Origin of the sequence: Nostoc sp. CCY0012, from assembly GCF_963920855.1 — a bacterium.
In the GTDB taxonomy this organism is placed as follows: Bacteria; Cyanobacteriota; Cyanobacteriia; order Cyanobacteriales; family Nostocaceae; genus Cyanocohniella.
On record NZ_CAWUDM010000041.1, the window covers coordinates 1 to 54,014 of the forward strand.

49 protein-coding genes, 1 tRNA gene and 1 pseudogene are annotated in these 54,014 nt (G+C 41.3%); 29 read left to right on the forward strand and 22 right to left on the reverse strand.

The features are described from left to right. The coding region (locus ACM0OS_RS13650) for a sensor histidine kinase (RefSeq protein ID WP_414543732.1) at positions 1-1,337 on the reverse strand (1,337 nt) is incomplete at its 3' end. Between the two features lie 264 nt (positions 1,338-1,601). Between ACM0OS_RS13650 and ACM0OS_RS13655 the strand changes: the two genes are divergently transcribed. Next, positions 1,602-1,919, forward strand: a complete 318-nt coding sequence (locus ACM0OS_RS13655; RefSeq protein ID WP_414543733.1) for a DUF3155 domain-containing protein — start codon at positions 1,602-1,604, stop codon at positions 1,917-1,919. Positions 1,920-2,320: 401 nt separating this feature from the next. Here the strand turns inward: ACM0OS_RS13655 and ACM0OS_RS13660 are convergent, their stop codons facing one another. Next, positions 2,321-2,854, reverse strand: coding sequence for a cofactor assembly of complex C subunit B (locus tag ACM0OS_RS13660; protein WP_414543734.1), 534 nt, complete (start codon positions 2,852-2,854; stop codon positions 2,321-2,323). Between the two features lie 57 nt (positions 2,855-2,911). Then, the gene (locus ACM0OS_RS13665; RefSeq protein WP_414543735.1) at positions 2,912-3,259 is read right to left on the reverse strand and encodes a PadR family transcriptional regulator; all 348 of its coding nucleotides are present in this window, start codon (positions 3,257-3,259) and stop codon (positions 2,912-2,914) included. Between the two features lie 555 nt (positions 3,260-3,814). Here ACM0OS_RS13665 and ACM0OS_RS13670 point away from each other — a divergent pair. From ACM0OS_RS13670 to rpsN, 7 genes are all read left to right on the forward strand, one after another. Continuing rightward, positions 3,815-4,393, forward strand: coding sequence for a DUF3611 family protein (locus tag ACM0OS_RS13670; RefSeq protein WP_414543736.1), 579 nt, complete (start codon positions 3,815-3,817; stop codon positions 4,391-4,393). Positions 4,394-4,647: 254 nt separating this feature from the next. Beyond that, positions 4,648-5,928 carry a serine--tRNA ligase gene (gene serS, locus ACM0OS_RS13675; protein ID WP_414543737.1) on the forward strand — a complete coding sequence of 427 codons (1,281 nt, stop codon included), beginning with the start codon at positions 4,648-4,650 and terminating at the stop codon, positions 5,926-5,928. A 171-nt stretch (positions 5,929-6,099) separates the two neighbouring features. Continuing rightward, positions 6,100-7,830: a DUF262 domain-containing protein gene (locus ACM0OS_RS13680; RefSeq protein ID WP_414543738.1), complete on the forward strand. Its 1,731-nt coding sequence runs from the start codon at positions 6,100-6,102 to the stop codon at positions 7,828-7,830. Between the two features lie 74 nt (positions 7,831-7,904). Continuing rightward, the gene (locus ACM0OS_RS13685) at positions 7,905-8,138 is read left to right on the forward strand and encodes a hypothetical protein (RefSeq protein WP_414543739.1); all 234 of its coding nucleotides are present in this window, start codon (positions 7,905-7,907) and stop codon (positions 8,136-8,138) included. 143 nt (positions 8,139-8,281) lie between these two features. Then, positions 8,282-9,379, forward strand: a complete 1,098-nt coding sequence (gene rseP / locus ACM0OS_RS13690) for an RIP metalloprotease RseP (protein ID WP_414543740.1) — start codon at positions 8,282-8,284, stop codon at positions 9,377-9,379. After that, the gene (gene nth, locus ACM0OS_RS13695) at positions 9,355-10,032 is read left to right on the forward strand and encodes an endonuclease III (protein ID WP_414543741.1); all 678 of its coding nucleotides are present in this window, start codon (positions 9,355-9,357) and stop codon (positions 10,030-10,032) included. The genes rseP and nth overlap by 25 nt, the downstream gene beginning before the upstream one ends. Positions 10,033-10,120: 88 nt before the next feature. Further along, on the forward strand, positions 10,121-10,423 hold the full coding sequence (gene rpsN, locus ACM0OS_RS13700) for a 30S ribosomal protein S14 (protein WP_414543742.1): 303 nt from the start codon (positions 10,121-10,123) through the stop codon (positions 10,421-10,423). 88 nt (positions 10,424-10,511) lie between these two features. Here the strand turns inward: rpsN and ACM0OS_RS13705 are convergent, their stop codons facing one another. After that, positions 10,512-10,841 (reverse strand): hypothetical protein, encoded by a 330-nt coding sequence (locus tag ACM0OS_RS13705; protein ID WP_414543743.1) that lies wholly within the window; start codon positions 10,839-10,841, stop codon positions 10,512-10,514. Between the two features lie 138 nt (positions 10,842-10,979). On the opposite strand from ACM0OS_RS13705, the gene aat reads away from it, so the two are divergent. Continuing rightward, positions 10,980-11,555: a leucyl/phenylalanyl-tRNA--protein transferase gene (gene aat, locus ACM0OS_RS13710; protein WP_414543744.1), complete on the forward strand. Its 576-nt coding sequence runs from the start codon at positions 10,980-10,982 to the stop codon at positions 11,553-11,555. 239 nt (positions 11,556-11,794) lie between these two features. Here the strand turns inward: aat and ACM0OS_RS13715 are convergent, their stop codons facing one another. The 3 genes from ACM0OS_RS13715 to ACM0OS_RS13725 all read right to left on the reverse strand — a co-directional run bounded on the left by ACM0OS_RS13715 (position 11,795) and on the right by ACM0OS_RS13725 (position 15,266). Continuing rightward, complete coding sequence (locus ACM0OS_RS13715) at positions 11,795-13,063, reverse strand: glycosyltransferase family 4 protein (RefSeq protein ID WP_414543745.1); 1,269 nt, start codon at positions 13,061-13,063, stop codon at positions 11,795-11,797. Positions 13,064-13,328: 265 nt separating this feature from the next. Next, positions 13,329-14,195 carry a class I SAM-dependent methyltransferase gene (locus tag ACM0OS_RS13720; RefSeq protein ID WP_414543746.1) on the reverse strand — a complete coding sequence of 289 codons (867 nt, stop codon included), beginning with the start codon at positions 14,193-14,195 and terminating at the stop codon, positions 13,329-13,331. Positions 14,196-14,780: 585 nt separating this feature from the next. Further along, positions 14,781-15,266, reverse strand: coding sequence for an allophycocyanin (locus ACM0OS_RS13725; protein ID WP_414543747.1), 486 nt, complete (start codon positions 15,264-15,266; stop codon positions 14,781-14,783). A 1,207-nt stretch (positions 15,267-16,473) separates the two neighbouring features. Between ACM0OS_RS13725 and ACM0OS_RS13730 the strand changes: the two genes are divergently transcribed. Both ACM0OS_RS13730 and ACM0OS_RS13735 read left to right on the forward strand, forming a co-directional pair. Beyond that, positions 16,474-18,060, forward strand: coding sequence for a B12-binding domain-containing radical SAM protein (locus ACM0OS_RS13730; protein WP_414543748.1), 1,587 nt, complete (start codon positions 16,474-16,476; stop codon positions 18,058-18,060). Between the two features lie 125 nt (positions 18,061-18,185). Continuing rightward, positions 18,186-18,362, forward strand: a complete 177-nt coding sequence (locus ACM0OS_RS13735; RefSeq protein ID WP_414543749.1) for a hypothetical protein — start codon at positions 18,186-18,188, stop codon at positions 18,360-18,362. Between the two features lie 19 nt (positions 18,363-18,381). On the opposite strand, the gene ACM0OS_RS13740 is transcribed toward ACM0OS_RS13735, so the two are convergent. The 5 genes from ACM0OS_RS13740 to prfC all read right to left on the reverse strand — a co-directional run bounded on the left by ACM0OS_RS13740 (position 18,382) and on the right by prfC (position 26,253). Continuing rightward, positions 18,382-18,855 (reverse strand): hypothetical protein, encoded by a 474-nt coding sequence (locus ACM0OS_RS13740; protein ID WP_414543750.1) that lies wholly within the window; start codon positions 18,853-18,855, stop codon positions 18,382-18,384. Between the two features lie 171 nt (positions 18,856-19,026). Next, positions 19,027-20,112 (reverse strand): glycosyltransferase family 4 protein, encoded by a 1,086-nt coding sequence (locus ACM0OS_RS13745; RefSeq protein ID WP_414543751.1) that lies wholly within the window; start codon positions 20,110-20,112, stop codon positions 19,027-19,029. A gap of 981 nt (positions 20,113-21,093) precedes the next feature. Continuing rightward, on the reverse strand, positions 21,094-21,594 hold the full coding sequence (locus ACM0OS_RS13750; protein ID WP_414543752.1) for an RNA recognition motif domain-containing protein: 501 nt from the start codon (positions 21,592-21,594) through the stop codon (positions 21,094-21,096). 646 nt (positions 21,595-22,240) lie between these two features. Then, positions 22,241-24,499, reverse strand: a complete 2,259-nt coding sequence (locus tag ACM0OS_RS13755; protein WP_414543753.1) for a M48 family metalloprotease — start codon at positions 24,497-24,499, stop codon at positions 22,241-22,243. A 128-nt stretch (positions 24,500-24,627) separates the two neighbouring features. Beyond that, positions 24,628-26,253, reverse strand: a complete 1,626-nt coding sequence (prfC, locus tag ACM0OS_RS13760; RefSeq protein ID WP_414543754.1) for a peptide chain release factor 3 — start codon at positions 26,251-26,253, stop codon at positions 24,628-24,630. A gap of 607 nt (positions 26,254-26,860) precedes the next feature. On the opposite strand from prfC, the gene hemB reads away from it, so the two are divergent. Together hemB and ACM0OS_RS13770 are read left to right on the forward strand one after the other, a co-directional pair. Further along, complete coding sequence (gene hemB / locus ACM0OS_RS13765; RefSeq protein ID WP_414543755.1) at positions 26,861-27,841, forward strand: porphobilinogen synthase; 981 nt, start codon at positions 26,861-26,863, stop codon at positions 27,839-27,841. A gap of 299 nt (positions 27,842-28,140) precedes the next feature. Continuing rightward, positions 28,141-28,410: a helix-turn-helix domain-containing protein gene (locus ACM0OS_RS13770; protein WP_414543778.1), complete on the forward strand. Its 270-nt coding sequence runs from the start codon at positions 28,141-28,143 to the stop codon at positions 28,408-28,410. Positions 28,411-28,507: 97 nt separating this feature from the next. On the opposite strand, the gene ACM0OS_RS13775 is transcribed toward ACM0OS_RS13770, so the two are convergent. Further along, positions 28,508-29,155, reverse strand: coding sequence for a hypothetical protein (locus tag ACM0OS_RS13775; protein WP_414543756.1), 648 nt, complete (start codon positions 29,153-29,155; stop codon positions 28,508-28,510). 319 nt (positions 29,156-29,474) lie between these two features. Here ACM0OS_RS13775 and ACM0OS_RS13780 point away from each other — a divergent pair, with 319 nt between their 5' ends. From ACM0OS_RS13780 to ACM0OS_RS13800, 5 genes are all read left to right on the forward strand, one after another. Continuing rightward, on the forward strand, positions 29,475-30,458 hold the full coding sequence (locus ACM0OS_RS13780) for an alpha-ketoacid dehydrogenase subunit beta (RefSeq protein WP_414543757.1): 984 nt from the start codon (positions 29,475-29,477) through the stop codon (positions 30,456-30,458). A gap of 149 nt (positions 30,459-30,607) precedes the next feature. Further along, positions 30,608-32,020, forward strand: a complete 1,413-nt coding sequence (gene secD / locus ACM0OS_RS13785) for a protein translocase subunit SecD (protein WP_414543758.1) — start codon at positions 30,608-30,610, stop codon at positions 32,018-32,020. Continuing rightward, positions 32,017-33,009 carry a protein translocase subunit SecF gene (gene secF / locus ACM0OS_RS13790; protein ID WP_414543759.1) on the forward strand — a complete coding sequence of 331 codons (993 nt, stop codon included), beginning with the start codon at positions 32,017-32,019 and terminating at the stop codon, positions 33,007-33,009. The genes secD and secF overlap by 4 nt, the downstream gene beginning before the upstream one ends. 69 nt (positions 33,010-33,078) lie before the next feature. Next, on the forward strand, positions 33,079-33,492 hold the full coding sequence (locus tag ACM0OS_RS13795) for a hypothetical protein (RefSeq protein WP_414543760.1): 414 nt from the start codon (positions 33,079-33,081) through the stop codon (positions 33,490-33,492). Positions 33,493-33,594: 102 nt separating this feature from the next. Next, a complete protein-coding gene (locus tag ACM0OS_RS13800; RefSeq protein WP_414543761.1) occupies positions 33,595-34,062 on the forward strand; it encodes a GNAT family N-acetyltransferase in 468 nt (155 codons plus the stop codon). Here ACM0OS_RS13800 and ACM0OS_RS13805 read toward each other — a convergent pair. The 6 genes from ACM0OS_RS13805 to ACM0OS_RS13830 form a co-directional block, all read right to left on the reverse strand. Beyond that, positions 34,025-34,933, reverse strand: coding sequence for a sensor histidine kinase (locus ACM0OS_RS13805; RefSeq protein WP_414543762.1), 909 nt, complete (start codon positions 34,931-34,933; stop codon positions 34,025-34,027). The genes ACM0OS_RS13800 and ACM0OS_RS13805 overlap by 38 nt on opposite strands. A 463-nt stretch (positions 34,934-35,396) precedes the next feature. Then, the gene (locus ACM0OS_RS13810; RefSeq protein WP_414543763.1) at positions 35,397-35,987 is read right to left on the reverse strand and encodes an L-threonylcarbamoyladenylate synthase; all 591 of its coding nucleotides are present in this window, start codon (positions 35,985-35,987) and stop codon (positions 35,397-35,399) included. Positions 35,988-36,023: 36 nt separating this feature from the next. Then, a complete protein-coding gene (gene prmC, locus ACM0OS_RS13815) occupies positions 36,024-36,947 on the reverse strand; it encodes a peptide chain release factor N(5)-glutamine methyltransferase (RefSeq protein WP_414543764.1) in 924 nt (307 codons plus the stop codon). Positions 36,948-36,950: 3 nt separating this feature from the next. Beyond that, positions 36,951-37,784 carry a Tic22 family protein gene (locus tag ACM0OS_RS13820; RefSeq protein WP_414543765.1) on the reverse strand — a complete coding sequence of 278 codons (834 nt, stop codon included), beginning with the start codon at positions 37,782-37,784 and terminating at the stop codon, positions 36,951-36,953. Positions 37,785-38,471: 687 nt separating this feature from the next. Continuing rightward, a tRNA-Pro gene (locus ACM0OS_RS13825) sits at positions 38,472-38,545 on the reverse strand. 595 nt (positions 38,546-39,140) lie between these two features. Continuing rightward, positions 39,141-39,689, reverse strand: coding sequence for a GNAT family N-acetyltransferase (locus ACM0OS_RS13830; RefSeq protein WP_414543766.1), 549 nt, complete (start codon positions 39,687-39,689; stop codon positions 39,141-39,143). A gap of 418 nt (positions 39,690-40,107) precedes the next feature. Between ACM0OS_RS13830 and ACM0OS_RS13835 the strand changes: the two genes are divergently transcribed. Next, positions 40,108-40,827 (forward strand): hypothetical protein, encoded by a 720-nt coding sequence (locus ACM0OS_RS13835; RefSeq protein WP_414543779.1) that lies wholly within the window; start codon positions 40,108-40,110, stop codon positions 40,825-40,827. 65 nt (positions 40,828-40,892) lie between these two features. Further along, the gene (locus ACM0OS_RS13840; protein WP_414543767.1) at positions 40,893-41,801 is read left to right on the forward strand and encodes an alpha/beta fold hydrolase; all 909 of its coding nucleotides are present in this window, start codon (positions 40,893-40,895) and stop codon (positions 41,799-41,801) included. A 52-nt stretch (positions 41,802-41,853) separates the two neighbouring features. Here the strand turns inward: ACM0OS_RS13840 and tsaD are convergent, their stop codons facing one another. After that, positions 41,854-42,900, reverse strand: coding sequence for a tRNA (adenosine(37)-N6)-threonylcarbamoyltransferase complex transferase subunit TsaD (tsaD, locus tag ACM0OS_RS13845; RefSeq protein ID WP_414543768.1), 1,047 nt, complete (start codon positions 42,898-42,900; stop codon positions 41,854-41,856). Between the two features lie 176 nt (positions 42,901-43,076). Here tsaD and ACM0OS_RS13850 point away from each other — a divergent pair, with 176 nt between their 5' ends. From ACM0OS_RS13850 to ACM0OS_RS13860, 3 genes are all read left to right on the forward strand, one after another. After that, a complete protein-coding gene (locus ACM0OS_RS13850; RefSeq protein ID WP_414543769.1) occupies positions 43,077-43,571 on the forward strand; it encodes a Photosystem I reaction center subunit III in 495 nt (164 codons plus the stop codon). A 39-nt stretch (positions 43,572-43,610) separates the two neighbouring features. After that, positions 43,611-43,760 carry a photosystem I reaction center subunit IX gene (gene psaJ, locus ACM0OS_RS13855; protein WP_414543770.1) on the forward strand — a complete coding sequence of 50 codons (150 nt, stop codon included), beginning with the start codon at positions 43,611-43,613 and terminating at the stop codon, positions 43,758-43,760. Between the two features lie 251 nt (positions 43,761-44,011). Beyond that, positions 44,012-44,533 (forward strand): photosystem I reaction center protein subunit XI, encoded by a 522-nt coding sequence (locus tag ACM0OS_RS13860; RefSeq protein WP_414543771.1) that lies wholly within the window; start codon positions 44,012-44,014, stop codon positions 44,531-44,533. A 271-nt stretch (positions 44,534-44,804) separates the two neighbouring features. Here the strand turns inward: ACM0OS_RS13860 and ACM0OS_RS13865 are convergent, their stop codons facing one another. Together ACM0OS_RS13865 and ACM0OS_RS13870 are read right to left on the reverse strand one after the other, a co-directional pair. Then, positions 44,805-45,830 (reverse strand): ABC transporter permease, encoded by a 1,026-nt coding sequence (locus ACM0OS_RS13865; protein WP_414543772.1) that lies wholly within the window; start codon positions 45,828-45,830, stop codon positions 44,805-44,807. A 212-nt stretch (positions 45,831-46,042) separates the two neighbouring features. Then, entirely contained in the window at positions 46,043-47,683 is a 1,641-nt protein-coding gene (locus tag ACM0OS_RS13870) for an ABC transporter substrate-binding protein (protein WP_414543773.1), read from the reverse strand. Positions 47,684-48,185: 502 nt separating this feature from the next. Between ACM0OS_RS13870 and ACM0OS_RS13875 the strand changes: the two genes are divergently transcribed. The 6 genes and pseudogenes from ACM0OS_RS13875 to ACM0OS_RS13900 form a co-directional block, all read left to right on the forward strand. Then, entirely contained in the window at positions 48,186-48,545 is a 360-nt protein-coding gene (locus ACM0OS_RS13875; protein WP_414543774.1) for a hypothetical protein, read from the forward strand. A 1,108-nt stretch (positions 48,546-49,653) separates the two neighbouring features. Next, positions 49,654-51,183, forward strand: coding sequence for a photosystem II chlorophyll-binding protein CP47 (gene psbB / locus ACM0OS_RS13880; RefSeq protein WP_414543775.1), 1,530 nt, complete (start codon positions 49,654-49,656; stop codon positions 51,181-51,183). A 126-nt stretch (positions 51,184-51,309) separates the two neighbouring features. Further along, positions 51,310-51,414: a photosystem II reaction center protein T gene (locus ACM0OS_RS13885; protein WP_414543776.1), complete on the forward strand. Its 105-nt coding sequence runs from the start codon at positions 51,310-51,312 to the stop codon at positions 51,412-51,414. A gap of 297 nt (positions 51,415-51,711) precedes the next feature. Continuing rightward, positions 51,712-52,905 carry a 30S ribosomal protein S1 gene (locus tag ACM0OS_RS13890; RefSeq protein WP_414543777.1) on the forward strand — a complete coding sequence of 398 codons (1,194 nt, stop codon included), beginning with the start codon at positions 51,712-51,714 and terminating at the stop codon, positions 52,903-52,905. A 106-nt stretch (positions 52,906-53,011) separates the two neighbouring features. Then, positions 53,012-53,740 carry an HAD family hydrolase gene (locus ACM0OS_RS13895; protein WP_414543780.1) on the forward strand — a complete coding sequence of 243 codons (729 nt, stop codon included), beginning with the start codon at positions 53,012-53,014 and terminating at the stop codon, positions 53,738-53,740. A gap of 49 nt (positions 53,741-53,789) precedes the next feature. Next, positions 53,790-53,960 (forward strand): annotated as a pseudogene (locus ACM0OS_RS13900) (Uma2 family endonuclease); the annotation flags it as partial. Between the last annotated feature and the right edge of the window lie 54 nt (positions 53,961-54,014).

Sequence of the window (54,014 nt, forward strand, 5' to 3'; positions counted from 1 at the left end):
CCACTCCCCACTCCCCACTCCCCACTTAAGGGTAACCAAATCATAAACGTAGTCCCCGGCATATCGGGTACAGCAATAACTGAGTTAATAGCAGGGCTGAAAATTTCAATTTCGCCCTGCATTTGTTGTATTAATTGTTTAGCGATCGCTAGCCCTAAACCTGTACCGGGAATTTCAGTTTGCGCTTGTACTCCCCGGTAATGTCTTTCTCCCAAATGTGCTAAATCTTCTGGGGGAATACCAGGTCCATTATCACTAATAGCAATTCCTAAAAAATTAGCTTTTTTTTGCCCTACTTGAATATAAATTTTGCCCCCTGTAGGAGTATATTTTAAGGCGTTATCAATAATATTACTAAAAACTTCTTGTAAGGCTTTAATGTTGGCACGTACTAATGGTAATCTTTGGGGAATTTCTGTTTTTAGTTGCAGATTTCTTTCCTGTGCTATGGCTTTTGCTGAAACTAATAATGGTGTTAATAAATCAGCAACAGCAAAATCAGTTTCTTTTTCTCCTATTCCCGGCAATAATAGTGCTGGTTTGGATTCTTGTTGCACAGTTGCTTCTACAAATACTTCGTTTTCAGGTAATGATAATTGCCCTAAATCTGCCTCAGTCCAATCAATTACTTGATCAAATTGTTGTAGTAATTCTTGGAGGCGATCGCTTTCTCGAACAATATTTGCTCCTACCTCTCGATTAGGATCACCTGCTCGCAGTCGTTTGAATAGCAGTTTCCCAAAGGTACGAATTGCTGTTAACGGGTTCCGAAACTGGTGTAGGAGGTTATCCAGCAAATCCCGCTGCTGTTCTTGCAGAATTTGTTGTTGATGTAGCTGATGCTGTAACCAAGCTCGACGCTGATCTAATATACAGGCGATCGCCAGCGTTTGGACGATATTTTGAATTTCGCTTTGCTCCTGGTCATTCCATGCCCTATCTTTTCTGCCTGTCACCAACAACCCCATCATCACACCTTCATGAACTAGAGGCAGGACAATTTGGTGTCCACCCAGATGAAATTCCTCATTAATATCTGGCGTTTGTTTCTCCTGTGAAGGAAGAGGAGACTCTATTCCTGCTGTTAATAACCTATCTTGTTGCTGAGGTAGTACTAAAATATTACCCACTGTGGCTTCGGCAATTTCTGGACCCGGGGGCAATACTGCTGTCTCCGGGTAAACCACCACCGGAATTAGTTTTGCCTCACCAGTGGGAGCCTCTACCAATTCTTGTGTTAAGTAAACAACACTTAAAGATGCACCCAGTCCTTGGGTTAGCAGTGCTATTTGCTCTCGGCATAGAGCAACAAAATCTGAACTGGCAGACATTAACATTTTTTAGCTTTTGCTCAGAATCACAGAATTTGAGGGAAGATGAAAGGAAGTTACTTTATTTTCCTCACACTTTGAATAAAGCTTAACTAAATCTTTTCAGTAATGGTTTGCACCAGGGGATTATATGCTTCACCACTTTCAAACATTGTTTTTCTTGTATCAAAAGTTTAAAAACTCTTGATATTTTGAACTAGAAATTATATAATTGCGACGGATTTTGTAGCTATAACTACAATCTATAGCTTGAAAGAGGAGGAAAATAAGTTGGCAAGAAGACGTAAACGGAAAAGTCGTCGTCGCCAAGAAGGACGACGTATTCTTGAACATGTGCCTCAATATAGCATCGAAAGCGGCGAGGAAAAACCTGTAACAGCAGCAAGAAAATTCATTCAAGCTGAAGGAATTGCTCCACCGGCGTTGCTACTCGTAAAGCGAAACGAGCATACCACAGACCGTTATTTCTGGGCAGAAAAGGGTCTGTTTGGCGCTCAATACGTGGAAGAGAACCATTTCTTGTTTCCCAGCCTGCGGACATTAGAAGCTCCCGCAGGAGCAGAACTTCTGGCTGTGGCTAGCCGCTGATTCTCAGATGGTTATCTTAACGTATTGAATTGGCTTCTGAGAATCATTTAACTGGCAAAGTTGCTCAGTTTATGCAAAGTTTCCAATTTTTTTAAGTTTGTAACTGATTTGCCAGGAAATCTATACCAATTAATCAACTTAATTGGACAATCATCGTCTTTTCAGACCACTTAGGTTTGTAAGACTTGATCTAGTCAAATGATGTAGCGGGGAGTCAGGATAGAGCAAAATGCATCCGCAAGTGAGAGTTGAGTTGCGCTCTCCATTAATGGATGGCCACGTAGGCTCTGTAAACAGCTATAAAATTTTCCCTACAATATAGTGTTGTAGGGAAACTTTACATATTTTTTTGTCAGAGATGTTGTAAACGGAGATACTATTCACAACATTACAGTCATCAACTATTCAGCAGATTCTAACTGTAGAGTTTTCTGTAACTCTATAAGTTCATCTCGATGGGCAACTATAGTAATTTTGCTGGGAAAGTTCGGTTCACCCTGGTTCGTTGTTTCTATTTTGAACAGTACCTGCTCAACTCTTCCGGCTTTTTTCCAATAAAATAGCCCACTCAAAGGTGATAGTATTACCAGCCAGAGAAACAGTGTTCCAAATTGAGGAAAAAGCAACGATAAAACCAAAGCCAGACAGACCATCCCCACAGATGCTAGCAATGTCAAAAACACAGCTAAAAATAAACTAGGTTGTACAAAACCTTCAAAAACCACTTGATTTTTGTCGCGGTTTATCGCTGCTACTTGGTAAGCTCTTGCACGAAAATACTCTTTAATTTGTGGCATTAAAGCAGCTTCGTCTTGCTCCGATACAAGTTGTGCTGTTGTTGTGCGGTCTTTAGTTGCAGCCCGAATAAAGAAAAACAATCCGACTGATAACAACAAAGTTAGCAGTAATGTAGATGGCAAAATAGCAGTATCCATAACTAAAAATTGTGCTTTTTTTTCATGGGAGGTGACTTATTCATAATCAATTATTCGTTAATTTGTCCTCCCGTTGATGTAATCTTGCCAAAGATGTGCCAAATTCTGTGACTGCTCTTGCCATTCTGGAGAAACTTGGTACATCCGCCTGGGCCGTCCTCGCCCTTCGAGTTTCTTCCAATACCCAGTGATAGCCCTTTGGTCTTCGAGAAATTTAATTGCACTATAAAGTACGGTATCTGAAAGCCGATAAGTAGGGTATTCAGTTTCCAATCGCTGGATCAACTCAGTGCCGTAGGATTCAGTTTGTAACAAAATGTACAATATGTAACAAACTGCCAATTCCTGACAGAGATAAGTTGGCGGAGGATTTTCAAAGAATTGATATATATCCTCAAGTTTCATGATAGTTGAATGGCTAAAAAATGCCTGATGGTGGTATCTACAATCTTTATAGTCTATATAAGTACTACTACACAATAAGTAGGTATATACAGCTACCCAGATACGGTTTGCAAAGTGTAAACATTAAAACAAATACCCACGTTATAAAAGTCGCAGGATAAAAGCGCCAATTTTAGGAGCGTAAAAAGTTACACCCCTACCCAAGCTCTAGGTGTGGTGGTGAGGAGGAATTAAAGCAGTGGCTGGGTCACTTTTCTTGTTTCAAGCAATGCCGAACCAGTTAGAACGGCTTAAGCATAAAATGCCATCGAAGAAATTCTACAGGTAAAATGCCGTTTTGTCTGCAAAAGTTAATAAACACTTTGTTTTACGGTGATTATCACAGTATAAAATATCAAAAATTAAGCCTTGTGAAATGTCGATACGAAAGCCTATATGCTTGTATACACAATCAAATAAGCATTCAGTACTGACTAGCTGGACTTGAGATACTCAGATCCCATCTGGTAAGTGTGATATTAAACGTAACAAGTCCTTAGCGCATTGGTGATCCGTATGTCACAAAACCCCGACACTCCATCTTCCTCCTCTACTCTGAGGGCAATTGCTCAAACCTTTCGCCTGACTGGTTGGATTAGCTTCTGGATACAGCTAGTTCTTGGTGTTGTCTCTGCGATTATTGTGTTGCTATTTGCCATTTTTAGCCAGAGGGATGGCAGCCCTAGTAATAATCCTGGAACTGGGTTTGGTGTATTTTTGGCAGTTTGTGGAATTCTAATTTTGGGTGGGGGCATTTATTTGGCTTACCGTTACACCAGAATTGGTAACCAATTACAATCCTCAAATCCTAGCAACCGCCCGCGTAAAAGCGAGACTTTGCAGGTGTTACGCCTAGGTCTATGGGTGAATTTAGTGGGAATGCTGGTGACACTGTTAGGTTCACAGGCAATTGTCGGTACTTTGGTAGCCAGGTCTATATCTCCTCAAGCTGTCACAACCCAATTATTTGACCCTACACGAATTATCAGCGGTTTAGATATGCTGGTAGTCCAAGCGAATATCAACACCGTTTCAGCGCATTTTGCAGGGCTTGGAGTGTCGATATGGCTACTCAATCGGATTACCCGAACTTAGATAATTTGTATAGCAAATAATTCCCAGATATTTACAATACTTTTCTGGAACCCTCCCAGCTAACTATGAAGACCAATACCAGTTACTGAAAGGTGAGAAAAAACAGCCAAAAAGATGAAATAACTGTATTTATCGTCCTGGCAAGATTTATAGGGCAAAATTTTTGTATTGGCAATTCCTGCCCTAGCAAACCAAAATCAGTATATGCTGATGTTTTAGCAAGAAGACCCTAGGCAAAAAACCGAGAAAAATCTGTGCTGGATATTAAGCAAATACGGGAAAATCCCCAATTAATCCAAGAACGGTTGAACAGTCGTAGTGGTAAATACGACATCGAACCGATATTACAGTTAGACAAGCAACAACGGGAATTGGAGGGGACACGCAGTCAACTTCAAGCTCGTAGTAACGAAATTGGTAAAATTGTTGGGCAAAAAATTAAATCTGGTGTGAGTCCTCAATCTCCAGAAATTCAAGCCTTGCGGGATGAAGGTAACTCTGTAAAAGCGCAGTTGAGTGAACTGGAACCCCAAGAAAAAGCCCTCAAAGCAGAAATAGAGCAACTTGTATTAGCGCTTCCAAATTTACCCAGTGATTCCACACCTGTTGGTAAAAGTGAAGATGAAAACGTCGAAGTGCGACGCTGGGGTGAAGAGTATCTTCCCCAAAACCCAAATATTCTTCCTCATTGGGAAATAGGCGAAAAACTGGGTATTCTCAACTTTGAGCGTGCTGTGAAAGTTGCCCAAAGTCGTTTTGTGACTCTTGTTGGTGCGGGTGCAGCCTTGGAAAGGGCATTGATTCAGTTTATGCTGAAGACGCAAACCGAAGCTGGTTATGTAGAAGTTAGTCCGCCTTTGTTAGTGAATACTGATTCTTTAACCGGAACCGGTCAGTTACCCAAGTTTGCAGAAGAAAGCTTTAAGTGTGCTGATGATGAGTTGTGGTTGATACCCACAGCAGAAGTTCCTGTTACCAACCTTTACCGAGGAGAAATTCTGGCTGCGGAAGAGTTACCAATTTATCACTGTGCTTATACTCCCTGTTTTCGTCGGGAAGCAGGAAGTTATGGACGCGATATGCGGGGTTTAATTCGTCTGCATCAATTCAATAAAGTTGAGTTGGTAAAAGTTGTTCATCCTAGTTCTTCTTTTGATGAATTAGAAAAATTGGTAGAGAATGCAGAGGCAATTTTACAAGCGTTAAAATTACCTTATCGAGTAATTAACTTATGTACTGCTGATTTAGGTTTTGGAGCAACGAAAACTTATGATTTAGAAGTATGGTTGCCATCTTCTGGTAAGTATCGAGAAATTTCTAGTTGTTCTAATTGTTTTGATTTTCAAGCAAGGCGGGCTGATATTCGTTTTAAGGAAGCAGGTAAGAAGGGGACGCAGTTTGTCCATACTTTGAATGGTTCTGGTTTGGCTGTGGGGCGGACAATGGCAGCGATTTTAGAAAATTATCAGCAACCAGACGGCACAATTTTGATCCCGGAGGTGTTGCAACCTTTCTTGGGACGTGAGGTGTTGTAGCTATGGTGCCATTCATTTAGCTTAATACTTTAAGCATCCTAAAACTGGACAGCTTAATAAGGTGCGTTAATAAAATGTAATGCACCTTATAAAACTTACTTGTAAAAACGAATTTTTACTGGTTATGGGTAACAAAGGTTACAATATATTATCGAATTTTATCTAAAGAATATGGAGCTACACGCATATACCAGAACAATTTCCGATCTTTTTTCTGTAAAAAAGAAGTATGTTGTTCCTAGATTCCAAAGAGAATATTCATGGACAAAAGAGAAGGTTTCGGAATTATGGGACGATATTGTTGCAAATATTAATATCAGTAATGATGGACAATTTAATCATGAAGAGTATTTTATTGGATCACTAGTTCTTGTAGGAGATGACAAATCTCTATCAATGCAAATTGTTGACGGACAACAGAGACTTACAACGATAACCATACTACTTTCTGCGCTATGTCAAAGATTCATAGAAATTGAAAAAAGAAATTTGGCAGAATCTATATATGAGAACTATATTGCTGGTAAAGATGATGAGGGAAAAGACTACTTTAAATTAGAAAATGAAACTCCCAAGCCTTTTTTCCAAATATCAATTCAGCATATTGATAAAAAGCAAGAATCTGCTTATTCTGAAGAAGAGAAAAATTTATTCAATTCATATAACGAGTTTTATTCCTACACTTCTAAAGAATTACTTAAACAAAAATTTGGGCAGATTACAATAGAAAATGATTTATATGAAAACCTTTTAAAAGCAGTCAGAGATCAAGTCGTGAAGTATTTGAAAGTAATTTTCATCACTGTTAGTGAAGAAGACCAAGCTTATACAATATTTGAAACTTTGAATGCACGAGGGATGGATTTAAGTTTCGTTGACTTAATAAAAAATAAAGTATTTAAAAGTTTTACTACAAGACATCCTGATGATTATGCAAAGACTAAATGGAAAAAATTACGAAAAACAATAGCTTCAAGAGATGGTGTAGGTACTCTGGAAACATTTGTCAGGCATTGGTGGATAGCTAGATATAACTATACAAGTGCAGATAATGTTTACAAACATTTCAAGAAACAATGGAATGTTGGTGGAATAAACCCTGAATTTTTTTTAGATGAGTTAGTGAATGATGCTGAACTATACGTAAAAATATCTTCTCCTGTCGTAGAAGATTTTCCACAACAAGAAGAAAAACAATTATATAGATCATTGTCGGCATTGAAAACTTTCAATGTTAGTCAGCATAAACCTTTCTTATTAAACCTATTCAAAATACGACAGCAAAATTTTTTAACACTAACAGATGTAAAAGAAATTATTTGTTTTATTGAAAAATTTCATTTTTGTTTCAACGCTGTATGTTCTATGAGACCTTCAGGAATTGAACAAAGTTATTCTAAAGCTACTAGACAATTATTTGATGCAAAAGATAAAAAATCAGCTAGAAAAGTTATAGAAGAGTTGAAGCAACAATTGTTGACTCGGCTGCCGGAAAGGGATAAATTTAAAGATGATTTTTCTAAACTAAAATACCTTAAGAGCTATACCAAAGATAAAAAACTCATACAGTATATTTTTAGTCATATTGAATCTGTCAAGCAAACAACCAATGAGTTTAAGCCTGATAGTATAACTTTAGAACACATACTATCTCAGTCATCAGGGACAGAAGATTATATAGGTATGATCGGTAATTTACTGCCACTGGGAGCAAAATTAAATGGAGAAGCTGGTACTAAAAAACTGGTAGATAAAATAGAAACATACAACAAATCAAAATTTATATTAACGCAAGAATTTGCAACCAGTAACCCTGAAACATGGGGAGAAGAGGAAATTAAAGCTAGAACAAGTGATTTGGCAGAATATTGTTACAATTCAATATGGATTACCGAAGTGTAATGCTTGAGTTGGAGGTAGCGATCGCCCAAACTATAATTTAAGAAAGCGCAAAGGTTAATAAAACCCTGATTGCCATGTTAAAAAGTTACGAAGCAATTTATGAGAATGGTCAAATAAAGTGGATATCAAAACAGCCTCAAGTTAATACGGCCCGTGTCATTGTTACCTTTATAGAAGAAACTTTACCATCAAAGAAACGCCGCACTGCCCCTGAATCTATTGCAGGCAAAGGTAAAACATTAGGGGATATTGTCAGTCCTATAGTTGATGAAGAAGACTGGGAATGTTTTGTTCTCTCAGTATCCTGAACTTGATACTCATTTGATGAAGTAGTGGGCGCTCAGTCTAACTTAGGCAGAGTTTCATACTGTATGATGCTTTGAGTCTCTGCGTCCGTTCCCTAACTACTACAATGAAAATATATATCCGAATATTTTGATTAATTTGCTCTATGTCAGTTTTAGCAGCGATCGCAGTCTTGGCTGTTTTGATCTTGGTACACGAGTTCGGACATTTCATCGCCGCCCGTTCTCAAGGTATTCACGTTAACCGTTTTTCTTTGGGGTTTGGCCCAGTTCTTTGGAAGTACCAGGGATCGGAAACCGAATATGCTGTCCGAGCCTTTCCCTTGGGGGGTTTTGTGGGCTTTCCCGACGATGACCCAGATAGCGATATTCCACCCAACGACCCGAATTTGCTGCGTAACCGTCCCATTTTAGACCGGGCGATCGTCATCAGCGCGGGAGTTATCGCAAATTTAATATTTGCCTATTTGCTATTGGTAACCCAGGTGAGCGTTGTCGGCATAGGGGAAGCTAGCCAACCAGGAGTTTTAATCAAACAGTTAGCACCAGAGGTTAGTTCTGTAGCAGCTGAAGCAGGTATTCAACCAGGAGATGTCATCTTAGCAGCGGATCAAAGACAATTTGGGACTGTGCTGCAAGATATAGAAGATTTTCGGGACATTATCAAAAATAGTCCAAATCAGCCTGTGCAACTAGAAATTTCCCGTGGCGACCAAAGGCTATTAGTGAATGTAATTCCTGAAGATAAGCCCACTGGAGGCAGTATTGGCATCGGACTTGCTCCCAACGGTGAAGTTGTCCGCCGTCCTGTGAATAATCTGGGAAGAGCTTTTAATCTTGGTGCTACAGAATTTCAGCGCCTTGTAACTATGACGTTTCAAGGATTTGGACAACTGATTACCAACTTCGGTGAAACGGCTGGTCAAGTAGCTGGGCCGATTAAAATTGTGCAAATTGGTTCAAATATCGCCCAAAATGATACAGGCAGTTTGTTCTTCTTTGCCGCTTTGATTAGCATTAACTTGGCAATTATCAATATCTTGCCTTTACCAGCTTTAGATGGTGGACAACTGGCATTTTTGCTGATTGAAGGTGTGCGTGGTAAGCCATTACCTAATCGGATTCAAGAAGGTGTGATGCAAACTGGTTTAGTGCTACTTTTAGGACTAGGCATTTTTCTGATCGTCAAAGAAACCACTCAATTAACTTCCCAGTTGGAATGGGTGCAAAAGTTGTTCCAGTGATTGTTACCCGCAAATCACCATCTCAAAAGCAACGGGCGTTAGAAATTCTCGCGCGTTTGCAGGATCTTTATCCCGATGCAACTTGCTCTTTGAATTACTCAACGCCCGTACAACTGCTGGTGGCAACTATTCTCTCTGCCCAGTGTACGGATGAGCGAGTCAATAAAGTTACACCAGCCTTATTTGAGAAGTTTCCTGACGCAGCTAGTTTAGCTAATGCTGACTTAGGAGAATTAGAAAACTTGGTGCGTTCTACAGGGTTTTATCGCAATAAATCCAAGAATATTCAAGCGGCTTGTCGGATGATTGTCAGCGAGTTTAACTCTGTGGTTCCCAACCAAATGGAGCAATTATTAAAACTTCCAGGTGTGGCGCGGAAGACCGCAAATGTAGTCTTAGCTCACGCTTATGGCATTAATTCTGGGGTGACAGTAGATACTCACGTTAAACGCCTGAGTCAACGTTTAGGTTTAACTCAACATCCTGACCCCATCCGCATTGAAAAAGATTTAATGGCGTTGTTACCTCAACCAGATTGGGAAAATTGGTCAATTCGCCTGATTTATCACGGTCGTGCTGTGTGTAAGGCTCGTTCTCCTGCTTGTGAAGCTTGTCAGTTGAGTGATTTATGCCCCACTGGGAAAAACAGTTGATGGCAGGGTAGAGAAAATAAAAAATCCCTAGAATCAATGGGGACACTGTAGAATAGAAAATGCTGTCTTTAAATCTGTTAGAGAGTGTATGGCAAAAAAGAGTATGATTGAGCGCGAGAAAAAACGCGCCAAAATGGTAGAAAAGTACGCCGAAAAGCGGGAAGCGTTGCTAGAAGAGTTCAGAACAACAGAATCTCCTTTAGACAAGTTGGAAATTCACCGGAAAATTCAACAGCTTCCCCGTAACAGTGCGCCCAGTCGCCGCCGCAATCGCTGCTGGGTAACTGGTCGTCCTAGAGGTGTTTATAGCGACTTTGGACTATCTCGGAACGTGCTACGGGAATGGGCGCATGAAGGCTTGTTACCTGGAGTTGTTAAGTCTAGTTGGTAGTTATTGGTCATTAGTCATTAGTCATTAGTTTAGACAAAGAACTAATGACCGCAATAATTCAAAAATTTTGACTTCCCCCCAGGGGTTGTTATTGACCACAACAACGGTCTATACCTAGACTTTCTAAGAGTAGATCGCTGACGGCGTTGGCGATCGCAAACTCTCCATAGAAACTTTTGGAAAAATCAAATGCCTGCATCTCTGTGACAATAGCTATTACTAGAGATCCGAGGTCATTTTCTCCCTCCATGCGTTGTCGGACAAAAATTTGGGCGGCGCGTTGGGCAATTTTTTGATTGACTATTTCTGGTAAAAATTCTGTGTCTAGCCACCGCAATAAACGATCTTGCAACCATTCACCTTCGAGTAGGGGGTTTTGAGACGGTGGTAGAGTGATGGGTGGAATTGCTTCAGTCATCTTTTTTAAACGCAGAGGAACGCTGAGAAAATTGCAGTAAACCAGCGCTGGGGAAAGGTTTCCCACCACAGTCCGCTGGTGAATCCCTCAGGAGAAACACCTGAGCGTTCCTCTGAGGTTTTTTTATTTTGCTTAATTATGCAATATGATATCGCTGCTATTATTCGTGGTTATGCTCAAGGTTATTTTCTCATGGCTGACGACAATACAGGCCTGGGATGGTATGGAAGCCGCGATCGCACTTTGATTCCTTTGGATGAGCGATTTCGTTATCCTAAGTCGTTGCAGCGTGTTCTCAATCAAGAGCGTTTTACGGTGGCGATTAATCGAGACTTTCCGGGTGTGGTGGCTGGATGTGCTAACCGCGAAACTACATGGATTTCCCGGGATTTACAAGAAATTTACTGGTTACTTTACCAGCATGGTTATGCTTATAGTTTTGAAACTTGGCAAGGTGATGAACTGGCTGGAGGCATTTTAGGGATTGTCATTGGCGGTGCTTTTATTGGTGAGTCGATGTTTTACCGCATTCCTGAAGGCTCGAAGGTGGCAATGGTAAAGTTGGTGGAAAGATTACGTCAACGCCAGTTTGTGTTCTTTGATGCTCAAATGATGAATCCCCATTTAGAACGATTTGGGGCTTATCGCATTGGGGATGAAGAGTATCAGGTTTTACTGCATCAGGCTTTGCAGTGCAGTTGTGATTTAGTGTAAATGGTAAAGATTTAGTGCTATTTGGAAATGCAGCTTCAATAACTCGTGAATCACTTTGAGGCAGAACAAACGTTACTCTCTCGCTTATAACTACTCTTTTTTCTCAAATTTTCTGATAATGGATAGGGCTGAAGCGCGGGGGCTTGACGCATCAAAACGCGTAAAACAGCAGATTTCTGCTGTTTCTTGTTTGTTGTCCTTAAGTATTACATGATTGATTACTTCAGGGCGTGAAAATTTTATTTACTAGCTAATGCTGGTTCTTTGACAGTTTGCTGCAAGATTTGGGTGTAAAGTTCACCTAGTTGAGTGGCTACTCCATCCCAACTAAACTTTGTTTCCACACGCTTTCTCCCAGCCTGACCTAATTTGCCTCTCCATTGGGGGTTTAACAAAATTCGGTCGATAGCAGCGCTAAAAGCAGCTACATCTTGTGGTGGTGCTAACAAACCTGTGACTTCGGGAACTACAGTAAACTGAAGTCCGCCAACATCGCTAGCTACTACAGGTGTACCACTAGCCATTGCTTCAATTGCCACTAAACCAAAAGGTTCGTAGTGACTGGGAACAACGCAAACATCAGCCGCCGCGTAGTAAGTAGGCAAAATTTCTTGACTCAGACGACCAGGGAGGGTGGTAAAGTCATTCATCCCCAATTCGTTGATGATATTCTCAATGCGATCGCGCTCGATGCCGTCACTATTACCTGGAGTGCTACCACCACCAATAATGAGTTTGAGATCATCATCACCTCGTAATTGAGACTCGTTAACTGCACGTACCAAAGTTTCTATACCTTTGCGGGGGTCGAAACGTCCTACATATAATATGACTTTGGTTTCTGGCGCAATTCCCAACTCGGCTCTGGCGGCTTGGCGTTCCACTGCACCAAATCGGTGAATATCTGTACCGCAGGGAATAATATCGATATTACCTTTTGTGGAAACAAGCGATCGCATGTGTTCCTGCTCTTGGGGACTTGTTGCCACAATCCGTTCTGCTGTTTCCAAAACTTCTTTTTCCACTGTTAATCGCTGACTAGCAATCTGGGGAATATTTTCTATTGTGTTGTACTTAACTGCTCCTAAAGAATGGTAAGTATGAACCTGCCGAGTACCTTGGATTTTCTTCAGTTGCATCCCCACCCAGCTAGAGTGCCAATAGTTGGTATGCACTAATTCATAAGTAATATTATTTTCTTTTTGAAATTTGAGGAAGTTATCCAAAAATTCTGGCATGTGTTCCAACAGTTCATCTCGCGGCACAAATTCCACAGGGCCTGCTACTAGACGAACGGTGCGACAATTTTGGTTTAATTGAACAATTTCGTCTTGTTTTATACTTACCTTACGAGTAAATATATCAACCTGCCATCCTAGCTGCCCTAGTGCTTCACCCACATGACGCACATAAACGTTTTGTCCTCCAGCCTCTTCTTTTCCAATTTCAATTGCCGGGTCTCCATGAACTGAAATTAAGGCGACACGTTTTTCCGTGGTAGCGTTCATAGTTTGTGTGTTGCTGATTTTAAGAAGGTATCAGACGTTTCTAAATTTGCTAGGTGCAAACTTAGCTGAAGTATTTTGTATTGTTGAATAATCTTTATTTTAATTTAATTATGTCAAACAATTTAAAATACTTACTACTTGGTCTATACTTCTTTGCTCAGTAAATTCATTGAATCTCTCTATGCATAAACAACTATATTTATATCTAATGCTTATGATAGATGAACTTCAATTTAATAAGTGGTGTTTATACAGAAATGCTTTCTTAAATATGGTCTGTTTTCGATAACTGCCACAGTTGGATTTCATAACAAAGATGACGGTCAAAAATTGTGCGTGCTTCTAAGCCTTCCACAATCAGGTTTTTAATCCAACGATTAAATATCCAACGACCAAGTAAATGTATTGGTGGAACTGCGATCGCCACTACATCGGCAATATATTTGATAGTACTCAGCCCAAAGGTGCGGAAATTTTCAAGACACAAGTCAATGGTTGGCGCAATCTGAGCCGAAATATCCTCAGTTTTCACTAATTTGAAGCCAGCTTGCTCTAACGCAGCGTGAAGAACACTAGCAACATGACAATTAGAAAAGATGCCTTCATTATATTTGGCATCAACGCGGATCATATCGGCTAGCAGCAGGTAGCCACCACTATTCAGCAACCGCGCTGCACCTTGAGCTATGTCATCAGCAGCAATATATTGGCTACTTTCACTAAAGAGTATTAGATCGTAGGCGTGGGTTGGCTGGAAATCCTCAAATTTTGTTAAGTGGAACGGTATCTCACCTTTGGTGTGATCAATAAACTTCTCTTGCTGGAAGGGATCGGGTGCTAATCCCTCCACAGAAAAGCCACGATCTTGGAGGTAAGCAGCATTCCCACCAACGCCGCAGCCAACATCTAGCAAACTATTTGTTTCGGCTGGTATAAAAGTCAAAAGTTTAGCCATATAGGCTTCCTGAGCAATACGTAACCCCACAAGAGTCAAATCCTCAGTGGAGGCTGGAATAGTTTCCCAATATCCGTAATGGAGATAGGATGAACCTGTAAGTTCTAGATAGTAATTGATCGCAGCATTTTGGTAGCGAGTCGCTTGAGAAATCTGAATTAACTTTGGTTGATGCATTGGTAAATACAGTATAGTCAGCCAGTTTAAACTTTTGGAAATGAGACATCACCCGTAAAGCCCTGAAGATAACAGATGCGCTTACAGTTGACAGCCTTCCCGTAAGGTAGGGACTTAGTACGTATATCCCCACTTTTTAAAGTATCAGATAGTGGGAAATATGATTATCCAGACTATTTTAGTTTAAACACGAAACGCTACCTATACGCATAAATTTTTAAAATTTACAGTAGAGATAGCATTATTTTACTAATTTAGAAATACCTAAATAGTATTTTTCGTAATGTAAGTACTGCTCATGCTGAGATTTTCTGGTTAAAGTAATATCAAATCTCAGCTAACATTGCCAACTGTGACATTTATTGACTTAATCCATCATGTCTATTTGGATCTTTTTTCTCCTTCTTTTTATCAGGATCTTTTTTAGGTTTTTTAGCTTCTTTGTTGCCTTTTTTTTCCTTAGACATAATTGCACTCCAATATGGTGATATGTAGTCAAGAAAGGTCATTACAACGCTTTCCCTGTTGATTGATTACCCTAATTTCGCCTCTAGCATCTAACACCAAAGTTATAAACGCTATATCCTATTGAAGACCAGCGATTAGGTAGTCAAAGTAAGCGCCAACTTCGCTAGCGTCTTCTGCTGACATCATTGAGGTGACGACATTCTTCATTGCTCTGATACCTTCAGCAACAGCTTCAATGGGAGTACCAAGAGATCTATACATTTCTCTAGCACCAATAACTCCAATCTCTTGAATTGGTGTAGACTCACCTGTGACGACACTGTAAGTAATCAAGCGTAGGTAGTAATCCATGTCACGCAGACAAGTTGCAGTCATTTCCTGACCATACGCGTTACCACCAGGTGAGATGATATCTGGGCGCTTTTGAAACAGCTGATTTCCAGATTGTTTAACAATCCTCTCCCGGTTTTCGTTTAAGACCTGAACAAGACGTAGACGGCGTTCACCACTCTTGACAAAGTTCTTAATCGGCTCCATATCTCCAGGATTGAGATAGCGGGCTTCAGCATCGGCCTGTAAAATTGACTTTATAATTAGGCTCATCAACAAACTCCTTCAAAATAATGAAATTACTTCGCTTTACAGTGATTCTCAGGGGTACTTAATTAGTGGATTGACAAAAACTACTAATTAAAGATTTACCTTCTTTTGATTCACTCACGAATGGAAAGTTTAGAATGGGCCTCCCAAGCAATGAGGGTTTCTTTTACTCTTATGTGCTTGTTCTTCAGTTAGAGATTTTGCCGACTAAGTTTCAGGCGTTGGCTTAATATCTATAAATTTCTTATAATCTTCTCAACTTTTTTATTCAGGCAAGAACCGATAATTAAATAAATTATCTTTGTAATTTTTATTATAGCAGTTATATTTTCTTAAATACTTTATACAGGTAAAATACCTTATTCTCTTGTGGCTTGATACTTAGATTTTATGATTTTTGAAGTTAATTTGATACATAATTTAAGTATTGAAAAATTGGTAAAATGGCTTTTAACATTCACTACGTATACCTTTCAGCCTCAAATCTGAAAATATATATTTTCCATCTCGATTAAATACCTCCGTTTCAGCACAAACTATAGCAACAACCTAATAGCTTGTGTGGCGTAGCCATAATTATTTGCGTAGGTGGGAAGTAGAAGAAAAACTTTTTGAGTATACAGATTTTTTTCAATAATTAAATTAGGAGCCTTATATGACTGATGATTAATAATTGCTCAAATTATTCTAAAACTCAAATTACTAATCAAAATTTCTCCTGGTTACATTTTTAATAATTAATTGAGTATTAAAGTAGAATTTAAAATCTCTGACTTAATGTATAAAATATACACAGTAAAGCGATACCATATTTTACTACTGAATAATAATATGTCCACATCATTGACATGGTGTTGATTTTTTATGCCTAAATAAACCCTTAGATAGAGGGTAATATTAATAGTGCAGTCATACTTATGATTATTGCACTACTAATGTCTAAAAATATATTCACTAAGATATATTTACACATATTCATGCCTTATATGAATATAAATCTATCTAAATAGTTATTTTAAAGAAATTATTGTTTTAAGTAAGTTACCTTTTAAAAATTGGGTTAGCATTTTATATGAGGTAAGTATAGCTAAATGCCAATCTAGAAACATATTAAATAAACCAAGCTATACCGACTAATAAGCAAATTTAGGTGAAACTTTTTCATGCATTTGCCGACACCAAAGTAAACCAAAATTGCACAAAGTATTTTATGAAAGCACTATTGATTTATCCTCAATTTCCCCAGTCATTTTGGTCTTACGATCGCTTTATGAAAATCGCCGGACTCAAAGCTGTTTTGCCTCCACTAGGAATCATTACAGTAGCAGCCCTTCTACCCCAAGATTGGGAAATTAGATTTTGCGATCGCAATGTCAATCTGGAAACCGAGGCTGATTGGGAGTGGTGTGACTTAGTGATCCTCTCGGCGATGCTGGTACAAAAGCCAGACTTCCACGCCCTAATTCAAAAAGCAGTGCGCTTAGGCAAAAAAGTTGCAGTTGGTGGCCCATACCCCACCTCTGTCCCTCAAGACGCTCTTGACTCTGGAGCGCATTACCTGGTTTTGGATGAGGGGGAACTCACGATTCCCCAGTTTCTGGAAGCCCTCAATCAAGGCCAGGAGCAAGGAATATTTCGCTCTTTGGAAAAACCTGATGTTAGTCAAAGCCCGATGCCGCGTTTTGACCTACTACAACGAGATGCCTACTTGATGATGGCTATCCAGTTTTCTCGAGGTTGTCCCTTCAATTGCGAATTTTGCGACATTATTACACTTTATGGTCGTAAACCACGCACCAAAGAACCCCAGCAGGCCATAGCTGAGTTACAAGCCCTGTATGATTTAGGTTGGCGAGGGTCACTCTTCATCGTTGATGACAACTTTATTGGCAATCAGCGTAACGTTAAACGCTTCTTAAGAGAATTGATTCCTTGGGTTAAGCAGCACAATTATCCATTTACCTTCATCACTGAAGCTTCTGTCAATTTGGCAGAAGATGACGAACTTTTACAATTAATGAATGAAGCAGGTTTTTATGCGGTGTTTCTCGGTATTGAAACCCCTGACCAAGATAGCCTGCAATTAACCCAAAAGATGCAAAATACTCGCAATCCCCTCATCGAAGCCTGTCGGAAAATTAATGACGCAGGGATGCTGATATATGCCGGCTTTATCCTTGGTTTTGATGGCGAACGCCCAGGTGCAGGAGAACGAATCCAAGCTTTTGTGGAACAAACCAGTATTCCTCAACCTATGTTAGGTATCCTCCAAGCTTTGCCCAATACGGCTTTATGGAACCGGCTGCAAAAAGAGGAGCGTTTATTAGAGGGTGTTGGTGTGACTGAGCTAGGGGACCAGAATAGTTTGATGAATTTTGTCCCTACTCGTTCCGTAGCTGAAATTGCTAAGGAGTATACAGAAGGCTTCTGGAAATTATATGAACCCAGTAACTATCTCAGACGCTGTTTCCAGCAATGCCTGAGTATTAACTCGCCAGTAGAGCGAAAGCAAACTATGCAATTTTCTCCAGGTAAAGGGTTGCGGCTGGTTACTCAGTTAATCTGGCATCAAGGCTTACGGCGCCAGGAAATCCGCTGGCAGTTTTGGCAACAACTATGGACGATTTTGTGGAAAAAACCGCAAGTTCTGAATATGTATTTGGGTCTATGCGCTGCTGGCGAACATTTTTGGGAGTACCGCGCTTTAGCTAGAGAACGCATTACTCAACAAATAGGCTACGACCCACTGAGAGCGCCCGTGCTACCTGAGCCAGAACCAATGCTGGTAAAATCTTGAACTAAATAAGCGATCGCCTGGATGAAAATCATTAGTACTTACGCAAAATTCACTGGAGATAGGCGATCGCTATTCACAAAGGTACAAGATGTAAGATAAATAATAGACACTAATAACTAATAGACATGGCAGAGAGTAACCAACTAGAGATACGCCACATGAGTCCTCAAGTCAGAAAGTTAATTAAAACCTACGCTGCGGTTAATAACTGTACACAGTCGGAAATGTTAGAGCGGATGATTTTGGAATGGGATGCCCAACAAAGTGGGAGTGAACGACCACCAGGAGACGAAGACGAGTAGCTTTTGTTAATGTACCAGGCTATTCACAGAAAAATTTTCTTGAAATAGGGTCTTCCTTCAGGGATTGAATAAAATCCTTCAAAGTTAACAGGTTGCCATTTAAGGTGAACTTAGGGGTACCATTGGGAGCAACAATTATCACCTCACCATCTTTGAGCTTCATCTTATTCTTAATGCTGTCCCATAGAGTATCGAAGCTCTCATCATCCTTGCAACCATTAGCTTCCAGGAATTTTTGCCGTACTTCGGTTTTTAGCGATCGCACTTCTGCTGCTTGGGTGCGTTCTTCAAAGTGCTTAAGGACATCTTCAGAAACATTTTCTCTCAAAATTTTGTTTTCCGCCTGAACTTGCTCCAATTGGATTTTTAGAGCTTGCAGTTGTGAAATTAAAGCGGCTGATCTTTGGTATTCACCTTTTAAGGCGAGTTTTGCATTGGCTAACAAAACTTGGGTATCTAGCTGCTGTTGGTTTTGACTTTTTTCAGGTTCCATTTTTACCACTTGTATTATTCCTTCAAGAGTTACTTGTAACGAAAATAACTACTGAAAATAAAGATATCTAGAGACGAAATTTAAAAATGCTTTGATGGGATTTGATAAAAAATATCCCCAAACTTCTGTAGTGCGGGCATCTTGCCCGCTAATCATTTTAGTTCACAACAACTATGTGAGATTGTTAGCTAAACCGACCAAACTGCGAAGATGCCCATTTTGAGCAAATCGCTCTGTTAAAATTTGTTGATAAACGGCTTCATAGCCATCAGTCATTTGCCGAGTGCTGAAATAGTCTTCGATATGTTGCCGACAAGTATGGCGATCTAACTGAGTTACCTGATCAATAGCACTAATGCACTCTTGAATGTTATCGCAGAGGTAACCAGTCTTCCCGTGTTCAATCACCTCGACAGTAGCTCCCATTTTCATGGCAATTACTGGCGTACCAGAAGCCATTGACTCAATCATTACCAACCCAAACGGTTCGCGCCAAGTAATGGGAAACAAAGTTGCTACTGCACCGCCCATCAGAGCATTCTTTTGAGCATGATTAGCTTCACCTAGATACTCAATTTGCTGAGAGTCAATGTGTGGTTTGATTTCCTTCTCAAAGTATTCCACATCAACGACATCCACCTTCCCTGCCATTTTCAACCGCCAGCCAGCTTTTTTAGCAATTTCTATTGCTAAGTGCGCTCCCTTCTCTGGAGATATCCGACCCAGAAATGCTAGGTATGGAGGATCTTTTGGTTGGGCATGAAACTCATAACTGCTGACATCAATCCCGTTATATACAGTTGCTATGTAGTTCAGTCCTAACCTTGGTTCCCTTTGTGTATGGGAAATACTAACGTAGGGTTGATCTTTAGCAAATTTAAACATTTTTTCGTTGTCTGGGGTGAAGATCCCATGCAACGTGTGAACTGTAGGCGTTTTGACTAGATGCGCGTAGGATAACGCCCCAAGCCCCGTGTGGGCGTGAATAATATCAAATTTGTCCGCCCGTTCATAAGCTGAAGCTAAATTTAGCATCTCGTAGATGCTGCAATCTTTGACAGTAGAATCAAGTCTGAGCGCACGGGGATGAACTGACACAAGCTTTGCCAGACTGATAGAATCTCCCGATGCAAATAAGGTTACTTCGTGTCCGCGTCTGACTAATTCATCGGTTAGCAACCCTACTACTAACTCAATGCCGCCATAAGCTGGGGGCGGTACTCTCTCCCATAAGGGAGCTATCTGAGCAATTCGCATCACAAACCTCTAAAAAATTTAGACTTTATGAAAAAATGTTATTTTGTGTTTAAATAGTGTTTAGAATCAATTTCATTTAATAATAAACACTCAATAACAAGACAAATTCTTCTTAAACATTCTCTTACCAAGTTTATGCTTAAATTTATATATATATTTTCTGTTTTATATAGGGAAATCCCTCTGTATTTAAGAGGTAAATAAGTTCTAATTTACGAGAAAACTGTGCTTATGTAAGAGTTTTTTTAAGGAATTTTTTGCTTAATTCTATTTATATACAATGGCTAAACTCTAGATAAATAGAGAACTTCAGGCAAATATTCTCTGTTATTAACTGCTAATTATTTAACTCCTAAAGATAATTTAAAGAATAAATTGTGCATATTCCTTCCGGGCGGCTTTCCGTACTTTAAAACTGAGAAGGAGACGCAAAAACAAAATCCCCCTCAGACTTAGCATGGTGTGCAATCTTTGTACTGAGAGGGTTTGATTATTTTCTTAACTTTATATGTCTTAATAGAAACAAGAGTAACGTAATCCTAACGTATTTTCGTTATTGCGACCGTAAGGAAGCAATCTCAAAACCTTGGTTTTCGTAGCGAGTGCGTAAGTCCTAAGAGATAATTAAAGATATTTTTTGGTAAGTATTTTTAAGATAAAAATTTATATCCAGTTCAAGAGTTATCTATTGTCGTTAACTTGGCTGTTTCGACTCTAGAAGACTGGGGAAGGCTGAGTTGAGTAGAAGTGCGATCGCGGCTGCTAGTTATGATTCATCCAAAGTTATACTGCGAAACAGTCACTATGGACAGAGTTAGCAAGCAGCCACGTTTTACCCAAAAAAGTAATCAATCGCACCTAAAATAATGGCTATAAAGACCATTGGATTGAGTAAATGAGGAATTAGGGAATTTTTGGGAATTAAAAATTAAAACCCAAAATTTTGTGATTTTTAATGTTTTAACTCCTATCCCCAATGGCTCAATTTGTAGTTTGTGCAGCTAGCATCTGTTTGAGCTTTTCTAATTCAGAAGCCCAGCGTGGATCTGGACGAATGGTGTCTGAGTCACTACTTGTACTAGTTTCACGGACACCGCCGCCGCCACGTCGAGACTTCTTAGCACCTTTCTCACGACGACTGCTTTCTTTGTTGGTGTTAGGAACGGGATGACTACCCGCAGCACTACTAGCAACTTTAGGTGCTTGTTGCTCCTCACCCTCTTCACCTTTGGTTCGAGGTAATGCTTTTTCTAGCTTGATAGGAGTCTCTTTGAACAATTGACCATTATATTTTTCAATAATTTGATCAGCTTGTTCGTCATTGTTAACTGTGAGAAAACCGAAACCACGACATTTGCCTGTTTTTCGGTCTTTAATCAGTTTCGTAGTGACAGCATCACCTTCTTCCGCAAAGACTGCTTGCAGATCTTGACGGTCTATTTCTTCTTTTGGCAAATTGCCTATATATAGGCGAACGGACATGAACTATACCTCCAGAGTTGAATGAACATGGCAAGGCAAGAAAACAATAACTTGGCTTTGGCTTTAGCTTTGGTTGCTAAATAAATGCTATTTACCAAGACTGCCATAAACCAAATTTTTTACTCCAAACTGTCAACCTATACAATACAGTTTTTCGTTGGGATCAAGCTTGTTTAATATGAAAGCGCACACAACGCTTAGCTAATACCAGCTTAATTCTAAGAATTGTAAATTTATTAGCCCACTGCCTGCTAAATTGAATATCTTCTTTGATGACCTTGCCCGCGGAATTAAATACCATTCTCTACATTACCACGGTATTATCTACGTAGCTAGTTCAACGCACACATTTTCGATAATATCATGATGGAATCGTAGCACAACATACATTTTTTTCTCAAGAGTGAATATTAGAAACAAAAACCAGCCGTCGGCTGGTTGATTTTTTGCTGTGTTGGCAGAATAAAACGGATATATTGGCGTAAAATAGCTGATTTTGAAAACCAACTTCTAGTGTTAAGTTACATTAACTACTGGGAATTGTGTTAACAAATGTAACATTTGCCTACTAATTTTGCAACTTTTCTTCACATTTAGCTGGGGAGTGGGAAAGGTGGAATAAAGAATTGGAGCAAGTAGATCAGGTTTAGCCAGTGAGAAAAATGTATGCGCCCCAAGCCTGAGCAGCGATCGCCACAACAGTAGACCAGATGGGATGAGGGCTGTGAATGGTTTTACCGCTTTGAGTTTGTACCGTGTGGATATCAATCCAGGGTGTTGCACTCTGGCGGAACCAGCCTGTGACGATAACTTGCCGACCAATTAAATCCTGGGGATTAACTGACTGTCCTAAGTAAGTGTGGTGTAATTTTACTAACCCTGTACTGCACTGTAAAATTAAATCTTGTCCTAAACAATTGGCAATACCTGGACGACCTAATAGTTTGCCGACCAGACACACGCTGATGCTATCAATAGGAATACCAGACGGATTAGTTAATAAGCTGGGTAGAAGTTCAGCATTTTGCACACTGGCCGTTTTGATATCGGGAAAAAAAGAATTCATTCGGAACACCATACCGATGCTAAAGCCAATCAGTAGGCAACCCGTGACAAAAGACCAATCTTCGTATATCCACTTTAAATTTAAAATCTTCAGCGCGAAAGCAGTCTGCCAGGTTAGCCAAATTAAACCGGCAAACACAGCACCTAGCGGGATACCCACAAAAGGAGCAATGTTTAATAAGAAGGCGTGACGCTTTACCTTAGCAGTTTGTTGACTAGTCAGATGTAATTCGGTGTCTATATGCCAGTGACGGGCGATTTGATTGAGGCGTTGAATGCGATCGCCTATTAAGGGATGGCTATTGCTAAAGGTAAACCAGCGGCGATAGGGGTTGACTGTATCCCACATCAAAATCGATTCAAAGGGTAAATGACCTGCAATACTACCCAAAGAAAGACTTTGCTGATAACTGACTGGTAACAGGAGATTTAAACTTTCTAAATACCCACTAGTATGTTCGGTTCTTTGGACATCACTAGAAATTCCCATAGCAATTTTGAGTAAAGCACGCGTCAGGGCATTGGGATTGCCAGTGATTTCTGCGGCCAGGCGATCGCTATAATAAAGCCTTAACCGCGACAGCCATAAAGCCAAACTAGTTAATAAACACCAAAATCCATAAATGACGCTAGCCAAAATAGTGATTGGTCTACACCAAATTCCTGAGGCTTTTTTGTTTCCCCAGGCTGATATTTGCTGATATAACCCATAAATTGGTAATGACACCAGCAACACCAATGACATGACCACAATATCCCAGTGGGAAATATGCCCTAGCTGTGTGCCATAAATCGTGGCAATTTCATCATCTGCCAGTTGATCTAATAGCCCTTGACTAACTACAATGCGAGCGTTACGGCATAAATAGCCATAAGTCAGTGCCACTGGTGCATCTATGGGCAAAATTCGGAGTTTAGGTGATTGCCAGCGACGCTGTTGGCAGTAACGTTGTAGTACCCTAGCTGTTTCCCGACTGTAGCCATGTAAGACATCTTTGGGTAACTCTCGCTGACCATAAAAGGTTGTCATTAGCCAATCCAGCAACCAAGGTGATAGTCCGATCATGATGAACAAAACTATCAACAAAAATGAAGTAGGGTTGCGATAGAGAAACTGTAATGGCTGTAAATATGGTAATTTGACTAAAGTATAGTTAGTCACACCCATAGCAAATTTGAGGACTTCTCGCAGTACCCAAAACAAAGCCATGAATGTTCCGGCTGCTAACAATCGCAAGGGAATTAACTTAGGCTTCCGCAACGGCTGCCATACCTTGGCGCGTTTTGCCTGTCGCCAATAAACACTGGATTGTGGCGCTTGTGTATAGCTAGTAGAACCTAAAAACCCCCCTGTGTTGCTGGATGATTCTTCGATGATTTTGGGGCGGTAATTAGCCGAGGGTATGGCTGTATTGCGCCAACCACCTGGAGGCACAACCGATGAATTGCCAGAGTTTGTAGTTTCTGCTACTGTATCTTTGGGTTGCGGTTTTGATGTCGTGGTGTTTTGAGAATTATCAAAAGCAACAAACCCCGTTGGAGATTTTTTTGACTCTTTGCTACTTTTTTTAGCTTTTGTCAAGTGAGCCAGAGCAGTTTTAGCCCACTCCTGGACTTGTTGATTTTCGCTTTCAGTGAGAGTTTGACACAGGGCGATCGCCTTGCGGAGTTGCCCACTGCGTGCATAAGCCATCACTAAACCAACACGGGCTTGTAACCTAGCGGTAGCATTTTCAGAGCTACTCGCCACGGGTGTGAGTTTAGCGATCGCTGTTTGATAATTTCCTTGCTTGAGGGCTACTAAACCGGCCTCCAAAGACAATTCGACATGTGTTGGCATAGCGTCTCGTAGAGAAGGCATAGAAAATTTGGCACTTTAATCGCTGCTAACTGATCCACGGTTGTACAACAGCGCGAATCTCTGATGCCGTGGTCATCAATTGCGCCCGGTTAGTCCCAGCAAGTGAATTATTCTTCCACAGGTTGACCAGAATATACCGGGGCGATCGCACTTAATTTTAAGTCTGGATGATCTCCCTGTAACTGTTGACAATTCCATTCATTACGGAATAGCAAAACTGGGCGTCCCATACTGTCTTTGACTGTAGTGGTGTTAAAAATACGTCCCACCTTATTCAAAGCTTCCCAACCACCTTCAACCCAACGAGCGACGCTGTAGGGCAATAAGTCTAATATGGTTTCTACACCATACTCGTTTTGTAAGCGAAACTGCACCACTTCAAATTGCAACTGACCCACTGCGGCCATAATGGGATCGCGTTTGGCTTCATCAGCTGAATACATAATTTGGACTGCACCTTCTTCGCGCAACTCCGAGATGCCTTTTTGGAATTGCTTAAATTTTGAGGGGTTGGGGTTTCTGAGGGTAGCAAACAATTCAGGTGAAAAATAGGGAATCCCTTCATATTCCAGTTTTGTCCCTGTGTAAATGGTATCGCCAATGGCAAACACACCTGGATTGTTTAAACCAATCACATCGCCAGGATAAGCTACATCAATGGATTCTCGTTCCTGGGCAAACAGTTTTTGTGGGCGAGAAAGACGGACGACTTTGCCAGTGCGTGCATGATTCACTGTCATATCTTTTTCAAACTTTCCTGTGCAAACCCGGATAAATGCCACGCGATCGCGGTGTTTTGGGTCCATGTTCGCTTGCAGTTTGAAGACAAACCCCGAAAAATCCGGGTACGTAGGGGGAACTTCACCCACACTACTTTGATGAGCGCCAGGCTTGAGTGCATACTTCAGGAAATAATTCAGGAATAACTCTACCCCAAAGTTCGTCATGGCGCTACCAAAAAACACAGGGGTCATTTTGCCTTGATGTACCAATTCCAAATCTAGTTCTGGTCCCACACCATCTAAAAGTTCTAGATCATTTTTCAGTTGGTGATAAAGTTCCTCTTCTAACAGTTCCTCAATTTTGGCATCACCTAAATCTACAGTCGTATCGCGGGCTTCCCGGCTACCGTGGGCGCTACGTTCAAACAGATGGATTTTTTGTTCGTGTCGGTCAAAGACACCTTTAAAGCGATCGCCCATACCAATGGGCCAATTAACTGCATAAGTCTGTAAACCTAATTCTTGTTCAATCTCATCCAACAGTTCTAATGCTTCCCTACCCGGACGGTCGAGTTTATTGACAAATGTAAAGATAGGTAAACCCCGCAGCTTACACACTTCAAATAATTTCCGCGTCTGGGGTTCCAAACCTTTAGCCACATCAATCAGCATCACTGCATTATCAGCGGCAGCTAAGGTACGATAAGTATCTTCACTAAAATCTTGGTGTCCGGGTGTGTCTAGTAAATTGATCTGACAATTTTGGTATGCAAACTGCAATACCGTCGAGGTAATGGAAATACCCCGTTGTTGTTCCATTGCCATCCAGTCCGAAGTAGCCTTACGCTGCGCCCTCCTGGCCTTAACAGCGCCAGCTTCGTGAATAGCACCCCCGTATAACAGGAGTTTTTCTGTAAGTGTAGTTTTACCCGCATCAGGGTGAGAAATAATCGCAAAATTACGACGAAGTTCCACTGCATCATGCAGTTCCGTCTGAATTTCAGTTGACATAACTGTACTGGTTTCCTTGTTACTTAACTTATCTTAATTTTTTTCTACTATAGTGAGTGTTTTAATCTTAAAACAACGACGATCATGATAGGCTCTTAATATCACCAACAATTTTAGTTAGTGAAAAAAATGTATAAGATAGATACAAAAAATTCTGCTTTTTTGGTAACGCCTTTGTATCTGTCAGACGGCCTACTGCCATTTTATTAGTTACCAATGATTCAGATATCTGCTGCATGAGAGACTAATAATATTTAAGTAATAGTCTCAATGTTTAGCAGCACAGACAAAATTTTTACTATCGTTTAATTTTCCGAATTTTTAACACCAATGCTCATATTTGGATATCAAAAATAGGAGATTAAGAATGGGATGATTGCCCAATACCTAATATCCGATTTTCTCATGATGAATTTGATGAATTTTTTGTTGGGTTGGATAGATATCGACCCAGATGTAAAATACAAAATTGCCCCACAACTTCATAAAGAGTAGGGCAAGGACAGTTAAGCACTGTTTGTAGTGTGTCCGACAGCAGAAAAAACTTTACCTGCTTTTGTGACGCTTTGTTTTGTGTCCATTGCGTTATTTTTCTTTGCAAAACTCTATGTATCCCACTCATCGTCCCCGTCGTCTGCGTACCCATCCCCAACTGCGCCGGATGGTACGTGAAACTGTGTTAACAACCAGTGACTTAATTTACCCACTTTTTGCTGTAGCCGGTTCAGGAATTGCCCAAGAAGTCAAATCCATGCCTGGAGTCTACCAATTATCGGTAGATAAAATTGTCGAAGAAGCAAAAGCAGTATATGACCTAGGAATCCCCGCCATTATTCTTTTTGGCATTCCTGAAGACAAAGATGTCGATGCTACTGGTGCTTGGCATGATTGCGGTATTGTGCAAAAAGCGGCAACTGCGGTAAAGGCAGCAGTACCAGACTTGATTGTCATTGCTGATACTTGTTTATGTGAATACACTAGTCACGGTCACTGCGGTTATCTGCAAGTTGGTGATTTAACAGGCAGAGTCCTCAATGACCCTACCTTAGAATTACTGAAAAAAACTGCGGTTTCCCAAGCCAATGCAGGTGCAGATATCATTGCTCCTTCGGGAATGATGGACGGCTTTGTCCACGCAATTCGTGAAGGTTTGGATGCAGCAGGATTTCAAGATATACCGATTTTATCTTATGCTGCTAAGTATGCTTCGGCTTACTATGGCCCATTCCGCGATGCAGCAGATTCGACACCGCAATTCGGCGACAGAAGAACTTACCAAATGGACCCAGGTAATACCCGCGAAGCCATTAGAGAAATCGAACTAGATATAGCCGAAGGTGCAGATATGCTGATGGTGAAACCAGCCTTGGCATATATGGATATCATTTGGCGTGTTAAGGAGGCGTGTAACTTACCCGTTGCGGCTTACAACGTGTCTGGTGAGTATTCAATGGTAAAAGCTGCGGCGCTTAATGGTTGGATTGATGAAAAGCGTGTGGTGATGGAAACTTTAACTGGGTTTAAACGTGCGGGCGCTGATTTAATTTTGACTTACCATGCTAAAGAAGCGGCGCGGTGGTTACGGTAAGGTAAGTGAATAATCAGAATTTAAGAAATCTCACGCAAAGGCAAGGCAGCGCGGTCTTGGGGGTTTCCCCCATAAGCGACTGCCGCGCAAAGACGCAAAGTATTTATTTGGGTTTTGGTGTCTAGACGTGAGATTTTTGTGAATCTAGCTATGTAATAATACGTAAATAGACGATTTCCATGTTTGCCAGAGTGGAAGGCGATCGCTTATAAAAGAAGTAGTTAATAAATTTTTGCTGATCGACATTTATTGTCAATTGATTTAATAAAAACTTTGATATTTCAAGTGGAGCATGGGATATAGATATGCAAGTCTTGAGAGAGCGTGCGGGGCTTACCCGTGCAGAAGTTGCCTTCAGGCTTGCAATCAGTGAAACCAGTGTGCGTAACTGGGAAGCTGGGCGGACTGAACCCACCATGACACCAAAAAAATATTTAGATGCTTTGCGTTTGTTTAAATGCACACCTGAAGAATTGGCCATAGCCAGCGAAAAATCTATTAATCAGCAACATAAACGCAAACCAGGCAGACCCAGACGCTTCCGTGAAAATCAAGAATTAACTATCTAAATTGAATTAAATGTAAAATGCTGATCCAGAATTAGTTTTATCTAGATGAGAATGGGAATGTCGAGTTGATGTGGATGTCAATAAGTGATGGTAACAATTACATCAATGATGGTAGTTGCTGTGTCATTACTGCTCGACGAGTGGGAATATTGATTTCTGTCACGAAATGTTTCCCAGTGGATGCATAAAAAACCAGTAAAGTTTCGTCATCTGGTTGATGAGTTCCTACTAATTTGTCAACTTGGCGGATAACTTCTGTAAAATTCGCTCCTGAAGCTTCCGAAACAGCAATGGTTTTTTGGTCTTCTCTGGTGAGGCGCTGATCATTATTACTATCAGTAGTCACGACTTCATACCAAATCCCCTGCACCTTGTTGAATAAATCTCCCGTCGGCATTTGTTGACCTAGTTTTTCATATCGCAGAAACAAAAAATTATTATTAGGAATCAACTTTTGTGCTGACTTATCGCTAGTATTAAAAAATAAGAAATTCCGAATAATCGATGTTTCTTTGTCATAATATGACTGACGGTAGTGTTTTTGATATCTGATAGTTGCCATCAGGTAAGGTGTGTCTTTCAAGGATTCAAAGGCATCTAAACTCATGTCTACCAGTTTATGAGTATCAGTTTCAAGGTTGACAAGGCTAGAAATAGAACGTTCCCGAAATAAATTTTCATAGATCCGATAAGCTGTGTAGCCTAATACTGCCAAGGCTGTCAGTCCAACAACCAAGAAAATCATAGCTTTAACAGACGTAAGCAAACTGAACAATCGGGATCTACTCATTGTTTAAAGTCTTAATAATCACAAGATGCCGGGAAACTATATATGTTGTGATTCATATAATAATTTCAGGGTTATAGCTGTTGGCTACAGCATATGTACTGCTATTTCCAGATGGGGCAGAAACTAGAAAATTATTTTTCGGCTATTACACCTTAGAGACAGAATAGAATTATAAGTCGGATTATCTTTGATCTCTAACTGGTGCGATCGCTCACGATATTCGCGCTCGACAGCACGATAAGATTCTAAAACAATAGTTGTCAAAAAGGTTTAAATGGCTGAAACACTATTTTTTAACGCTCTGAGGGAAGCCATTGATGAAGAAATGGCGCGTGATTCCAGCGTATTTGTCCTGGGTGAAGACGTAGGACACTATGGTGGTTCCTACAAAGTTACCAAAGACCTATACAAAAAATATGGCGAACTCCGCGTTCTCGACACCCCCATTGCCGAAAACAGTTTTACTGGCATAGCAGTGGGCGCAGCCATGACTGGATTGCGACCGATAATTGAAGGCATGAACATGGGCTTTTTGCTCCTAGCCTTTAACCAAATCTCCAACAACGCGGGAATGCTTCGCTACACTTCCGGTGGTAACTTTAAAATTCCTATGGTAATTCGCGGCCCAGGCGGTGTAGGTAGACAGCTAGGGGCTGAACATTCTCAACGATTAGAAGCTTACTTTCAAGCAGTACCGGGATTAAAAATTGTCGCTTGTTCCACACCTTACAACGCCAAAGGTCTTCTAAAAGCGGCTATTCGTGACGATAACCCAGTGTTGTTTTTTGAACACGTTTTGCTTTACAACTTAAAAGAAGAATTACCACAAGAAGAATACCTGCTGCCTTTAGATAAAGCAGAAGTGGTGCGTCAAGGCAAAGATGTGACAATCCTCACTTACTCACGGATGCGCCATCATGTATTGCAAGCCGTGAAAACTTTAGAAAAACAAGGTTTTGATCCAGAAGTTATTGACCTGATATCCCTCAAGCCTTTAGATTTTGATACCATCGGTGCATCCATACGCAAAACCCATCGAGTCATTATTGTCGAAGAGTGTATGAGAACCGGGGGAATTGGTGCAGAACTCATTGCCTCAATTAATGACCGCTTATTTGATGAATTGGACGCACCTGTACTGCGCCTTTCTTCTCAAGATATCCCCACACCTTACAACGGCAACCTGGAACGACTAACAATTGTCCAACCAGAACAAATAGTTGAAGCTGTGGAAAAAATGGTGGCGATGCGAGTTTAATTAATAGGGAGTGGGGAGTAGGGAGTGGGGAGTAGGGATAAGAGGTTAGAGAAAGATTTCCTCATTTCCCTTATCTCTCCACCTGCCCCTGCCATTCATAACTCCTCAAAAGAGCGCTATTATAGCCTTTGTCAGATGCGAGTTATGGTATGCAAAGACAGCAATCGCTATTAGCTTTGATATTTGTGCTGGTGATTGCCGCTGTGGCGGTGATTGCGACAATTCCTGTGCCTTTGGGATTGGACTTACGGGGAGGCTCACAGCTTACTATTCAGGTGCAACCAGCACCAGGCATGAATAATATCACTGAACGAGATTTGGAAGGCGTTCAAAGAGTTGTTGAAGGACGGGTCAACGGTCTTGGCGTTTCTGAGCCAGTGATTCAAAGTGTGGGTACAGACAAAATTTTAGTCCAGTTGCCAGGGGTCAACGACCCAGAGCAAGCAGAACGGGTGCTGGGAGGTACAGCACAGTTAGAATTCCGTCAACAAAATCCTGGTACAGAAACTCAATTGTTTGCTTTTCAAGCTTCACGCGCTGAACTCAGAGCAAAGCAAGAAGAACTGAGAAACAGCGACGATAAAGCTTTAATTACTAAGAATCAAGAAGATTTACAACAAAATAATCAAGCGATCGCCGAATTATTTGGCAGTACTGAACCACCACTTGATGGTAAATATTTACAAGATGCCTATGGTGAACCTACTCAAGGTCAAAACTGGAATGTTGCCATTCGCTTTGACCAAAAGGGTGGTGAGTTGTTTGCCAATTTGACGAAAACCCTGGCGGGGACAGGTCGCAGCATCGGCATTTTTCTAGATGATGAACTAATTAGCGCTCCTGTAGTCGGGGTAGAATTTGCCGCTACGGGGATTACTGGTGGTGCAGCTGTGATTACAGGTACATTTACCCCGCAACAAGCCAATGACTTAGGCGTACAGTTACGTGGTGGCGCGTTACCTTTACCTGTAGAAATTGCTGAAATCCGCACCGTTGGGGCAACCTTGGGTAGAGATAGCATTAATAGTAGTATCTATGCCGGCATTGGCGGTCTAGCTTTAGTCTTAGTATTTATGGTGGTGTACTATAGATTACCAGGGCTAATTGCAGATGTATCATTAGTAATCTACGCCTTATTTACTTGGGCTAGCTTTGCTTTGTTGGGTGTGACCCTAACCTTGCCAGGAATTGCTGGTTTTATTCTCAGTATTGGTATGGCTGTGGATGCGAATGTGTTAATTTTTGAACGAACACGGGAAGAATTGCAAGCAGGTAAATCTTTGTATCGTTCTGTGGAATCTGGCTTTTACCGAGCTTTTTCCAGCATTTTAGATGGCAATGTGACTACAGTTATTGCCTGTTTTGCACTATTTTGGCTGGGGGCTGGTTTAGTTAGGGGGTTTGCCTTAACTTTGGGTTTAGGCGTAGTCGTAAGTATGTTTACGGCTATTACCTGTAGTCGCAGTTTAATGTTTTTGGCAATCAGCATCCCTTCACTGCGGAAACCAGAACTTTTCTGTCCCAACTTGCCAACCGTCAATAAGGCAGAGGTGGCTAGATGAAACTGAGTATTAACAAGTCACGATCGCTTTGGTGGGCTATTTCTGCTGCCCTCATCATTCCTGGTATCATCTCAATGGTGATTTCCTGGCAAAATCCTGATATCCGCGCACCTTTACGCCCCAGTTTGGATTTTGTTGGTGGTACACGATTGCAGTTGGAATTAGATTGCACCCAACCAGGTAACTGTGATCAGCCCATTGATATTAATGTCGTCCGGGAAGTAGCTAGAACTGAGGGTTTGGGTGATAGCAGCATTCAAATTGTTACTGACAGAGAAACCGGTGCAGAAACAGGAATTTTAATTCGCGCTAAAAATTTAGAGCGTGAACAGCGTGTAAATTTACAAGCTGCTTTAAGCGAAAAAATTGGTACGTTTGACGAGCAAAGAAACCAAATTGATACTGTAGGGCCCACCTTAGGAAGAGAATTATTTACCTCAGGTTTAATTGCTCTGATTGTTTCTTTTGCAGGGATTGTTATTTACTTAACCTTCCGCTTTCAGTTGGACTATGCCGTATTCGCCATCGTCGCTATTTTTCATGATGTGTTAGTTACGGTAGGCATTTTTTCGATTTTCGGTTTAGTCCTGGGTACGGAAGTCGATAGTCTCTTTATTGTGGCCCTATTGACCATCACAGGGTTCTCGGTTAACGATACCGTAGTAATTTATGATCGCATTCGGGAAACCATCAAAAACAATCCCCATCGTCCGATTGCTGAGATAGTAGATGATGCAGTAAACCAAACGTTGGGACGGTCGATCAATACGACTTTAACCACCATGCTGTCATTATTTGCTATCTTCTTCTTTGGCGGCGAAACCCTGAAAAACTTTGCCTTAGCTTTAATTATTGGCTTCACAGCAGGAGCTTATTCTAGTATTTTCATCGCCAGTACTCTTCTAAGTTGGTGGCGAGAAACTACAGGTAAATCCGTAGTAGAAAGCACCGAAGCAATGGATACATCTACTAGCTCCCAAGATAGTTAAGCTGTTTGTAATTCATAATTGGGTAAAAGCATTTGCTCAATTGCTGAGAAGTGGCTACTTTATTCCCCTATGGATGAATCGGAAAAACCATCAATCAATGGCAATCATGCCCATGACCCTGACGCAAATTTTAGACAACAAGTACAAAGGCTGCACCAGCTGACTGTATATGGTAGATGGTTATTTGTTGGTTGTTTATGGCTGACTATTGCACCTGTTGCCTTGTGGTATTTACGGGGAGAAATTGCCATTTTGCGACAATATTTTACCTGGGTAGCAGTAAGATATGGGTTATTTTATAATCCTTTACCTACCCTGGGTTTAGCATTTTGTATCGGTGTGACAGTTTCTACCTTAGTTTGGCAAAGTCGCAATATTTTGTGGGGATTACCGCAGCCTGAACAACAACGTTTAGAAAAACAAGTCTTTCGTATTAGGCAGCAAGGGCCCACTCATCCCCTATGGAAATGGATTTGTCATTAAATGATGACGAAAAATCGTTGCATAAAGATATACGTATTCAGCAATTTCTAGCACAATATGAATTAATGACAGCGAAGATACTGCCACATTGGGGTGCAATACATGAACTATCCTCAAATTCAATTTAGCGATCGCTCGGAAATAGACCTTTACCAACTCCAAGAACTATTTAATATTGCAGCCTTTTGGGCCAAAGGGCGGAGTATCGAGGATTTAGGCATAGCGATCGCCAACAGCAAACCTGTGATTACTATTTGGGATAGAGAGCGACTCATTGGTTTTGCCAGAGCCACTTCTGATGGTATCTATCGCGCCACTATCTGGGATGTTGTCATTCATCCAGAGTATCGGGGTACAGGTTTAGGCAGTAAGTTAGTAGAAACTGTTTTGAGTCATCCTCAGGTGAGGAAGGTTGAGCGTGTATACCTGATGACTACTCATCAACAAGAGTTTTATGAAAAAATTGGTTTTCAGACTAACGCCACCACCACAATGGTGCTACATAACCAATCCCAACTTGAAGAGTTTTCTGTTACTGAAGTCCAGCTTCAGGAATCACTAGGGGGATAGAAACTTGCAACCTGGTAAATGCTTCAGTGGTTGGAGATGGCACAATTTCCAGTTTTCCTCCCATCACTTCCAGTAGAGTTTGGTTGAGTGATAGTTTCATTCCTGGTGAAAGGATCGTGTTGTCTTGATTAATTTGAAGCTGCTGCTCTGATAAATGCATCAAATCAATTGGCTCACTTTTGGTGACAGCATCATTAGGCACATCCAAGTAAATATCAAGAGTATGACTAGTAGATGAAGGGTTACTAGAAATAAAGATACTGCCTTCCTGCATCTGAGCAATGGCAGTGTCTACTAAATTTACTAATATTTGACATAGCCAGCGGTAATCGGCCAAAACGTAAACTTCGGCATCAGGAAGCGTCACCTGCAAAGGTAAATTACGATTTGCGGCTAGCAGATAAGTCAATTTTTTCACTTCCTGCAAAATATCGGCTAGAGAATGCGGCTGAATATCTAATTTATTTGTACCGTGTTCTGTTCTAGCTATATTGAGAATTTCATCAATAAGATGTAGCAGTTTCAGCGCCCGTTCGTGAGCTTGTCCAATAAATTCTCGCTCTTCGGCTGGATCGTCGCACAAATCAGACAGAATTAACTGATGCAAACCAATTAAACCATTTAGTGGCGATCGCAATTCATGGGTAGTCCGTGCTAAAAAACCCGCTTTAAACTGGCTCATTTCTTTTGCCATTTGGTACGCCAGCTGCGTTTCCTTGATCTGTTGCTGGAGTTTTGACGCTTGCTGTTGCTCTTTTAATATCACTGAAGATGAGTTAGAGCCAGTATTTAAAGACCGTGTAAATAACCAACGGCAGATCCAACCGATTATTAATCCTACACTTAGATATATCCAGTTACTCCAATTCATAAATTTGGCAATTATTATCTTGTTAATTAATAACAATAGTGCAAAATAAATTCCCAGATTTCCTAATTAGTCCAATTCATTCTGAGCTTGAATAAATAAATCAGGAGTTTTAAAATTTTACCAAGATTGTTTATCAACAAATATCAAGGTAAAAAAGAGAGTTTATATAAACTATTCTTCAAAAAAATAAATTAGTAGGTAATACAGTGTTTGTATACTGCTCCTTACATTGATACAATGTCAGATTTGGGACAAGCTATTGACTAGCTTACCCTGATTTTTGGCATTCTTAACTATTAAAAGTGGGGCTAATAATAGGAAAACAACATTATAACTATAGGAATCTGGTTTGAGTCTTGTTAAGTATACTGAATCTTGAACTTGTATTAGTTAGGAGTAGGATTTATTGGGCTTTGCAAACATCAAAGATTAATCCTAATTATTTACTTGTCCACTTCTGTATCTAAAAATTTAATTGAATGACACCGGAACGCAAAGTTTGCCAATCTGCTCCCGTCCATTTAGCAACAGTAGAAGGTACACCTAATCCTGTAATTTCATCGGACAATTCTGTTGTTGCCAAAGTCAACGCCTCTGGGAACTGCGCGGCAATTTCTATTAATTTTTGTAAGGGCGGCTGACCAGAAAAATTGGCGCTAGTGGTAGCAAGAGGGCCTGTTTGCGCCAAAATAGTTTGGGCGATCGCACTGTTAGGTACTCGAATCCCAATTGTTGTCGGGTCAGTTGGGTTTATTTGTGGTGGTAAGCGATTACTTGCGGGTAATACTAGAGTCAATGCTCCCGGCCAATGTTGATTAGCAACCTCTTGCCAAATTTTTAACTCATTTTCACTACCCTTGACATAAGGCCACAAATCCTCGGCACTAGCCCCCATCAAAATTAAAGGTTTATCCTGACTACGCTGTTTCGCTGCAAAAATTAATCCGGCCTTTTCTGGTAGGGTGGCCAGTGCAGGAACAGTATCTGTGGGAAAACTAACTAATAAGCCAGCACGTGCGCCAGCTATCAGGTCAACTAAAGAAACTTGGGTCATGTGTCCGGCATTGTAAGTGATGAATTAACAATTATTTCATATCTCAGCACTTACATAAGCTACAGCAAAGCGCTCAATCCCCGCTAAATCTTGATGAATTTGAATATTACAGTAGCTACCTTGCTTTTGTAAAAGTTTTTTTACTATATCCGCCTGACCCGCCATCATCTCAATTAGCCACACACCACCAGGGCGCAAATAATCAGGAGAAATGTCTATTAACTGACGAATACAATCTAAACCATCAGCACCACCATCTAAGGCTAAATGTGGTTCATGCTTGACTACTTCCGGTTGCAGGGTAGCCACGGTACTGGTGGGAATATACGGTGGGTTGGACACCATACCACTGAACTGACCTTTCATAGATGCTAATGGCTCCCACCAAGACCCTTGGTAAAAGTGAATCTGGTGATCAAGACCTGCATTATGAGCATTTAATTGGGCGATCGCTAAAGCTGCTGGACTGTAATCTACAGCATGAATTGTAGCTTTTGGCAATGCATCTGCTAGTCCCAAAGCGATCGCCCCACTACCTGTGCCTAAATCTGCCCAATGTCCTGATTGTAAAAATGGGGCTGCCCCACTGTTAGTAGCAGCAGCCACAGTTAAATCAATTAAAGACTCAGTTTCTGGTCTAGGAATCAAAACCGCATTGGACACCGCAAGCTGAAAATTTCGCCAAGGCGTAACTCCGGCAATGTATTGCACTGGCAAGTGTTCATTTAATCGCCTTTGCCACAACTGGTCTAAATCTTCTAACGGCAACGACATCGGAATTTCCGGCCAGTCTTTGAAAGATTCTAAACGCAGTGCCAAGCGGTCTAATTCAGCTACCTCTAGCAGCAGCCAATCTACCTCATTTGGTGAGACATGAGATGCCATCGCACCTGCGATCGCTCTCTGACGCCACTGCCAAAGCTGTAAACCAGAAGCTGCCTGTAGCTGTTTATCTGTCATTCCTTAACGTTGCTGGGGTTTCGCCGGCTGAGTATTATTTCTGTTGGGAGCTACTTGAGTATTGGGTGTATTCTCTTTGGGCAATGTCCTGATATATTCTCTAGATTCCTGAGATGGCACTAAAACAACTTGGTCGAGCCAAGGATCATTTTTTTCTTGTAAAGTTTTAATTACTCCATCTATGTCTATTACCTGAATATCAGCCTTGGGAAACTTCGGTTTTACCTGAGTTAACAAGCCTTGTGCATCTTGCTTACTTAAAAACAAAGGAATTAATTGCTCTTTTTCCGATGTCAGTTGAATAGGCACATAACCTTGGTCTGGTGAAAATCTCACAGCAAAAACAGGTACACTGGGAAACTGATTTACCTGTTGACCACTTTGACGCAGTAAATCCATTGCTCCTTTAATTTCCTGTTCTACAGGTTTAAAGGCAAATAGCAGACGTTCTGACTGGTTTTTAGTTTGTTGCAATTGCTGATAAATGACCCCCAGAGGCACAGCTGTCACCTGTAGGCTTTTTACCATTTCTTGTGTTTTCGGGTCTTTGCCTTGGGCGCTCTGTAGTTCCTTGATGAAGCCTTGAGCCTCTTGCCGACTCATATAAACCCCTGTTACCGAACCACCAGGTTTTTGAGCGCCTTGAGCTTCTGTCAATGGACGGCTCAATGGTAAACCTTTTTCATTGGTAATTATGTATACAGGAACTGAATCTAATTTTTCCTTTATTTGTTGTTCCGACAAAGCCAGCGCTGGGAAACTGCCGGCAAAAACTGATCCTAGAAAAGTACTACCGACTAAACTTAATGTTGCGCCCCAGCGAACTAATGCTTTCATAAACGACTCCTCGCTTCAATAGTTAAATTTAAGTCAAACACACCGTTAGATTTGCACCACACTAACTAGTCTTAGTTATATAGCAATTCATTTAAAATGTGAAAAATTTGTGGTGGCGTTTAAATATTAACAATCAATTCTCAAAAAGTGCTATTTTCCCACTTTAAGAATTTTTATGATCCGGCGATCACCCATTGATCGTTATCAGGTTCTTTTTTTTGCAATTTCGCCTTGCTATCTACTGCCAAATGATGTAAATGCCTATTATAGTGTGTTCTCGCATAGGCAAAAACTTTCCCGAATCTTAGAGATGATCAATTCTATACCTTGTCTTGGCTTTCTCAAATCTAGAGGACGCCATTAGATAATTAATCGTTCCACTTAACCTTATTTTTAAATATGTTCAAATATATACAAAATCCATTGTTGATATTTTGTTACTTGTTGGCAGCAAGTTTATCTATTTTTCCTGACAATTTTGTCTCTCAGCAGAATTACGTAAACTTCCGTTTCACAGCAAATATTCAATTTGAATTTAAAGCTTACCAAAACAATTGCTCTGTAATTACCTGTCTCGGAAATTGACAGCCTATCAAATTTTTTTCTTCAAGCAAATATATTAAAAAAATTCCATAAGCTTTCAAACCTTACGGGACTTTGTACTTATTTTTGCTCAATTAGTTAAAATCGGGATGACAGGATTTGAACCTGCGGCATCCTGCTCCCAAAGCAGGCGCGCTACCAAGCTGCGCTACATCCCGGTTGTATATGAATCGCTGACTGCTATTTATTATCTAGCTAGCCAAGGATAAAGCAAAACTGAGTTAGATAGCAAGTATTCGGGTTTTATCTCCAAATAACTATCTTCCCACAGCAATATACACATCATACCATATTTAACATATCTTGACTAACAAATTTTCTGACCGGCGACATTCACCCTAATTGCTTGATGATCAAGGACTGTGAAGGACATCCAAAAATTAAATTACTCATAAGACTTACGCACTCGCTACGAAAATCAAGGCTTTGAGATTGCTTCCCTACGATCGCAATGACTAAAATACGTAGTTGTTACGTGAATTTTGAATTGTTTTATACCTTTGTTACTAAGATTACATTTATTTTCACCTTGCTCACCAAAGCGTAAAGCCCTAACGGGCATAGCTGCGCTTACCGCGTAGCGTCCCCCAGGGAGTTGATTATTTTTTCATTTGTCAGTCTCTGAATGTGGCGCTGAATCAACTTTTTAGCACCCATTAGCAAAAATGCGCCCAAACACAGAAGATTGTTGACACCTAGTTAGGATTGTCGCCAATTTGTTTTTTTGCCAAATGCTGTATTTTGGTTGAAGATTTAGTGCGGATACCAGAACATACCTTTAATCCCTTCTGGATCTGACATAAAACCCATACTCCGATAAAAATCTAGAACATGAGGATCAGCAAACAAAGTCACATTGCTAATCTCTTCACTTCTCAGTTTTTTGAGTACGTATTTCATCAGCGCTTTCCCCAGTCCTTTGCCTTGAAAGTCTGGGTGAACTACCACATCCCAAATAGTCGCATTAAATGCATGATCCGAGGTGGCACGTGCAAAACCAATGAGCCGTCTTTGATTTCCTCGAACTTGCCACATAGAGGCTACGAGAAAACTATGCTCAATGGCTTTTTTAACTTTCCTTAATGGACGACGCGACCAACCGACTGCATCACAGAGTTCTTCTAGTTCATACAGGTCAATATCTCGCTCCGTGCTAAAAACGATGCGTTCTTGACTCCGCGTAGTACCGGAGGTATCGCTACCGGGCATAGAACCCGCAACACCTGTCTGTTCATCAAAGGAGGTTGTCTTATTTGTCGCTACAGAATCAGACGTATTAAACCAAGTTTTCCAAAAACCCATGCCAACGTGGTTCGGGTAGTATAACTGAATTAGTTTCCACTCTCTGGGAGTGTTGATTCACGTTTCTCCAAGCTAATACCATAAACTACCCTTGACACTTTACTTTTTTATATGTTTTCGGGATTTTTAATGGCAATAGCCTTTCACAGCGTGTTTCACACCAATTATTTTTAACTTTAGCATTTTGTTGTGAAGCCTAGGAGAAATTTCTCAAAAGGCAAGGCAAGAGAGTGCAGATCAGGGATTTGGGAATAATTAGTAACAAGCCCCTATCTTTAAAGATGGGAACAAGAAAAAACTTTGTCTTGTACACTATGTGTCTTCACATAAGGTGTGAGTATCTTAAGTAAACCCCCCATATCCCCAGAGGGGTACCGAGTTCCCCAGGTGACAACAGCAAGTGAGTCTTACCCCAACGATGGCTTCTGGTTTAAAATCTTCAACACTGGAACTCCTAAAGCGCTTTAATCGAGCCTTTCCCCAGTTTTATGAGCAATTTGTTAGTAGTGAAATTCAACTGCAAAATTTGCGGTTAGCCTACCGTCTTTATAAAACCAAACGCGCTGTGATTGAGTTGAAGCCGGAAGGTAGCAAAAGTGCGCTGCATTTTGCTTATCGTAACCAGTCGTTTCTCTTGAGTGATATTTTTGGTGTGCTAGCTGCTTATGGGCTAACCATCCACGGTCTGAGCCTATATGGTCAGATTAGACCGCCAATGTTAGTTTTTATCAAACTATTAGTATCTCGTGGCAGTAAAGCCTTAACAGAGAAAACCGCAGAAAATGTTTGCCGCGCCATTCGCGAGGCTCTAGGAGGTAGGTTTGAGGTAGAAGAAATGCTGGCAGTAGAATTTAACCTGGATACTGGCTTAGAACAAGTACAAACAGAGTTTTATGTTGATCCAGTATTTCATCTCCCTGCCCTGGTAATTGAAGCCGACAATCAACCGGGATTATTTTACAAAGTCATGTACGCCATTTGGCAGGAAGACCTGCTAGTCGTCAATGCTAATTTGCTGGTTTGGCGAGGACGCACACGGCTGATTCTCTACTTATTGGGGCCGAATGAAAGCCTCATTCCAGAATATTTAGGACATAAAATTGCCGAAGGCGTACGGTTGAGGTTGTTGGGTAAATGAACAAATCTTAACTCCTCATATGGCGTATTTAGTCGCACCCACGTCTTAGGGGTACGATATTAATTATGGCAACCATCGAAATCTTAGGCGTTCCACACGCATACGAGCTAACGGCTCCCACCTCTTATCCACACGCTTTAGTGTTTATTCACGGTTGGCTAAATAGCCGTGGATATTGGCAACCTGTAATTTCCCGGTTGTCAGTTGATTTGCAGTGCCTATCTTATGATTTGCGAGGTTTTGGTGAGTCCCAGTCCCAGCCAGAAACAGATTTTAGTTCGGCTCCAACTTCTGTCAGCTTGAGTTCTCACTCTATTGATGAGTTGAGTTTGCCCTTCGATTCTCTTTATACGCCAGCTGTTTATGCTCAGGATTTAGCTGCTCTGCTACAACAGCTGAATATTACTAGCGCTTGGCTGATTGGTCATTCCTTGGGAGGTACAATTGCGCTGTGGGCGGCGGCTCAGATGCCTGATTGTGTCAAAGGAGTGATCTGTATTAACGCAGGTGGTGGTATTTATCTCAAAGAAGCTTTTGAGCAGTTTCGTTCAGCCGGACAAAAATTTTTGCAAGTTCGTCCGCGTTGGCTGTCTCAACTACCTTTGATTGATTTGCTTTTTACCAGAGCCAGTGTAGCTCGTCCGTTAGAACGCCAATGGGCACGTCAGCGAGTGATTGATTTTGTCGTAGCTGACCCAGAAGCAGCACTGGGAGCGCTGCTAGACTCTACAACTGAAGAAGAAGTTAACCGATTACCTCAACTAGTGTCTCAATTGCAGCAACCAGTTTATTTTTTGGCTGGTACCGATGACAAGGTAATGGAACCTAAGTATGTTCGCCATTTAGCTAGTTTTCATCGGCTGTTTCAATACAGTGGTGACAATGTAATTGAAATTCCTGATTGTGGTCACTTAGCAATGTTAGAGCAGCCGGATGTAGTTGCTAGTCATATTCGGTCAATTGTCACTACTTAGTGTTTATTCAAAAAAAACTTTATCCTGCTCCCAACTCCCAACTCCCAATTCTCTATTCCCTGCCATACAACTTCATTACCTGGGTCAGCGGTAGCCTAGATTCAACTCCTAAGGTCAAAAGTGATGTGTGACCAAGGGATAGATGATGAGAAGCGGCGCAGGCAATCATGGCGGCGTTATCGGTACAGTATTTGAGGGGTGGGAATAGAACACGTAAGTTATGTTGGGTGGCTGCGGCCTGTAAAGTGCTTCTGAGGCTGCTGTTAGCTGCTACCCCTCCACCAACGGCAATTGTATTAAGACCATGATCAACGGCACAGGCGATCGCTCTTTTGGTCAGCGATCGCGCTACAGTTTCCTGAAAGCTAGCTGCTAAATCTGGCACTGGTATTTGTTTACCATCTTTCTCTAACTGCTGTACTAATCGCAGCACTGCGGTCTTTAAACCACTAAAACTGCTGTCATAAGGATGATATCCTCCACCCGCTAAAGAAACTTTACCTTCTGGTAAGGCAAAGGCCCGGGGATTACCTGTTTGTGCTAGCTGATCAATTACAGGCCCGCCGGGATAACCCAAATTTAACAACCTGGCTACTTTATCAAAGGCTTCACCAGCAGCATCATCACGAGTTTCTCCCAGGGTTTCGTAATTACCACAATCTTTTACATAAATCAAGCTTGTATGTCCGCCGGAAACGAGTAAGCTAAGAAATGGGGGATCTAAAGTTGGCTCACTCAAATAAGTCGCGTAAATGTGGCCTTCCAGATGATGGACTCCCAAAAATGGCTTATTGTGTAACATTGCTAAAGTTTTGGCAGCAGTTAATCCTACTAATAGCGCTCCTACAAGACCAGGGGCGCAGGTGGCGGCGATCCCATCGATTTGCTGCCAGTTCAGTTTGGCTTGCTCTAAAGCCTGAGCGATCGCCTCATTGATCGTTTCCAAGTGTTGACGGGATGCCACCTCTGGCACCACCCCGCCGTACTGGCTATGAACTAAAATTTGGGAGGCGACGATACTGCTATAAACTTCACGATTGTTAACAATTGCGACGGCAGTTTCATCGCAGCTGGTTTCTATTGCTAAAACGGTTGCCATTCCAGGGTTGTGATAGATAACGATTTGTTTGAGAAGCTTTAACTTTTATTTACTTAAACTTTACTCGGTTCCCGCCCAAGAGTATGATGACTTGCTAGTTATGCAAATAAAGACTGTACAAGCCGCTTCGTTTTGTACAAAAAACTTTTTGTTTTGTAATAAAAGGAAACAACTCCATGAGACGATTGTTTGCTTTGATTTTAGCGATTTGTCTTTGGTCCAATTTTGCCCCCCCAGCCCAAGCGCTTGGGGCTAACTTGGTACCCTGTAAAGACTCTCCCGCCTTTCAAGAGCTAGCAAAAAATGCCCGTAATACTACCGCTGACCCCGAATCAGGAAGAAAGCGGTTTGAGCGTTATTCTCAGGCACTGTGTGGGCCTGAGGGTTATCCTCACTTGATTGTTGACGGTCGTCTGGATCGTGCCGGCGACTTCCTAATTCCTAGCATCCTGTTCCTGTATATTGCTGGTTGGATTGGTTGGGTAGGTCGTGCTTACCTCCAAGCCATTAAAAAATCATCAGATACTGAGCAAAAAGAGATCCAAATTGATCTTGGTTTAGCACTGCCTATTATGGCTACAGGCTTTGCTTGGCCGGTGGCAGCAATTAAAGAACTCCTTTCAGGCGAATTAACAGCTAAAGATTCAGAAATTCCTGTCTCTCCGCGCTAATTTGTCCTCACTAATTCATTTGTTTTGGAGACTAAATTTATGGCAGACAAAGGCGATCAGTCGTCCTACCTTGTAACCTTTCTTTCTACCGCACCAGTTGCAGCTACCATTTGGCTGACAATCACCGCAGGTATTTTGATTGAATTCAACCGCTTTTTTCCCGACTTACTTTTCCACCCACTACCATAAGTGGAAAATGGGATTTCAGTTCTAATATGGTGTAGTTCTTTTCAGCTTATTTAAGTTTAAATATTGCTTAAATAGGTAGAAGAAATTAAGTTATGAAACTCGTAATGCTGTCAAACGAGCTTACGAGTTTCATGCTTTTAAAAGTTACTAAATTAATTTTTTTAAACTTACTAGCCAAAATACATCTTTAGCTACAATTATTATTAATAATATAAAATGCCACCATTCTAATTTAGAGGCGAACATACAATATGGCGCAAGCAGTAGATTCATCCAAAAATTCCCCCAGCGATCCGAGAAATCGGGAAGTTGTTGCTCCAGCAGGACGAGATCCCCAGCAAGGCAATCTAGAAACCCCGATTAATTCTTCCCCCTTGGTTAAGTGGTTCATTAATAATTTACCTGCCTATCGCCAAGGTCTTAATCCTTCGAGACGGGGACTAGAAGTAGGCATGGCTCATGGTTACTTACTATTTGGGCCTTTCGCCAAATTGGGCCCCTTACGGAATGCAGAAAATGCTAACTTAGCTGGATTACTGGCAGCTATCGGCTTGGTTGTGATTCTCACCGCCTGTCTATCCCTATATGCCAATAGTAATCCTGCCAAAGCACTTGCCAGCGTTACTGTACCCAATCCTCCAGTAGACGCTTTTAACTCCAAAGAAAGCTGGAATAATTTTGCCAGTTCCTTCTTAATTGGTGGTATTGGTGGTGCAGTAGTTGCTTATTTCTTGACTACAAATTTGGGACTAATCCAAGGTCTCGTTGGTTAATTTAATTTTTTGCTAATGGAGCATAGGGCATGGGTAATTGCTGATTGTCAGTGATGTGATTACCTCTGCTCTATGCATCAGCAGCGAAGTTTTGCCCATTCAGGCTTTACTAAAGCCCTGACGGGCATAGCTGCGCTTACCGCGTAGCATCTCGCAGAGAAGGATTTGGACTTTCAACTAAAAAAGATCCTATCGCTGGGTAGGTAGGGGACAAGGGGAAGACAACAAAATATTATCTGAGTAAATTGGATAATTTATTTTCTGGAAGTCCCTAATAACGGATACGCGGATCAACATAAGCATTTAAAATATCAATTAAAATGCTGGCCGCCACCACGATCGCTCCAAAAAATACGAGTACTCCCTGTACTGTGGGATAATCGCGGTCGGAAATTGCTTGATAAAGTCGATTTGCTAACCCAGGCCAAGAAAATGTCACCTCTGTTAAAATTGCTCCACCCAATAGAGACGCAAAAGTTAAACCTAAAACCGTAATTACGGGAATCAGGGCATTTTTCAAGGCATGGGAGACTAAAATTTTATTTTCAGTAATACCTCTGGCTCTAGCGGCTTCTACATAATCTGCTTTGAGGGTTTGCTTTAAATTGACGCGGACAATACGCTCAAAAATTCCACTAAGTAAAATTCCCAGAGTCAGACTCGGAAGGGCCAAATGGTGCAAGGATGTCAACAACTGGCTGAAGTTGCCCGTGAGCAAGCTATCTATTATGTATAATCCCGTGATAGGAGTAGGCGCAGGTAAATTTGGGGGAAAACGGTTGGAATTGGGAAACCAACCTAGTTGTACCGAGAAAATTAATTGTAAAAGCATCCCTGCCCAAAACATGGGAAGTGCGTATGTGATGATACCAAACAACCGCCCCCCAATATCAAAAACTGTCCCCGGACGAGAAGCAGAAAGAGTACCAGCTACAATACCAACGATGAGTGCAATGGCCATACTCGACACTGCTAACTCTACTGTCGCCGGGAAATACTGCCCAATTATGTCCCATACATGCTGTCCCCTACTGGTTAAAGACGTACCCAAATCAAAGCGCAGTAAGTTTCCCATGTAATTTAAATACTGTAGCCAGAGAGGAAGATTTAAACCTAGTTGTTGGCGTAATTCCTCCTTCGCTGATTCTGGCGCACGTCCACCGAGAATCGCATCGGCTGGATCTCCCGGTGTAGCTCTTAGTAATAAAAATACGATGGTAATGATAGTTAACAGTTGCAATGGAGCCAATAGCAACCGAGAGAGAATGTAATATTGTAAAGCTTTAGAGCGAGACATGTTTTAAGTAATTCGTAATTCGTAAGTAGAACGACTTGAAAAAACCAAACTATGTGAAGTAATGTAAAAAAAATTGCATTTGTTTCGTAGTAAGGACTTCAGTCCTTATTAGAGGACTAAAGTCCTCACTACAAACCTTTTATTATTTACACCATTCTACTTAATTCGTAATTCGTAATTAAACCCCCGATGTCTATTCGGGGGATATGAATTTACGATTTTTGAATCAGTCTGTAAACTAGATTTTGAGTGGGGTCAAGTTTGACGTTATTTACACCTGTTTGAGCAAAAATATAGTCTTTGGTTTGCCACAGGGGAATATACGGTACATCGGTAGCTACTTGTGTTTGGATTTTTGTAAAAATTTGCTGACGCACTTGGGGGTTTTGTTCTTGACGCTGTTGGACAATTAGTTTGTTTACAGCATCACTATAGTAAAAGGAACCCTGTGTTCTACTACCGCCATCTTCACAGCCATTCGCAGTTGAACCTTTTTGACAAGACAGAAATGGCTGTACATAATTATCAGGGTCTAAAAAGTCGGGATACCAATCAACTAAAGCTACTGGATATATACCCCTAGAAATATCTTTAAAGAAGGTGGCACTTTCTACTGTGCTGGTTTCTATTTGCAATATGCCATCCATTTGTTGATCAGCAAGAGATTTCAGTGTCTGTGCAGCCAAGCTGCGATTAGCTGAACTAGAAGGATACCAAATTTGCACTTTAGCGGGATTTTCTTTAGAGAAACCAGCGCTAGTTAATAATTTTTTGGCTTGCTCAAAGTTAGCATCACCATATTTTTCTTGAAACAATGGCTGAGAAACTTTAAATGTCGTGGGAATCATGCTGTAAAGTGGATCAGCTTGACCAAGCATCACGCGCTCATTTAAGAGGGGGCGATCAATCATCGCTGCGATCGCAGCTCTAACTTCTGGTTGATCTAAAGGCTTTTGATTCCGATTCAACACCATATAACTGACTACACTACCCTGAGCAGTAATCGTCTGCCAATCTCCTTTTGCAGCACCTTGTTCTAAGCTGCGAATTTGATCTGGTTGTAAAGTCAGATACGCTACATCTACGGCGCCTGTGCGGAAAGCATTAAACAAGTTCACTGGACTCGTCTGAATTTGGACGTTAACGCCTTGATTAGCTGGTTTTTCTCCCCAATATTTGTCAAATACATCTAATCGTAGGGAATCTGTACCATACTGCGCTAACTTGTAAGGGCCAGTTCCCACAAAGGTATTCGGCTGGAATTTACCCGCACCAATTTCGTAAGCTGTGGGCGAAACTGCACAAGCCCCAGAAAATGCCAATAGTGCAGGAAATGCGGCAAATGGCTGTTTTAATTGAATTGTTAACTCATTTTCACCTGTAGCTTTCACTGACGCTATTGTGTCTGACAGTAAGAAAGAAGGTTTGCCTTTATTTTCAATAAATCGCTGGATGCTAAACTCCATTGCTTTGGCGTTGAAGGGAGTTCCATCGTGAAATACCACTCCCTGACGTAAAGGAATAGTGTAGGTTAAACCATCAGCACTCACCTGAGGTAATGCTGTGGCCAATTGGGGTTGAATTTCCGTGTTCCCTGGTTCATAAGTGTACAGGCGATCGCTCATATTAAACACCAAACCCAAGGATGCCAACTCATAAGTATCAGCCGGATCGAGGGTTCTCGGTTTCAGTGTTGTACCTACAGTAATTCGCCCATCACCCGCACCAGATGGTGAATTAGTTGTCTGCTGACGAGGCGCGCAACTTACAACCAAAAGTAAACACAGACAAAATAAAGATAAGAATTGTGTGATCCTACCCCATCGCCTCGTAGTCAAGGAAATCCAGGTCATAGCATTCAGATTTTTGAAATTAGCGGTCAGTAATGATACTCATACTAAGATATGTGGCCAGGCTACTTAACTTTTTGTAATATACAGCGCGTCTTCATGGCTCGCAAGAGGAGCTAAAGGCTATGTTTCTGTGTTTTTTGATTTCTTTAACTACAGGATAAAGCTGCAAAATGTCTCAGTAATCAAGTCAAAACACCAAAAAATTTTGCTCGGCTGCAATAAGTTATAGTAAATACCAAAATTATTAAGTTAACTTACGACGTATAAATTTTTTTGCCAATATATACCTTTTGTTAGAAGAACGATTTTGTTTTATTAATTATTATTGTTTTGTAGTTAATTCATTTAACTAGCTGAAAGGTAGGTAAATTAATCAATTATCTTTCATTTCTAATTTATCCTTTAGGGATAATGTGATTTATTAGGATTTTACCATTTTGGATAAAGTCCAATATATGCCGCAATGGCAAAAATGTAAATAATGTACCTATGGAGCATTAAGATGTTAAATTCGATTTACAGCACAATTACTCAAATCAGTTCATTTCTGAAAAAACTGCAAGTAAAAAACTTATTTGCTGTTGTCTTAGTTGGTTTCCTTGTACTAACAACAAATGTCGATGCTAGACAAAATAATCAAGCATTAAGAGAGAATGTCCGCGAGCAGATCCAACAAAATGATGCTCAAAGACCAAAAACTGTCGGACAATGGGAGAAAGAAGCCCGTCAGACCGAAGATTCTCCTATTGAAAGACTCCAGAAAATTGGACAAGAGTCAGGAGAAGCCTTCAAAGAATTTGGTTCAGGCTATGTAGAAGGGGCCAAAGAAACTGGCCGTGACATCAAAAATAGTGCATCTTAAGATCAGGGAAATTTCTACAATATTTGCCAAAAATGTTAGTTCTTAAAACTTACTTATTTGACAGATTATTTTTCTCAACTTAAGTTAAATTGACGCTCCCATTTTAAACAGTGGGAGCGTTGATCCATATCCTCAGTAAGACGGCGTAAATAATTAAAGGTTTGTAGTGAGGACTTTAGTCCTCAAATAAGGGCTAGAGCCGCTTACTACGAAATAAATTTTAATTATTTTACATAGTTTGATTTTTTCTCGCCGACTTACTTGTATTTAAATTTATGCTCCAATATAAACTTATCTGCGTTCATCTATATTGAAAATTTTTGCCCCAGTAAACCCGGATAAACTAATTTTTCGTTGCTTTCATTCTCTGATAACTTACGCAAGAACTCTCTGAACCTCTTATTTATTTATGTCCTTTGCGGTTTGTTTTTTCATGATTTTGCTTAAGTCTTAGCTTTCAACAGTTAATTCTTGATTGCTGTACCTCATAATTGTTCAACAGACCATCACAGGCTCAGTGTTACATAAAAAACATGGCAATTAAGTATAAATAAGTTACACACAAGCAAGTAAAAGCGCGGATTCAAGTATCACCACCCGAATTTTGCTTTTTGTTTCGTCCATTTTCATGACCCTTTTTAGGTAAACTGAGAGATAAGCAAATTAAATTGTGACAGCAATTTGGAGTCAGATGATACTGACATCCAGTGCGATCGCATCTATTTACACGCTTGCAAACAAGTCCATCAATAGTTACACTTTTTAAAACATTCTCATTTTTGCTTGGCAATTGCGTAGACGCCCAACAGTTTGTTCCTCAAGGGTGATATTCCCTAACGTCTAAACGTCTCACAGGCGTTTGCCAGGTTCCCCAAGAACCCAGGGACAGTTAGGCGATCGCTACTCGGTAGGTCTAAGCTACTCAGCGTCCCACGGTATTGTCAAACTAGCCACACAGTCTAAATTCATCAAGACTAAGTTGTGGTTTAACTGAAAACCCCGGCAATAAAAAAAACTCAGAGAGTTCACTGAATGGCAACTTACGCCCATCAGAACCTCGGTAAGAAAATTGCTTTGTAAACATACTCATCGAGGAGGAGCGTAGTCGATGGGACTACCCTGGTACCGAGTACACACAGTCGTTCTGAATGATCCAGGACGGTTGATTTCTGTACACTTGATGCACACAGCCTTAGTAGCAGGCTGGGCTGGTTCGATGGCATTGTACGAACTAGCTATTTATGACCCCAGTGATCCGGTTCTTAATCCGATGTGGCGTCAAGGAATGTTCGTGCTACCCTTCATGTCACGTTTAGGTGTTACCCAATCATGGGGTGGTTGGAGCGTTACTGGTGGCCCAGCAACCGACCCTGGTTTCTGGTCATTTGAAGGTGTTGCTGCCGCTCACATCGTTCTTTCTGGTCTATTGTTCCTAGCTGCTGTTTGGCACTGGGTTTACTGGGACTTGGAACTCTTTAGAGATCCTCGCACTGGCGAACCTGCTTTAGACTTGCCAAAAATGTTTGGCATTCACCTGTTCTTATCTGGTTTACTTTGTTTTGGCTTTGGTGCTTTTCACCTCACCGGACTATTTGGCCCGGGAATGTGGGTTTCTGATGCCTATGGAGTAACTGGTAGCATCCAAGCAGTAGCACCAGAATGGGGGCCAGCCGGATTTAACCCCTTTAACCCTGGTGGCGTAGTCGCTCACCACATCGCCGCAGGCGTTGTAGGCATTATTGCTGGTTTATTCCACCTCACAGTTAGACCCCCCGAAAGGCTATACAAAGCTCTGCGGATGGGGAACATTGAAACCGTACTTTCTAGCAGTATCGCTGCGGTGTTCTTTGCAGCTTTCGTGGTTGCTGGAACTATGTGGTACGGTAACGCTACCACCCCGATTGAACTGTTTGGCCCCACTCGTTATCAGTGGGATCAAGGATACTTCACTCAGGAAATTGAGCGTCGCGTACAAACTAGTCTTGCTGAAGGTGCGACCCTTTCAGAAGCCTGGGCGCAAATTCCTGAAAAACTGGCTTTCTACGATTATGTCGGTAATAGCCCCGCCAAAGGTGGTTTATTCCGTACAGGGCCAATGGTCAAGGGCGATGGTATCGCTCAATCTTGGCAAGGTCACGCAGTATTCAAAGATGCTGAAGGCCGGGAATTGACCGTGCGTCGTCTTCCCAACTTCTTTGAAACCTTCCCAGTTATCTTGACCGATGCTGATGGAGTTATCCGCGCTGATATTCCTTTCCGTCGGGCAGAATCTAAGTATAGTTTTGAACAAACTGGTGTCACCGTCAGCTTCTATGGTGGTGATCTCAATGGTCAAACCTTTACAGATCCAGCCGATGTGAAGAAATATGCCCGGAAAGCTCAAGGTGGTGAAATCTTTGAATTTGACCGTGAAACCTTGAACTCTGATGGTGTATTCCGCACCAGTCCTAGAGGTTGGTTTACCTTTGGACACGCTGTATTTGCTCTCTTATTCTTCTTTGGTCATCTCTGGCATGGTTCTCGGACAATCTACCGAGACGTATTTGCTGGTGTTGATGCCGATCTAGAAGAGCAAGTTGAGTGGGGTCTATTCCAGAAAGTGGGTGATAAAACAACCCGCCGGAAAGAAGCCCTCTAATTTTTGGGGACTGGGGACTAGGTGCTGGGGATTGAGAAAGAGTCTTCCTCATCCCCCATACCTAATCCTCAATCTCTTAGAATTGATAAACTATCGTTACTTGCTGGATAGGCAGGAGCTTTTAATATGGAAAGCGTTGCATACATCTTGATTTTGACCTTGGCAATAGGAGTTCTTTTCTTTGCGATCGCATTCCGCGAACCTCCCCGCATCGAAAAGAAAGATGATTAATAGGCTGCTCTTATCAAAGTTTGAAGAGTAAATATCATGGTTTATCCGCTGTTACCAATAGTGGTAGTAGCGGATATCTATGTTTATGAAAGAATAGGAAACAAGGTAAAAGAAATGTTTCAATGACCAATGATTTATGATATAATTTTCTATCTGGAAGTTAATATGTGTTAGTGCTAGCTTTTCTGCGCTAGGATAAAAAAGATGTAGGTGTAACTGCCTGCCGCCTAGTGCCTCGCATATACATCACGCCTATGCCACAACCTTTACGGAGACTAGAACCAGGAACAAATCAGCATGGTCAATCAGAACTTAACCGCTACAGAAATTGGATTCACTCACGAAGATTTCGCTGCTCTACTTGACAAGTACGATTATCACTTCAGCCCTGGCGACATTGTACCAGGTACAGTTTTCAGTATAGAGCCGCGCGGCGCTCTGATTGACATAGGTGCTAAAACAGCAGCCTACATACCTATACAAGAAATGTCTATAAACCGGGTTGATGCCCCGGAAGAAGTTTTACAATCTAACGAAACTAGAGAATTTTTCATCCTCACTGATGAAAACGAGGATGGTCAGCTGACTCTTTCCATTCGTCGCATTGAATACATGCGCGCTTGGGAACGTGTCAGGCAGTTACAAGCAGAAGATGCTACCGTTCGTTCCGGTGTGTTTGCTACTAACCGCGGTGGTGCATTGGTACGCATTGAAGGCTTACGCGGCTTTATCCCCGGTTCTCACATCAGCACTCGCAAACCCAAGGAAGAATTGGTAGGCGAAGAACTGCCATTAAAATTCTTAGAAGTAGACGAAGAACGTAACCGCTTAGTTCTATCTCACCGTCGAGCGTTGGTTGAACGGAAGATGAACCGCTTAGAAGTAGGCGAAGTAGTAATTGGTACAGTCCGCGGTATCAAGCCATACGGTGCGTTTATTGATATTGGTGGTGTCAGCGGATTGCTGCACATTTCCGAAATTTCTCACGAGCATATTGATACACCTCACAGTGTGTTCAATGTCAATGATGAAGTTAAAGTCATGATCATTGACTTGGATGCAGAAAGGGGTCGGATTTCCTTATCTACCAAGCAGTTGGAACCCGAACCCGGTGATATGATTAAGAACCGGGATTTGGTCTACGATAAAGCCGAAGAAATGGCAGCTAAGTATCGTGAACAAATGCTAGCCAAGCAGCAAGGTTTGACTATTGCGCCTGCGGACGCTGAAGAAGTTGTAGGCGCTGAGGAAGCTGTAGAAGCGGAAGAAGCTACAACTGAAGCAACAGAAGAAATATCGGCTGTAGCTGCAACAGAAGAAGCTACAACTGAAGCAGAGACTGAAGAGCTATCGGCTGTAGCTGTAACAGAAGAAGCTGCAACTGAAGCAACAGAAGAAGCTACAACTGAAGAAGCTACAACTGAAGCAACAGAAGAAATATCAGCTGTAGCTGTAACAGAAGAAGAAATTCCTGCTGTTGTTGAAGAGTAAGACAAAGTTAGTTTTACTTGTTGACGAATAAGAGCATTAAAGTATTGATTAAAGAGGGAAAACCCCTCTTTTTTTATGGCAAATAAGTTATGTGGGGTGGAAAATTTTGGTAACTATTAAATGTAAAGATATCAGCTTTCCCAATATCCAAGCAATTTTTTTTGATAAAAATGGAACCTTAGAAAATTCAGAAGTGTATTTGCGATCGCTTGGGCAAAAAGCAGCAAGAATGATAGACGCGCAAGTACCCGGAATTGGGGAACCATTATTAATGGCCTTTGGTATCGATAGCGATCGCCTAGATCCTGCTGGTTTAATATCCGTAGCCAGTCGCCGTGAAACCGAAATCGCCGCAGCCGCATATATTGCGGAAACTGGTAGAGGATGGTTTGAGTCTTTAAAAATTGCTCGTCAGTCTTTGGATGAAGCGGAAAAATATCTGGGTAAAGATCCAGCACCATTATTTCCAGGTAGCTTGGAGGTATTGCAGTCTTTGTCAGCCGCAGGATTAACACTCGGTATTATTTCCGCAGCCAGTTCAGCCGAAGTTCGTGAATTTGTCGCCCGATACCAGTTGAGCGATTACATCCAAATACAAAAGGGAGTGGATGATGGCCCCAGTAAACCAGACCCAATACTATTTTTACAGGCTTGTCAAGCTTTGGGAGTAGAACCGAGCGCTACATTAATGGTGGGAGACGCTGTTGGTGATATGCAAATGGCTCGTAATGCCAAAGCCGCAGGTTGTATTGGGATTACATGGGTGGGTAAATCCGATCACGTCCAAGGTGCGGATGTGGTGATTAATCAACTAGATGAAATTCAAGTTTTATAGTGGGGACTGGGGACTAGGGGCTAGATTTAAATCCAAAATGGTATAAGCCATGCAAGATACAGAAACGGGCTTACAACTTCGCTTGTGGACAGTTGAAGAATACCACCGGATGGCTGAGGCGGGGATTTTTGGTGCAGACGAGCGAGTGGAACTGCTAGAAGGAAATATCATTTGGATGATTGCCAAAGGAACAGCCCATCGTTCAGCAGTGGGGAGGACAGCTTAACGGGTGACAAGGCAGTTGAAGATGAGATGTGGCAACAATTTGAGAAAA

Excerpts from the sequence above, each read along its gene's own strand:
- ACM0OS_RS13660 (WP_414543734.1), bottom strand. The coding sequence starts at position 2,854 with ATGGATACTGCTATTTTGCCATCTACATTACTGCTAACTTTGTTGTTA.
- ACM0OS_RS13665 (WP_414543735.1), bottom strand. The coding sequence starts at position 3,259 with ATGAAACTTGAGGATATATATCAATTCTTTGAAAATCCTCCGCCAACT.
- ACM0OS_RS13670 (WP_414543736.1), top strand. The coding sequence starts at position 3,815 with ATGTCACAAAACCCCGACACTCCATCTTCCTCCTCTACTCTGAGGGCA.
- ACM0OS_RS13680 (WP_414543738.1), top strand. The coding sequence starts at position 6,100 with ATGGAGCTACACGCATATACCAGAACAATTTCCGATCTTTTTTCTGTA.
- ACM0OS_RS13685 (WP_414543739.1), top strand. The coding sequence starts at position 7,905 with ATGTTAAAAAGTTACGAAGCAATTTATGAGAATGGTCAAATAAAGTGG.
- rseP (WP_414543740.1), top strand. The coding sequence starts at position 8,282 with ATGTCAGTTTTAGCAGCGATCGCAGTCTTGGCTGTTTTGATCTTGGTA.
- nth (WP_414543741.1), top strand. The coding sequence starts at position 9,355 with ATGGGTGCAAAAGTTGTTCCAGTGATTGTTACCCGCAAATCACCATCT.
- rpsN (WP_414543742.1), top strand. The coding sequence starts at position 10,121 with ATGGCAAAAAAGAGTATGATTGAGCGCGAGAAAAAACGCGCCAAAATG.
- ACM0OS_RS13705 (WP_414543743.1), bottom strand. The coding sequence starts at position 10,841 with ATGACTGAAGCAATTCCACCCATCACTCTACCACCGTCTCAAAACCCC.
- aat (WP_414543744.1), top strand. The coding sequence starts at position 10,980 with ATGCAATATGATATCGCTGCTATTATTCGTGGTTATGCTCAAGGTTAT.
- ACM0OS_RS13715 (WP_414543745.1), bottom strand. The coding sequence starts at position 13,063 with ATGAACGCTACCACGGAAAAACGTGTCGCCTTAATTTCAGTTCATGGA.
- ACM0OS_RS13720 (WP_414543746.1), bottom strand. The coding sequence starts at position 14,195 with ATGCATCAACCAAAGTTAATTCAGATTTCTCAAGCGACTCGCTACCAA.
- ACM0OS_RS13725 (WP_414543747.1), bottom strand. The coding sequence starts at position 15,266 with ATGAGCCTAATTATAAAGTCAATTTTACAGGCCGATGCTGAAGCCCGC.
- ACM0OS_RS13730 (WP_414543748.1), top strand. The coding sequence starts at position 16,474 with ATGAAAGCACTATTGATTTATCCTCAATTTCCCCAGTCATTTTGGTCT.
- ACM0OS_RS13735 (WP_414543749.1), top strand. The coding sequence starts at position 18,186 with ATGGCAGAGAGTAACCAACTAGAGATACGCCACATGAGTCCTCAAGTC.
- ACM0OS_RS13740 (WP_414543750.1), bottom strand. The coding sequence starts at position 18,855 with ATGGAACCTGAAAAAAGTCAAAACCAACAGCAGCTAGATACCCAAGTT.
- ACM0OS_RS13745 (WP_414543751.1), bottom strand. The coding sequence starts at position 20,112 with ATGCGAATTGCTCAGATAGCTCCCTTATGGGAGAGAGTACCGCCCCCA.
- ACM0OS_RS13750 (WP_414543752.1), bottom strand. The coding sequence starts at position 21,594 with ATGTCCGTTCGCCTATATATAGGCAATTTGCCAAAAGAAGAAATAGAC.
- ACM0OS_RS13755 (WP_414543753.1), bottom strand. The coding sequence starts at position 24,499 with ATGCCAACACATGTCGAATTGTCTTTGGAGGCCGGTTTAGTAGCCCTC.
- prfC (WP_414543754.1), bottom strand. The coding sequence starts at position 26,253 with ATGTCAACTGAAATTCAGACGGAACTGCATGATGCAGTGGAACTTCGT.
- hemB (WP_414543755.1), top strand. The coding sequence starts at position 26,861 with ATGTATCCCACTCATCGTCCCCGTCGTCTGCGTACCCATCCCCAACTG.
- ACM0OS_RS13775 (WP_414543756.1), bottom strand. The coding sequence starts at position 29,155 with ATGATTTTCTTGGTTGTTGGACTGACAGCCTTGGCAGTATTAGGCTAC.
- ACM0OS_RS13780 (WP_414543757.1), top strand. The coding sequence starts at position 29,475 with ATGGCTGAAACACTATTTTTTAACGCTCTGAGGGAAGCCATTGATGAA.
- secD (WP_414543758.1), top strand. The coding sequence starts at position 30,608 with ATGCAAAGACAGCAATCGCTATTAGCTTTGATATTTGTGCTGGTGATT.
- secF (WP_414543759.1), top strand. The coding sequence starts at position 32,017 with ATGAAACTGAGTATTAACAAGTCACGATCGCTTTGGTGGGCTATTTCT.
- ACM0OS_RS13795 (WP_414543760.1), top strand. The coding sequence starts at position 33,079 with ATGGATGAATCGGAAAAACCATCAATCAATGGCAATCATGCCCATGAC.
- ACM0OS_RS13800 (WP_414543761.1), top strand. The coding sequence starts at position 33,595 with ATGAACTATCCTCAAATTCAATTTAGCGATCGCTCGGAAATAGACCTT.
- ACM0OS_RS13805 (WP_414543762.1), bottom strand. The coding sequence starts at position 34,933 with ATGAATTGGAGTAACTGGATATATCTAAGTGTAGGATTAATAATCGGT.
- ACM0OS_RS13810 (WP_414543763.1), bottom strand. The coding sequence starts at position 35,987 with ATGACCCAAGTTTCTTTAGTTGACCTGATAGCTGGCGCACGTGCTGGC.
- prmC (WP_414543764.1), bottom strand. The coding sequence starts at position 36,947 with ATGACAGATAAACAGCTACAGGCAGCTTCTGGTTTACAGCTTTGGCAG.
- ACM0OS_RS13820 (WP_414543765.1), bottom strand. The coding sequence starts at position 37,784 with ATGAAAGCATTAGTTCGCTGGGGCGCAACATTAAGTTTAGTCGGTAGT.
- ACM0OS_RS13830 (WP_414543766.1), bottom strand. The coding sequence starts at position 39,689 with ATGGGTTTTTGGAAAACTTGGTTTAATACGTCTGATTCTGTAGCGACA.
- ACM0OS_RS13835 (WP_414543779.1), top strand. The coding sequence starts at position 40,108 with ATGGCTTCTGGTTTAAAATCTTCAACACTGGAACTCCTAAAGCGCTTT.
- ACM0OS_RS13840 (WP_414543767.1), top strand. The coding sequence starts at position 40,893 with ATGGCAACCATCGAAATCTTAGGCGTTCCACACGCATACGAGCTAACG.
- tsaD (WP_414543768.1), bottom strand. The coding sequence starts at position 42,900 with ATGGCAACCGTTTTAGCAATAGAAACCAGCTGCGATGAAACTGCCGTC.
- ACM0OS_RS13850 (WP_414543769.1), top strand. The coding sequence starts at position 43,077 with ATGAGACGATTGTTTGCTTTGATTTTAGCGATTTGTCTTTGGTCCAAT.
- psaJ (WP_414543770.1), top strand. The coding sequence starts at position 43,611 with ATGGCAGACAAAGGCGATCAGTCGTCCTACCTTGTAACCTTTCTTTCT.
- ACM0OS_RS13860 (WP_414543771.1), top strand. The coding sequence starts at position 44,012 with ATGGCGCAAGCAGTAGATTCATCCAAAAATTCCCCCAGCGATCCGAGA.
- ACM0OS_RS13865 (WP_414543772.1), bottom strand. The coding sequence starts at position 45,830 with ATGTCTCGCTCTAAAGCTTTACAATATTACATTCTCTCTCGGTTGCTA.
- ACM0OS_RS13870 (WP_414543773.1), bottom strand. The coding sequence starts at position 47,683 with ATGACCTGGATTTCCTTGACTACGAGGCGATGGGGTAGGATCACACAA.
- ACM0OS_RS13875 (WP_414543774.1), top strand. The coding sequence starts at position 48,186 with ATGTTAAATTCGATTTACAGCACAATTACTCAAATCAGTTCATTTCTG.
- psbB (WP_414543775.1), top strand. The coding sequence starts at position 49,654 with ATGGGACTACCCTGGTACCGAGTACACACAGTCGTTCTGAATGATCCA.
- ACM0OS_RS13885 (WP_414543776.1), top strand. The coding sequence starts at position 51,310 with ATGGAAAGCGTTGCATACATCTTGATTTTGACCTTGGCAATAGGAGTT.
- ACM0OS_RS13890 (WP_414543777.1), top strand. The coding sequence starts at position 51,712 with ATGGTCAATCAGAACTTAACCGCTACAGAAATTGGATTCACTCACGAA.